Source organism: Tropicimonas sp. IMCC6043, assembly GCF_004146235.1.
Lineage (GTDB): Bacteria > Pseudomonadota > Alphaproteobacteria > Rhodobacterales > Rhodobacteraceae > Tropicimonas.
This window is the reverse complement of record NZ_SELO01000022.1, coordinates 1-56,108: the sequence shown is the minus strand read 5'-3', so window position 1 is coordinate 56,108 and position 56,108 is coordinate 1. Positions and strand designations below refer to the sequence as shown.

The window sequence follows — 56,108 nt, the reverse complement described above, 5'->3', positions numbered from 1 at the left end:
AACCGGCCCGACAGCTCTTCGAGGAGATCGGCCTCTGGGACGCGCTTGCCGATTCGGCGACGCCGCTCAACGTCCTGAGGGTGGTCGACACGGTGAACTGGCCGCCACAGATCCGCGACAGCCGGGAGTTCCTCGCCACCGACCTCGGCGAGCGCAGTTTCGGCTGGAACCTGATGAACTGGCGTGTCCTGCAAGGGCTTGCGCGCGTCCTGGCGCAGGAGACACGCGTCGAACTCCGCTTCGGCACGTCCTTCACCTCGATGGTGGCGCGCGACAGCGGCGCGATCGTGCGGCTGTCCGACGGCAACTCGGTCGCCGTGAAGCTGGTGATCGGAGCGGACGGCCGCGGCTCGGCAGTGCGCGAGGCGGCTGGTATCGGACTCAGAACCACGCATTACGGCCAGAAGACGCTGGCCTTCGTCGTGGGCCACCCCAAGCCACATGCCAATGTTTCCACCGAAATCTACAACCAGGGCGGCCCGTTCACCCTGGTGCCGCTGCCCGATCTTGACGGCCAGCCGGCCTCGGCGGTGGTCTGGATGAACCGCGGGCCACGGGCCGAGGAACTGGCCGTTATGGAGCGGACCGCCTTCGAGGCGCGGGCCTCCGAGCGCTCCTGCTACATGCTCGGGCCGTTGCATCTGAAGTCCGAGCGGCGGCTCTGGCCGATCATCAGCCAGCGCGCCGAGCAACTCACCGCGCCACGCGTCGCCCTGATGGCCGAGGCCGCGCATGTCATCCCGCCGATCGGTGCGCAAGGTCTCAACACGTCGATGGGCGACCTTATCCTGCTCCGGGATCTCGCGCTGGTCGCCGGCCGCGACGGGCTCGGGCAACCGAAGATGCTGGCCGAATACGACCGCCGCCGCGGCGCCGATATTCGCCGCCGGGTGCAGGCGATCGACCTCTTCAACCGCGTCACCCGCTCGCCCAACCCGCAGGTTCAGATGCTGCGGCTGGCGGGCATGAAGGCCGTGCATGACCTCTCCGGCCTGCGCCGCGCGGTCATGCGGGCCGGCATGGGGCGGTCGCCGCGATAGAGAACAAGAGCGTGCGTCCCGGATAAGCCGATGGTCTCGCGCGACTCCGGCGGACCAGCACCGGTGAGCGTCTGCACGCCCCGTGTCAGCCGGCGCGCCGCGCAGGGACCTCCGGCGATAGCCAGCTCATGACCGACCGGTTCCGGCCAAGCTCCTTCGCCTTGTAGAGCGCAGCGTCGGCCGCATTGATGGCACTGTCGACCGCGTCGCCGCGATTCGTCAGGGAACCACCGACGGAGACGCTCACCCGCAGCTCCATGTCTTCATGCGTCAGAGGGCTTGCGGCAATCACGCGGCGCAGCCGTTCCGCGGCGGCAAACCCGCTCTCCGCGCCGACGCCGCGCAGGAAGACGACGAATTCTTCGCCGCCGAAACGACAGACGATGTCCTCCGGCCGACAGTTCCGGCGCAGGATCTGGGCAACGTGGTGAATCACGCGGTCGCCCGTCACATGCCCGAAGCCGTCATTGATCGCCTTGAAATGATCGATGTCGATCATCAGCAACACGCCGTGCGCCCCAGGGGTCTCCGCCATGCGCCTGTAGAAATACTCCCGCGTGGCGACGTCGGTCAGCCTGTCCCGCTCGAGCATCCGGGTGAGTTCCACAGCGAGATCATGGTTGCGCAGGATCTGTCGTCCGTTGAAGACCGCGAAGGCTAGGCTCATCGCCGTCGCGAAGACCACGGAGCTCGGAATATCGGTCGCCCAGTCCGAGCGCGGCGCGAGAATCATAACGAACACAGCAACCGCGGAGGCCACCACGACCGCGGTGGCGATCGCATGCCGCCAGATGTCCTGCCGTCGACGGATCATGCACGCTCCGTTCGCCGCTCGCCTGGCGTGAGCCTAGGCGGGGAATAGCTAAGGGAGGGTAACCGCCGGACCGCTCACTTCCGCCAATTCGAGACGAATTTCAGGCATCAGATCGGCCCCGGCAACCGCTCCTCGCTGAGCATGACATTGGCCTCGACATTGCCGGCGCCGGGAAGCGTCATGATGCGGCGGCGGAGGACGCGTTCGAAATCCGCGAGGTCACGGGCGACGACGCGGAGGCGATAGTCGTAGAGGCCGAGCACATGTTCGATGGTCTGGACCTCCGGGATGGCCGCGGCGGCGCGCTCGAACTCGTCGAGCGACACCCGGCCCTTGGTGGCAAGCTTGACGCCAAGGAACACCGTGACACCGAAGCCGAGCGCCTCGCGGTCGAGCAGCAGCCGGCGGCCCGCGAGCACGCCCCCATCGGTCAGCCGTTTCACCCGGCGCCAGGTGGCGGGCTGCGAGAGGCCGAGCCGTCGGCCCAGTTCGCCGGTGCCGAGCGTCGCATCTTCGCACAGCGCCCGGAGCAGGTTGCGATCCGTGTCGTCGATCTCGATCACAGCGGCAGCACCTCGCCCGACTTGATCTCCGCGACATGCACCAGCGCCTCGATATCGGCGATATGCGGCAGCGTCAGGATCCGCGCGCGATAGAGGTGCTGGTAATGCGCCATGTCGCGGGCGATGACCACGAGGCGGACATCGACCACGCCAAGGAAGGTCTGGATCTCAAGTACTTCCGGGACGGTCTTCGCTTCCCGGAGGAAGATGTCGAAGGCATTCGACTGGGTCTTGTCGAGGGTGACCCGGAGCGAGACGTGAACCTCGTAGCCAAGCGCATGCCAGTCGATTACCGCTGCCTGACCGCGCAGGACGCCGCGGGCGCGCAGCCGGGCGAGGCGGCGCGAGCAGACCGCCGGCGTGGTGCGCGCAGCCTCGGCGAGGTCGGCCATGGAGCGCGCGGGATCCGGCTGGAGATGGCGTAGGATGCGCCGGTCGAGCTCGTCTAGCATGAAATTCCCCGAAAGATCTGATATGACGAATGGATCTAACTGCTAATAGCGCATTTCATACAAAATCGAAACGTCTATTCCGCGGAAAGACCTATGATCCGCCCATCAACACGGATCACAACCGAAGGACAAGAAGATGCGGGTCTATTACGATCGCGATTGCGACATCAACCTCATCAAGGACAAGAAGGTGGCCATCCTCGGCTACGGCTCCCAGGGCCACGCCCACGCGCTGAACCTGCGCGACAGCGGCGCAAAGAACGTGGCCGTTGCGCTGCGTCCGGGATCGCCCTCGGCGGCGAAGGCCGAAGGCGAAGGTCTCAAGGTGATGGAGATCGCCGAGGCAGCCGCCTGGTGCGACCTGATGATGTTCACCATGCCCGACGAGTTGCAGGCCGACACCTGGAACAAATACGTCAAGGACAACATCCGTGAGGGTGCCGCGATCGCCTTTGCCCACGGGCTCAACGTGCATTTCGGCCTGATCGAGGCGCCCGCAGGAATCGACGTCATCATGATGGCGCCAAAGGGCCCCGGCCACACCGTCCGCGGCGAATACACCAAGGGCGGCGGCGTGCCCTGCCTCGTGGCGGTCCACAACGACGCCACCGGCAAGGCACTCGAACTCGGCCTCTCCTATTGCTCGGCGATCGGCGGCGGCCGCTCGGGTATCATCGAGACCAACTTCAAGGAGGAATGCGAGACCGACCTCTTCGGCGAGCAGGCAGTGCTCTGCGGCGGCCTCGTGGAACTCATCCGCATGGGCTTCGAGACCCTGGTCGAGGCGGGCTATGCCCCTGAGATGGCCTATTTCGAGTGCCTGCACGAAGTGAAGCTGATCGTGGACCTGATCTACGAGGGCGGCATCGCCAACATGAACTACTCGATCTCGAACACGGCGGAATACGGCGAATACGTCTCCGGCCCGCGCATCCTGCCCTACGAGGAAACCAAGGCGCGGATGAAGATGGTGCTGGACGACATCCAGCAGGGCCGCTTCGTGCGCGACTGGATGGCCGAATGTGCCGTCGGACAGCCGTCCTTCAAGGCGATCCGCCGCAACAACGACGCCCACCAGATCGAGGAAGTCGGCGAGAAGCTGCGCGGCATGATGCCGTGGATCACCGCCGGCAAGATGGTCGACAAGTCGCGGAACTGATCCGCAGCCGCGGCTGACGCGTGGCAAGACCGACCGGCGGCTCCGCTGCCGGTCTGCAAGGGGCGCTTCGGCGCCCCTTCTGCATTTGTGATACCGCTTTCACCGTGAAGATTGGCCCCGCCCGCCACGGCCGGGCAAAGATGCGATGGTGGCAGATGTTCCACAATCCGGCGGTCAGGCCATCCGCGCACGTCGATTCAGCCAGAAATGGGCGAATTCCAGCTTGTCCCGGACGGTATCGGTGAGCACGAAGGGATAAAGATCGTTGAGCCCCATCGCCCGGGTCAGCTGGTTCGACGCGAGGCCGAGATCCACCGCGACATGGATCAGCGCGTCGGACTCTGTCGTGGCATAGGCATCCGCCGGCGGCGCGTAGACCGACGGCCAGCCGATCCCGACCGCCACGGCGCTGTCCACCATATCCGTCAGGTGCATCATGTGAGCCACGGTCTCGGCCCAGTCCTCATGGGGGTGGGCGCTGGCATAGGGCGTGATATGGCGCTCCCGCCAGCCGGCCGGCGGGCCCTCGGCATAGTGACGCTCGAGCGCCGCCCCGTAATCGGCCCGCTCGTCGCCGAAGAGCGCGCGGAACGCCTCGGTGAACCGGGGCGCATCGCTCAAGCGGTCGAAGAGAAAATGCGCCAGTTCGTGCCGCAGGTGGCCGAGCATCGTGCGGTATTCCTCGTCCAGCATCTCGCGGTTCCGGACCCGGATCGCGTCGTCCGCCTCGGCGACGTTGAGGGTGATCACGCCCTCGGCGTGGCCCATGGTCACTTGCGCCTGCCCGTCTCGTGTTCGCTCCGACTTGAAGTGGAAGGACGGGAGCGGGCCGGGATCGTCCGGGCCGAACCAGCCCCAGCGGGCCAGCGTCGCCAGCGCCCAGCGTTTCGCTGCCTCGCCCTCGGCCCAAAGCGCGCGATTCGGGTCGATCGAGAGATCGGGCACGACGTCGGTCATCTGGCAACTGTGGCACAGGGGCTCGTCCGGATCCCCGGCGACCCAGTTGCAACCGATGCTGTCGCGGTTCGAACAGGTGTTGGCGGCCGCCACGATCGCATCGGCCTCGGGGGTGTAGGCGATATGCGCGCCGCAATTGCCGCAGACGGAATTGCTGAAGTAGACCGTCGCCCCGCAGGACGGGCATTCGTAGAGTTTCATCCAAAAATCCTTTCCTGCCCCGGACCCGGGCGGCGTCCTCCGCCGTCTCCGGCGCGCGGAGCTGTTGGCAAGGAGCATGACAGAAGAACGCGACAGCGGCGACCGGATAGTGCCGGCCGCGCAGGTCGGCGCGGGCTTTGCTGGACTCCGAACGGCGGATGTCCTCTACTTCGCGTGACCTGCATCATTTCGAGTTCCCGCCATGTTCAACCGACTCGCCACCACGGCCGCCGCCATTCTGATCGCAACCTCGGCGCTCGCGCAGGGCAACGACAGCGCCGACCTGTCGAAGAAGCTGTCGAACCCGGTCGCGGACCTGATCTCGGTGCCGCTCCAGTTCAACTACAACCAGGGCTATCCCGGCGGCCAGGGCGAGCAATATTACCTCAATATCCAGCCGGTGATCCCGATCTCGATCGGCGAGAACTGGAACCTGATCTCGCGGACGATCCTTCCGGTCTACAACCAGAACATTTCGGATGCCTTTGGCCGCCAGATCGGGTTCGGCCCGACGACGCAGAGCTTCTTCTTCTCGCCCAAGGCGCCCGGCCCCGGCGGCCTGATCTGGGGCGCGGGCCCGGTCTTCCTGCTGCCGACGGCAACAGACGATCTGGGAACCGATCAATGGGGAGCGGGCCTTACCGGTGTCGTTCTCAAGCAGAGCAGCGGCTGGACCTATGGCGCGCTGGTGAGCCAGCTCTGGTCGGTCACCGACAACGACGAGGACGGCGAGATCAACCAGTTCTACGCGCAACCATTCCTGAGTTTCACGACGAAGAAGGCGACCTCCTTCACGATCAACACGGAATCCACCTATGACTGGGTGGCAGAAGAATGGTCGGTGCCGATCAATGTCATGGTCGGCCAGATCGTGAAGCTCGGCAAGCAGCCCGTGCAGCTCTCGCTCGGAACGCGCTACTGGGCCGACGCACCCGAGAACGGGCCGGAGGGCTGGGGCGCGCGGTTCCAGGTGACATTCCTGTTCCCGAAGTGACGCGGGCCGCGCGGGTCTCGTGACCGGCGCCGCCGCTCAGACGGCCTCTTCCACCGCGCCGACGATTTCGTCGACGACCCGCTGCATGAGCTGCGGGTCCTCGCTCTCGGCCATCACCCGGATCAGCGGCTCGGTGCCGGACTTGCGGATCAGCAGCCGGCCGTTGCCGGCGAGCTTCGCTTCGGCATCCGCGATCGCGGCCTGAACGGCCTCAGCCTCGAGCGGCGCGCTGCCCGCCTCATAGCGCACGTTCTTGAGGAGTTGCGGCACGGTCTCGAAGCTGCGCGCCAGCGCCGAGGCGGGTTTGCCGGTTTCGGCCATGGCGGCGAGGAACTGCAACGCCGCGATCAGCCCGTCGCCGGTGGTCGCGTAATCGGTCATCACGACATGCCCCGACTGCTCACCGCCGAGATTCCAGCCGCCCGCGCGCATTCGTTCGACCACGTAGCGGTCACCCACCGGCGTGCGCTCGAGCGCCAACCCCTGCCCCGAGAGGTAATGCTCGAGGCCGAGGTTGGACATCACCGTGGCCACCAGCGCGCCGCCCCGGAGCCTTCCGGAGGCGGCCCATCGCGTCGCCAGCAGCGCCATCAGCTGGTCGCCATCGGCCACCTGGCCCCGCTCGTCGAGGATCATCACCCGATCGGCGTCGCCGTCGAGGCAGATGCCGACATCCGCACCATGCGCCTTGACTGCCTCGGCCGCGGTGGCGACATGGGTCGAGCCACAGCGGTCGTTGATGTTGAGGCCGTTGGGCGCGACGCCGATCTCCACGAGGTCGGCGCCGAGTTCCCAGAGCACCGCCGGCGCGGTCCGGTAGGCCGCACCATGGGCGCAGTCGATCACCACCTTGAGCCCGTTCAGCGTCAGGTCGCTCGGAAAGCTCTGCTTGGCGCGCTCGACATAACGGAAGCGGCCGTCGTCGATACGCTGCGCGCGGCCGATATTCATCGCCTTCGCGGCGACGACGCCGCTCTCGACCAGGTTCTCGATCTCCGCCTCCGCCTCGTCGGAGAGCTTGAAGCCGTCGGGGCCGAAGAACTTGATGCCGTTGTCATGCGCCGGGTTATGGGAGGCCGAGATCATGATGCCGAGATCGGCGCGCATCGACTTGGTGAGAAATCCCACTGCCGGGGTCGGCACCGGGCCGAGCAGCAGCACGTTCATGCCGGTCGAGGTGAGCCCGGCGGTCAGCGCAGTCTCGAACATGTAGCCGGAGAGGCGGGTGTCCTTGCCGATCACCACGCGATGGGCGGCCGACTGGTCGCGGCGGAAATACCTGCCGGCGGCGGCGCCGAGCCGGAGCGCCATCTCGGCGGTCATCGGATGGGTGTTGGCGGTGCCGCGAACGCCGTCTGTGCCGAAGAGCTTCCTGCTCATGCCTCGTCCTCCTCGGGGCGCTGCCCGGTTGTTGCCGCCAAAAACAGGCGCAGCGCCTGCGCCGTCTCGGCCACGTCATGAACGCGCAGAACCTGCACGCCTTGCGCCACCGCGGCAAGCCCCGCGGCGATGGACCCCGGTGTGCGTGCGCGGGCCTCCGCCGCCCGCCCCAGCTCTCCGACCATCCGCTTGCGCGAAACGCCGAGCAGGATGGGGCAGCCGAGCCCGTGAAAGAGCGAGATGCGGGCCAGCAATGCGAGGTTGTGCGCCAGCGTCTTGCCGAAGCCGATGCCCGGGTCGACGAGGATCCGCGCACGCGGGATGCCAGCCGCCTCCGCGCGCACCACCCGCTCCTCGAGGAAATCGTAGACGTCGAGCAGCACATCGCCATAGCGCGGATCCTGCTGCATCGTCTCGGGCGTAGCGATGGAATGCATCACGCAGAGCGGCGCGCCGCGCGCTCCGACGAGGGGTGCCAGCGCAGGGTCGAAGCCGAGGCCGGAGACGTCGTTGACCATGTCGGCCCCGGCATCGAGCGCCGCCGCAGCAACTGCGGCCTTGCGGGTGTCGATCGAGACCGGCCGGGAAATGCCGGTGGCGCGCATCGCCGCGATCACCGGCGCGGTGCGGTGGATCTCCTCTTCGACGGAGACCTCCTTGGCGCCGGGCCGGGTAGATTCCCCGCCGATATCGATGAAATCCGCTTGCGCCGCCATGGCGCGGGCATGGGCGAGCGCGGCGGCAGGAGCGTCGTGCAGCCCGCCGTCGGAGAAGCTGTCGGGCGTCACGTTGAGGATGCCCATAAGCCGAGGCGCCGCCATGCCGACGCCGCAGATTGCCTCGCGCGGCGCGGTGAGGCGCGCCAGAACTGCCTCCGGCACGTCGCTTGCGTGTAGGATTTCGGGCGGCGCTCCGCGTGCGAGACGCTCGACACGGTCGAAATGGCACCAGCCTCCGGCGAGCGGCAGCGCGTCGGACGGCCGGGCCGGGTCGAAACAGGGAATAGGTCGGTAATAAGCGCTCATCGCAGCCTCCGCGGCTCTGGCGCCGATGTGCTACAGATCGAGCTCGTCGGCAAGCGCCAGCCGCTCGCCGCCGGGCAGGTCCGCGCCGAGACCAAGGAGTCGCTCGGCCCCGAGCACGCCGGCAAACCAGGCGGCGAGGCCGGCGGCATCGCGCGGCGCGACGTCCGGGCCCTCGACGGAATCGAGCACGATCTTCGAAGGCGCCCAGACGGTGATGCGGCCGGCATGGATTGCGTGGGTGATCTCGGTGCGGCTCTCCACCACGAGGCAGCGCCGGTCGCGCGCGGCGAGCACCCAGGCGTTCTGTTCGAGTGCCAGAAGGTCGATGCGCCGCTGCGGCATCGGCGCTCCGGCCACGGGAGGCGGCGCCTCCGGCAGGCCGACCGTCAGCACCACCGGCCGCTGCCGGGCCTCCAGCGCATCGAGCCAGGCGGGAAGCCGGGGATCGGCAATGGCGGCGTTCGAGAGAAAGACCACGAGCGGGCGAGCGAAGCTGTCGGCGCGAGGTTCCACCGGCGCCGCCCGGGCGCGGCTGCGCTCGATCTCGACGCCGAGGGCGAAGGGACCGCGGTCGAGCTTCTCGATGCGGACGAAGATGCGGCGGGCGCGGGGCTCCGCGAGCAGACGCTCCGCGATCCGCTCGGCCAGCGTCTCGAGCAGGCTCAGCCGCTCCTCGGCGAGCGCGGCGTCCACCGCCTCCGTGATCGTGTCATAGCTCAGGATGCGGTCGACGTCGTCGGCCACAGGGGCGCCGGCGCGGCCAACTTCCACGACGATGTTGAAACGCAGCCGCTGTGCGACGCCGCGCTCTTCCTGGAAGGCGCCGATCTCGACCGCGCGGATGTAGTCCCGGAGCGAGATCCGGTCGCGCGGCGCGTCCTCGGGCGCGGTCGCGGCGGCGCGGGACTCCGGATGGGAGAAGGCAAGGGTCAGGTCGCGGGTCATGCGCCGTTCATGACCGAAAAACCGGCCGGGCGCCACGCCCGAAACGACCGCGGGGCCGCCAGCGGCGACTCCCGGCCGGTCGGCCGGTCGGAAGGCTCATATCTGTCGGGCGATGGCAGCCGTGTCGATGATCGACCAGACATTGCGGATCCGGCCGTCGAGGAACTCGTAGAAGACGTTCTCCTCGAACCGGACCCGCCTGCCGTTGACCGGCATGTCGAAGAAGTCACCCACTGGCGTGCAGTCGAAGGCGAGGCGACTGGCGATGCGCGGCGGATCGCAGACGAGGAGCGCGATGCGGAAGCTCAGATCGGGGATCGCGCGGAAATCCGCTTCGAGCATGGCCCGGTAGCCGGCTAGCCCGACCGGGTCGCCGTTGCGACAGACATCGTCATGGACGTAGCGGCCGAGGTCGGTCCAGTCCTGGTGGTTGAGGCAGGCAATGTAGCCGCGATAAATCGCCGAAAGCTCGTCCCTGGTCATGCCCGCGCGCCCCTCTGCCTCGAATGCCCGGCAGGATAACGGGAAACTCCCGCGCCGCAACGCGGTGCGGCGCGGGTATTCAGCCCGCGAGGCACCAGCGCATGATCGCCTTCTGGACATGCAGCCGGTTCTCGGCCTCGTCGAAGATCACCGATTGCGGCCCGTCCATCACCGCGCTGGTGGCTTCCTCGCCGCGATGCGCCGGCAGGCAATGCATGAAGAGCGCCTCCGGACCGGCCGCCTTCATCAGTTCCTCGTTGACCTGGTAGGGGCGCAGCAGGTTGTGCCGGCGCTCCTGGGCGGACTGGCTGTCATGCATCGAGAGCCAGGTGTCCGTGACGACGAGGTCGGCGCCCTCGACGGCCTTGAACGGGTCGCGCTCGATGGTGATCTGCGCCCCCTTTCTGCGTGCCTCGCCGACGAAGACATCCTCCGGGTCGAGCACCTGAGGGCCGGTGAAGGTCAGGTCGAAGCCGAACTGGCCGGCGGCGTGGAGGAAGGAGGCGCAGACATTGTTGCCATCGCCCGACCAGACCACCTTCTTGCCGGCAATCGGGCCGCGATGCTCCTCGAAGGTGAGGATGTCGGCCATGATCTGGCAGGGATGGGAGCGGTCGGTCAGCCCGTTGATCACCGGCACGTCGGCGAATTCGGCGAGTTCCAGCAGAACCGCCTCCTCGAACGTGCGGATCATGATCAGATCGACATAGCGGGAAAGCACGCGGGCGGTATCGGCGATGGTTTCGCCATGGCCGAGCTGCATCTCCTTGCCCGAGAGCACCATGGTCTGCCCGCCCATCTGGCGCACGCCGACATCGAAGGAGACGCGAGTCCGGGTCGACGGCTTCTCGAAGATCAGCGCCACCATGCGGCCCTCGAGCGCGAGGTCGTCGTCGGGCATGCCCTTGGGGCGGCCGGCGCGGGCCTGTTTCCGGGCAAGCGCGCTGTCGATGATGCTCCGGAGATCAGCCGGGTCGGTGGTGTTGATGTCGAGAAAATGTTTCATGGCGTCAGTCTTTCGGCGGTGGCGGGACCGGGGGGCGTCTGCCCCCCGGGAGCCCCCGAGGATAGTTTCAAGCGGAAGAAGGCATCAGGCGGCGGCGGCCGCGGCGGCGCGGTGCGCGATGCGGTCGAGCCGGGCCAGCGCCTCGGATATCTCCTCCTCGGAGATGTTGAGCGCGGGCAGAAGGCGGATGACGTTCTCGGCGGCAGGAACCGTGAGGACCTCTTCGGCGTAGCCCGCGGCGACGACATCCGTGTTGGGAAGCCGGCAGCGGAGGCCGAGCATCAGCCCCTCGCCGCGCACCTCCTCGAACACCTCCGGATGCGAGGCGACGAGCCCCTCAAGACCCTGGCGGAACTGGCCGGCGCGACGGGCGACGTCATCGAGGAAGGCTGGCTCGGCGACGATGTCGAGGACGGCGAGCGCCACGGCACAGCCGAGCGGGTTGCCGCCATAGGTCGAGCCATGCGAGCCGGCGGTCATGCCGGAGGCGGCCGCCTCCGTCGCCAGCACAGCGCCGATCGGGAAGCCCCCGCCGATGCCCTTCGCCACCATCATGATGTCCGGCTCGATACCGGCCCATTCATGAGCGAAGAGCTTGCCCGTGCGGCCCATGCCGCACTGCACCTCGTCGAGGATGAGGAGCGCGCCGGTCGTGTCACAAAGATCGCGGATGCCCTTCAGGCAGGTGTCGGGGAGCGTGCGGATGCCGCCCTCGCCCTGGATCGGCTCGATCAGCACGGCGCCGACCTCGGGGTCCTTCATCGTCTCGGCGAAGGCGTCGTGATCGCCGAAGGGCAGATTGACGAAGCCCGGAAGCAGCGGCGCGAAGCCGTCGGTCATCTTGGCCGAGCCGGCCGCCGCGATGGCTGCCGAGGAGCGGCCGTGGAAGGCACCCTCGAAGGTAAGGATCTTGACCCGCTCCGGCGCTCCCTTCGCGTGCCAGTATTTCCGCGCCATCTTGATCGCGAGTTCGGCCGCCTCGGTGCCGGAATTGGTGAAGAAACATGTGTCGGCGAAGGTGAGATCCACCAGCCTGTCCGCCAGCGCCTGCTGCTTGTCGATCTGATACAGGTTCGAGACGTGCCAGAGCGCAGAGGCCTGCTCGGTCAACGCCTTGACCAGCGCCGGATGGGCATGGCCGAGCGCGTTGACGGCGATCCCGGCGCCGAGGTCGAGAAAGCGTCGGCCATCGGCCTCCTCGATCCAGCAGCCGGTGCCCCTTACGAAGTGAAGCGGCGCACGGTTATAGGTCGGCAGGATGGAGGGAACCATTTGAATATCCTCACGTCGAGAGTGTGAATGAGTGCCCGAGGGCTATGGGAGTGTCAATGTGGGAAGGCTCGGTGCGCAGAAAGGGCCGCGGCCCGCGAAGAGCGGGGCGGATCAGGCGCGGCGTCGGACGCCGCGCGCGCGGGGAGATGCGCAAGACGAAGCCATGAGCGGCCTCATAGCCGGCTTCCGGCGACGGCGCCAGCGCTTTTTGCCGGTCTGGTCGACCCGCCCGGTTTGCGTACCAGGCCGGTGCCTGGAGCCGAGGGCCGGGACGCCCGCGCTCAGGGCTTGAGCCGCGTGCCGGAGCGCATCATCCGCCAGCAGAGCAGGAGGATCGCCGCGGAGGCGGTGGTGAGGATCGCGAGACCGAGGAGCGGAGAGGAATCGGAGACGCCGAGGATCGAATAGCGGACCCCGTCGATCAGGTAGAACATGGGGTTGAGGTGCAGCAGTGCCTGCATCGGGCCGGGCACGGCGTCGACCGAATAGAAGGTGCCGGACAGGAAGGCGAGCGGCGTGATGATGAAATTGGTGATCGCGGCCATCTGGTCGAATTTCTGCGCATAGATCCCGGCCATAAGCCCGAGGCCGGCCATCACCGAGGCGCCGAGCGCGATATAGAGCAGCGCCAGGAGCGGCGAGGCGAGCGTGATACCGATCACCGGCATCATCACGAGCCCAATCGGGAGAGCGACGAACAGCCCGCGGGCAATGCCGCCGGCGATGTAGCCCGCGACAAGTTCGCCCGGCGAGAGCGGCGGCATCAGCGTATCGACGATATTGCCCTGCACCTTGGAGACGAGGATCGAGGAAGAGGTATTGGCGAAGGCGTTCTGCACCACGGTCATGGTGAGGATGCCGGGCGCGATGAAATGCACATAGGCAAAGCCCATCACATCGCCGCGGCTCGGGCCGATGGCGATGGCGAAGATGGCCAGGAAGAGGCCGGCGGTGACCAGTGGCGCCATCACGGTCTGCATCCAGACGGTGAGGAAGCGGCGGATCTCGCGGCCCGCCAGCGTTTGCAGGCCCAGCCAGTTGACGCGGCCGAAACGGCGCTCGCCCATGCTTGTGATCTCGCTCATCGCTCTCTCCCGCCTGTCGCCGCCGGTCCTCATCCGGGGCTGCTTGTAACCCCCATCCGGGCGACATAGAATAGGCGAAACCCGAAAATGAGCGCGGCGCCAGGGAGGCATACCCGGGGCCGGCTTTGTCTGTTGGAGACTGGCACATGTCCTGGACCGAAGAGCGCGTCGAGACCCTGAAGCGGATGTGGGGCGAGGGCCAGAGCGCCAGCCAGATCGCAAAGGAGCTCGGCGGCGTCACCCGCAACGCGGTGATCGGAAAGGTGCACCGGCTCGGGCTGTCGAACCGCAACGGCAGCAGCGGCGGCAACGAGAAACCCAAGTCGGACACTCCGGCCGAGAAACCCGCCGCCAAGGCGGAGACGACCAAGGCCCGTCAGGGCAAGGAAGAGGCCACGGCCACTGAGGCCGCGCCCGGACCGGCGACGGCCGCGGAACCCGAGACAGAAGCCGAAGCATCGCCCGCCCCGGCGCGTCGCCAGATCGTGCCAGCCGGCCAGCCGCTCCCGCCCCAGCCTTCTGCCAACGAGATCAGCCCCGAGGCGCTGGCCTCGGTGCGCGAGGTCGAGAAGAAGGCGCGAAAGCTCACGCTGATGGAATTGACCGAGCGAACCTGCAAATGGCCGATCGGCGACCCGGCGACGGAAGATTTCTGGTTCTGCGGCCTGCCGATCCAGCAGGGCAAGCCCTATTGCGACGCACATGTCGGCGTGGCCTTCCAGCCGATGTCATCGCGACGTGACCGCCGGCGCTGAGCCGGCGCCGGACGACGACCATACCGACGGGATCTGTGCGGTACCGCAGAGGGCTGTGCATTGGATGGGCACCGCATTTGCGGTAGAGCATCCTCGTGCGGACGGGGAGGCGGGCGATGTCAGCCATCATTTCGATCAGGGATCTCGCCAAGACCTATGGCGACGGGTTCACGGCGCTCAAGGGCGTGAGTCTCGATATCGAGGAGGGCGAGATACTCGCGTTGCTGGGGCCGAACGGCGCCGGCAAGACGACGCTCATCTCGATCATCTGCGGTCTCGTCACGCCGAGCGCGGGCAGCGTCACGGTGGGCGGGCATGACATCCTGACCGGGTATCGCGCCGCGCGGGCGATGATCGGGCTGGTGCCGCAGGAGATCACCATCGAGCCCTTCGAGCAGGTCATCAACACGGTCCGCTTCTCGCGCGGCCTGTTCGGCAAGGGATCGGACGAGGCGCATATCGAGCGGGTGCTCCGCGCGCTCTCGCTCTGGGACAAGCGCAAGAGCAAGAACCAGGCGCTGTCGGGCGGCATGAAGCGGCGGGTCCTGATCGCCAAGGCGCTCAGCCACGAGCCGCGGGTGCTGTTCCTCGACGAGCCGACCGCCGGCGTCGACGTGACGCTGCGCCGCGAGATGTGGGAACTCGTCCGGCAGCTTCGTTCAGAGGGCGTGACCATCATCCTGACCACCCACTATATCGAGGAGGCCGAGGAAATGGCCGACCGGATCGGGGTGATCGACCATGGGCGGCTGCTTCTGGTCGAGGAGAAGGCGCGGCTGCTGCACCAGCTCGGCCGAAAGGAACTGCTGCTCGAACTGACCGAACCGCTGCCCGAACTGCCGTCGAGCCTCGCCGAGTTCGCCCTCCAACGCTCGGAGGACGGCCTGCACCTGACCTACGAATTCGACGCTCATGCCGAGCGAACCGGCATGACACGCCTGCTCGGCGCCGTCGCCGAAGCCGGGTTGCAACTCAAGGACCTGACCACGCGGCAGAGTTCGCTCGAGGATGTCTTTCTCAAACTGGTGGCCGACGGGAGGGACGAGACATGAACTGGCAGGCGATCCTCTCCATCTACCGCTTCGAGATGAACCGCACTTTCCGCACGCTGGCGCAGTCGGTGGTCTCGCCGGTGCTCTCCACGTCGCTCTATTTCGTCGTCTTCGGCACCGCCATCGGCGCGCGCATCGACACGGTCGACAACATTCCCTACGGCGCCTTCATCGTGCCGGGCCTCGTGATGCTGACGCTCCTGCAGCAGTCGATCACCAACGCCTCCTTCGGCATCTATTTTCCGAAATTCATCGGCACGATCTATGAGTTGCTCTCGGCACCGATCTCCTTCATCGAAGTCGTCATCGGCTATGTCGGCGCGGCGGCAACCAAGGCGCTGATGATTGCCGTGATCATCCTCGCAACCTCGACGCTCTTCGTCGATCTCACCATCGCGCACCCGGTCTGGATGGTCGCCTTCCTCGTCCTGACTGCCGTCAGTTTCGCTCTGCTGGGCTTCATCATCGGCATCTGGGCGGGAAATTTCGAGCAGCTCCAGCTGATCCCGCTCCTCGTCGTCACGCCGCTCGTCTTCCTCGGCGGCGCTTTCTATTCCATCACAATGCTGCCGCCCGCCTGGCAGGCCGTTAGCCTGTTCAACCCGGTGGTCTATCTCATCTCGGGCTTTCGCTGGTCCTTTTTCGGAATGGCGGACGTGCCCGTCGGCATCTCGCTGGCCGCCATTGCGCTGTTCCTGACGGCCTGCCTGGCTGCGATCTGGTGGATCTTTCGGACAGGGTGGCGGATCAAGCCGTGAGCGGATGGTCCGGACGCAGGCGGCTGTCAGGCGGCTGAGGTGTCGGGACCGAGCGCATATGTCACGGAACCAAGCCGAAGGCGCCGTGACCAAGTGCTCCTTCCTCCATATCGCAGCCCCCTTCCCCATCTCGCCCGCGCCCTCTATATCGCGCGACATGTCCAGCAACCCGCCCGATCTCCGCCCCGACCTCGCCCGCGCCCAGGTGGCCGGTACCACCACGCGTCCGGGACAGCCGACCATCGGCATGGTCTCGCTCGGCTGCCCCAAGGCGCTGGTCGACAGCGAGCGCATCCTCACCCGGCTCCGGGCCGAGGGCTACGCGATCTCGCCGGACTACGCGGGCGCCGACGCGGTGATCGTCAATACCTGCGGCTTCCTAGACTCTGCCAAGGCCGAGAGCCTTGAGGCCATCGGCGAGGCGCTGAAGGAGAATGGCCGTGTGCTGGTCACCGGCTGCCTCGGCGCCGAGCCGGACTACATCACCGGCGCGCACCCGAAGGTGCTCGCCGTCACCGGCCCGCATCAATACGAACAGGTGCTCGACGCGGTCCATGCCGCCGTTCCGCCGGACCCAAATCCTTTCATCGACCTGATGCCGGCCTCGGGCGTGAAGCTCACGCCGCGTCATTACAGCTATCTCAAGATCTCCGAGGGCTGTAACCACAAATGCCGCTTCTGCATCATCCCCGACATGCGCGGCCGCCTCGCCAGTCGGCCCGCCCACGCGGTGCTGCGCGAGGCGGAGAAGCTGGTGGACTCGGGCGTGAAAGAGCTACTGGTCATCAGCCAGGACAGTTCGGCCTATGGCGTCGACCGCAAGCATGACACGCATCCCTGGAAAGACCGCGAAGTCCGCAGCCACATTACCGATCTGGCCCGCGAACTCGGGCAGTTCGGCGCCTGGGTCCGGCTGCACTACATCTATCCCTACCCGCATGTCCGCGAACTGATTCCGCTGATGGCCGAGGGGCTGGTCCTGCCCTATCTCGACATCCCCTACCAGCATTCCCATCCCGACACGCTCCGCCGCATGGCGCGCCCGGCCGCCGCGGCGAAGACGCTTGACGAGATCGCCGCCTGGCGCGCGATCTGCCCGGACCTCACCCTTCGTTCAACCTTCATCGTCGGCTATCCGGGCGAGACGGAGGCGGAGTTCGAACACCTGCTCGACTGGCTTGAGGAGGCAAAGCTCGACCGGGTCGGATGTTTCCAATACGAAAACGTCGCCGGCGCCCGCTCGAACACCCTGCCCGGCCACATCCCCGCCGAACTCAAGCAGGAGCGGTGGGAGCGCTTTATGGAAAAGGCGCAGGCGATCTCGGAGGCCAAGCTCGCGGCCAAGGTCGGGCAGAGGATGGAGGTGATCGTCGACCTCGTCGAGGAGGACGCAGCCACCTGCCGCACCAAGGCAGACGCGCCGGAGATCGACGGAAATCTTTTCATCGACGACGGGCACGAGGCGCTGACGCCGGGCCAGATCGTCACCGTCGAAGTAGACGAGGCGAGCGAATACGACCTCTGGGGCCGGCTGGTCTGACGCTGAAGCCTTCGCCTGCGGCGCGGCGAATGGGACCTAGCTGCCCGCGACGATCACGTGCCGCATCACCTTGATCTCGGCATCGAGCGGATCCGGCTTGTCGCCGCAGGCATGCCAGCTGCCCTGCGCAGCAATGTGCATCTCGCCTCCGACATAGAAGCTGGTGCCCAGCTTCGTGGACTGGGTCGAAGTGCCCGACGCGAGATGAACATCGCCTACGATGTAGAAATCCACGTTGTTGGTCTCCATGCCAGCCGGGACGGACATGTCACCCTTGGACATGATCACCACCTTTTCGGTCGACGGGCAGACCAGCAGGCGCGACCCGATCCGCGCCTGGGAGCTGGCGCTGACCGACTGGTTGGAGTTGGAGACCGTGGCGATGACGGCGTTGGTGATCTCGGCGGTGTTGCCGAAGTCGAGCCTGCAATCGGTGACGACGGCGACATCTGAAACCGCGACACCGGAACCGGTCTCCAGCGACAGGGTCTTGACGTTCGCGTTCGACCCACCGCCGGTGGTTGTCTTGTCCTCGCCGCCTAATTTGATCGGGGTCACCGCACCGTAGGCGTCGAGTGGCCCGTCGCAGTAGACCGCGTAGATCAGGCCGGCCGGAACGAAGTCCAGCGTCTCGAAATCGCCTGCGGAGATCGAAATCACGGCGCCAAGCTTCATCTGGGCGACGGGATAGCCGAGATCCGTGAGCGGCGTCATGTCGTAGCCGAGCGTTACGCGTGATTCGAACGCGTCTTTCGGCGCGCTGTCCGAGCTGGTCCCGAGCAGGGAGGAGACGACGGCATCGATATGCTCGCCCACATCCTCGAGAATCAGGTTGCTGGCGAAGCGCGCGTCTTCCACGCCCGGGTTGTGATCGTCCGTGCAGTGGCTGCAATCCGCGAGGTCCGGCATGCCCACATGGGAGTCGGGAAGGAACGCGTTATGGTTCGACATCTCGACGTATTCCTTGGAATAGAAGCAGAAATCTGCGCCGATTTCGGCAGTCGAGGTCATCTTGATGCCACCGCGCGCAAAGATGCCGTCATTCGCGGCACAGTCCTCGGACGCGCCGAAAGTCGCGGCGCTGTTGGCCACGATGGTCCAGGAATTCAGGCCGACGAGCTTCAGGAGGAAGGTCGGGACCGCGTTGCCGAGGCTGGGCGCGCGGATCAAAGTCAGGGCGACGGTGTCGTCGTCACCCGTGCTGGACGTGACAAGCTTGCCGTCTTCATAGCTGCCGATGGCGATCGCGTCGGTGGACGCGCCGATCGGGTTGCCAAAGAGATCCCTCGGCATGTTGCTCTCCACGCTGGCGGCGACCGCGGCGCGGATGTCGTTCCGGCTGCCGCCCTTGGCGAGTTCGACGATGCCCGCATGTGCCGCGATATCGGCCGTGGACTGCAACTGCTCGCGCGCGCGAAGCGCATTGGTTCCGTCGACGGCGAGCCCGGCGACGACGGCGCAGGCGAGAAAGACGAAAATGCTCCAGATGCCGGCGGCGGCGCCATCGGAACGAAGAAACTTGTGAATCAACACGATACTGTCCTTCGGGGGATCAAACAGGCTCAAGGGAATGGACGACCGTGGCCGACAGGCTGGTGCCCTGCAGGAAATCGAGGAAACCGAACTTGGCCAGGACGCTCACAGGCGCGGAGATCGATACCGTGACGTTGTCCTTGGAACTCGTCACATCGATTTCGGCCTCTGCATCGGTCAGTTCGGCGAGGCGGCGGGTGGCGTAGGTTTCCGCGCTCGTGTCCGACATCCCATGCCGCGCGACGATCCGGGCGGTGTCCCGGGCGACACTGTAGTAATTGGCCTGGTCGACATAGATCCGGCTGAGATCGACAACACCGGAAATCATCGCCACGAAGAGCGGCACCATGATCACGAATTCGATGGCCATCGAGCCGTCCTGCCGGCGGCGGAACCGGGTGATTGCATCGACGAGAAACTTCATGATCTCACCTTCTACAGACAACGGCGTCGACGCGCCTCGCACGCTCTCTTCTTACTGAAGCGTCAAGCAACTTTAGGGCGACATTGCGGAAAATGGGCACGGCCTGCGCGAATCCCGCTGGATTCCCGCCTCAATCCGGAGGACTGAAATGGCGCCCCGGCAGGCGGGAAACCCGGATGTCAGATAAAGGGGACGACAGCACCGGCCGCGGCCCCACAATGCTCAAGGGTCAGCGCCCCGCCGATCAGCGGCGTCGGTTGTCGAGGTAGTATCGCACCGCTGTCTGGACGTGCCGGAACCGGTCCCCGCCGAGCTTCACCCCGCCATACCAGCGCGTCACCACGATGACATGGTCCCTCAGGTCCGCACGCTCCAGCATGCGCAGGATCACCTGCCCCGCACCGCTCTCGCCATCGTCGTTCTTCACCGGTCCCTCGGGTAGGATTACCGCCCAGCTGTTATGCGTGGCCTTGGCAAATTTCTTTCGCCGGCGGAGCTGCTTGAGAAGGTTGAGGGCCTCGGCACGGCTGTTTGCCGGCCCGCCGGACACGGCATAGGTCGAGCCGCGATCGCTCAGGATCGACTCGAAGACATCGAGGCCAGTCTCGTCCCGTTCCCAGCTCAATGCGGCTTGAGCGCCTCAAGCTTGCGCGCATTCCGGCAGAAGGTTGGCGGGCGCGTCACCCGCGGCGTGGACCGCTGGCCCGCGAGCCAGCGCTGGCAAGATTCCACACAGGGACAGGTCTGGCAGGAATATACCAGATTGCGGTATTCCTCTGCGTCCAGGCGACCGTCTCCGATCGCCTGCGAGAAATTGAGTCCGATGGTTCGGCCGACGCTTCGCGTCAGCCAGAAATGAAAGTAGGTATTCCCCTGCATGGTCATCGGAGGAGCCTCCTCAGCCTTCCATGACCTCTTCGAACGCCGCGCGCCGGCCGGTCTGTGCCGCCTTGAGCGCCGCGAAGAGCTGTGCATTGGCGCAAGTGTCCGGCGCGGTCTCGATCTCGGGATTCTCGTTCAGCCAGGTCGGGCAATCCGCACCCCATTCGCAGCTGCGGCAGCGCTGCACGGTCCGCGCCCATTTCTCCTGGCTGAACCGGCCCGCATCGATGGCGGCTTGGAGGTCGACTCCGGCAGCCTTGGCCATCGAGAGCGCCAGCCAATAGTGATCGCGTTCCGGGCCAAGTGGTTTCATCGCGCATACCCCCGTCGTGTGTGTGCCGGGCAGGCGTCGCATTCCATGCCCCGGCGCGCCTTGATTCAGGTCAAGCAAGTCGGCGACGGCGGCGGCTGAGTGCCAGATTACGCCTGTTTTCCGCGCCTCCGGCCACCTTGCGCCCGGAATTTCAGCACCAGTGGTTGGAAACCGGGCAGATTGAAAACGGGCAGACATCCGCCCGGGGCGTCGATATCACACCAAGGAAAGCCGGGCAGAAATCGACCCCGGGCAGCGGCGTAGCAGAGGCTGACAGCACCGCCGCCGCCGGTTAGGCTGCGGGCATGTTTACCATCGAGCACGAATTCGATTCCACCGTGATCACGCTCGTCGACGAGGGCCCTGCCCCGATCAACGAGGATATCACGATCAACGCCTTCGAGGACTGCGTGACCATCGAGCAGCTGGATGCGCGGACTGACCGGGTACAGAAGATCACTCTTTCGCCGGGACAGCTGCGCGACCTGACGGCGGCGCTCAACCTGCCGGAGGGGATCTACCGGCTGCGCGAGGCAGACCGCTGAGCGACCATCAGGAAACGCCCCCGCTTCCGTCCGGCCGCAGCCCCCGGCTCGCCGTTCGCGCAATCCTGCGCGACGCGGATCGCCTCCTGCTCGTCAACGCCTGGCCGGGGCCGCACAGCGATCTTTGGTGCGCGCCGGGCGGCGGCGCCGAACCCGGCCTTTCGCTGCCCGACAACCTCGCGCGTGAGGTGTCCGAGGAAACCGGGCTCTTGATCACGGTCGGTGCGCCCTGCCTCGTCAACGAGTTCCACGATCCCGGCAGCGGGTTCCACCAGGTCGAGATCTTCTTTCGCTGCCGGCTCGTCGGCGGGACGCTCTCGGAGAACTGGCGCGACCCCGAGGGAATCGTCATGCGCCGCCGGTGGGTGACCCGGTCGGAAATGAACGATCTCCGGGTCAAACCCGACGCGCTGGCCGCAGCCGCGTGGGGCGATGGGATTCTCTACGATCCTCTCGAAGATCTTGTGCGCTGAAGCCGCTCTCAGTCGGCCCGTCCCAGGAGTCGCGGCCGGAAAGCGCGTTCGAGGATCGCGCCGCAGCCGACAAGCGCGATACAGAGCAGGAGGATCCAGCCGAGCATCGGCACCAGCGCGATGAGTGCCGCGGCGAAGGCGCCGACCAGCGCTGCGACCGCGCGCTCGCCGAAGGTCTCCGGATGCGGCCGGTTCAGCAGGCCGGTCGTACCGACACCGAGCACATAGATGCCCACGATATAGCCCAAAAAGCCGAACAGGACGGCCAGCAGGATCAGGACAGGCGCCGCAAGCAGGCCGATCAGAGTGAGGCCCAGAACGACGACCGCGCCGAAGAGACTGGCCTCGCCGAGAAAACCGATCCAGAGGCTGCGACCGGGGCGGGCGAGCGCGGTGCGGCGAAGATCGGCGAGCCAGTCGGGGGCGATGGCGGCGAGGAGCGCCGCAAGCACCGCGAGGAATGCCACGCCCGTGAAGAAGCCCCGGACGCGCGCGGCTGGGCTGACCGGTCTGGGCACCGGCACCGAGTCGACACCCTCGAACGCATCCGCCTCGTGGCGCTCGATTCGGGAGGTCGGGGCAACGCGTTCGGGCACCTCGATCGCCTCGGGATCGTCGGCATAGAGGCGCAGCGTGCCGCCGACCCGCGCCGCCTCGCCGAATTCGATGGTCCTACCGGCGAGCGAGACATCGCCCTCCACCGGGCCTTCGAGGCGCAGCGTCCGGCCGGCGAGCAGCGCGTAGCCCGCCACCGGGCCGCGGAGCGTGACGCGCGCGCCGCTGGCGCGGAGATCGCCGCCAATGGCGCCGGGAAAGCTCAGCCTGTAGCCGGCCGCCGTGACATCGCCCGCGACATCGGCCTCCAAGGTCACATACATGCCCGCCGCATAGAGATCGCCCCCGAGCGGAGCGGTGACGGACAGCTCGCGGCCGGCCATGTGGCTTGTGCCCGCGACCGGCGCGGCAAGCACCACCTCGCCGCCGACCGCGAAAATGTCGTCGAGCCCCTCCGCCTCGATCGCCACATCCCCGCCAGCAGCGAACAGGTCATTGCCGATACGCAACTGTTGTGCCGTGTCCTCCGCCCGCAGCGCGGCGGGCGCGAGCGCCAGCCCGAGAACGATCGCATTCATGGCAAGAAAACTGCGCATGGTCCGTCTCCATTGCTGTTGGACGCGCGTCGGCCTCTTGATGCGCCCGATGGCGAGTCGGTGCAAGAGAAGCCGGCGACCGGCATGCGCACCGGGCACGGCACGGCCGGAAGCGCCCCCGCCCGAAATGCGAAAAGGGGCCGCGAAATGCGACCCCTTTCCGGACTCTGCAGCGTGCAGGGCGTGATTACATCATGCCGCCCATGCCGCCCATGTCGGGCATGCCGCCACCTGCCGCGCCGCCTTTCGGCTCCGGCTTGTCGGCGACCATGGCCTCGGTGGTGATCAGCAGCGAGGCAACCGAAGCAGCGTCTTCCAGCGCGGTGCGCACGACCTTTGCGGGGTCGATCACGCCGAACTTGAAGAGATCGCCATATTCCTCGGTCTGGGCGTTGAAGCCGAAGGTCTCGTCCTCGCTCTCGCGGATCTTGCCGGCCACGACCGAGCCGTCGACGCCGGAGTTCTCGGCGATCTGGCGCAGCGGCGCCTCGAGGGCGCGGCGGACGATCGCGATACCCGCGTTCTGGTCGGAGTTCGCACCTTCGAGACCGGCGAGCGCCTTGGCGCCATGCATCAGGGCGACACCGCCACCGACGACGACACCTTCCTGAACCGCGGCGCGGGTGGCGTTCAGCGCGTCATCGACGCGGTCCTTGCGCTCCTTCACCTCGACCTCGGTCATGCCGCCAACGCGGATGACAGCGACGCCACCAGCGAGCTTGGCAACCCGCTCCTGCAGCTTCTCGCGGTCGTAATCGGAGGTCGTGTCCTCGATCTGCTGACGGATCTGGGCGACGCGGGCCTCGATCTCGGCCTTCTCGCCATGTCCGTCGACGATGGTGGTCTCGTCCTTGGTGATCGAGACGCGCTTGGCGGTGCCGAGCATGTCCATGGTCACGTTCTCGAGCTTCATGCCGAGATCGTCGGAGATCACCTGGCCGCCGGTCAGGATGGCGATATCCTGCAGCATGGCCTTGCGACGGTCGCCGAAGCCCGGCGCCTTGACGGCAGCGATCTTCAGGCCGCCGCGCAGCTTGTTGACGACGAGCGTGGCCAGGGCCTCGCCCTCGACATCCTCGGCGATGATCAGGAGCGGCTTGCCGGACTGGATGACCGACTCGAGGAGCGGCACCATCGGCTGCAGCGACGAGAGCTTCTTCTCGTGCAGCAGGATCATGACGTCTTCCAGCTCGGCAATCATCTTGTCCGGGTTGGTCACGAAGTAGGGCGAGAGGTAGCCGCGGTCGAACTGCATGCCTTCGACGACTTCGGTCTCGGTCTCCAGGCCCTTGTTCTCTTCGACGGTGATGACGCCCTCGTTGCCGACCTTCTGCATCGCATCGGCGATCTGGCGGCCGATCTCGATCTCGCCGTTGGCGGAGATGGTGCCGACCTGGGCGACTTCGTCGCTGTCGGTCACGTCGCGGGCGGAGGCCTTGATGTTCTCGATCACCTTGGCGACGGCGAGGTCGATGCCGCGCTTGAGGTCCATCGGGTTCATGCCGGCAGCAACCGACTTGAGGCCCTCGCGGATGATCGCCTGGGCGAGCACGGTGGCGGTGGTGGTGCCGTCGCCGGCCTCGTCATTGGTGCGGGAAGCGACTTCCTTCACCATCTGAGCGCCCATGTTCTCGAACTTGTCCTCGAGTTCGATCTCCTTGGCGACGGTGACGCCGTCCTTGGTGATGCGGGGGGCACCGAAGCTCTTCTCGATGACGACGTTGCGGCCCTTGGGGCCGAGGGTGACCTTCACCGCGTCGGCGAGGATGTTGACGCCCTTGAGCATCTTGTTGCGGGCGTCGGATTCGAACTTGACGTCTTTAGCAGACATTGCGTGCTACTCCTGGAATTTCGTTGTTGGACTTGAAGGTGCGGATCGTCCCGGGCTCAGGAAATGATGCCCAGAATGTCGCTTTCCTTCATGATCAGCAGGTCTTTGCCGTCGAGCTTGATCTCGGTGCCGGACCACTTGCCGAACAGGATCTTGTCGCCTTCCTTGACGGACATCGGGACCAGTTCGCCGCTATCCTTGCGCGCGCCTTCGCCACAGGCTTTCACGATGCCTTCGGCGGGCTTTTCCTTTGCCGTATCGGGGATGATCAGGCCGCCTGCGGTCTTCTCTTCGCCTTCGACACGTTCGACCAGGACCCGGTCATGAAGCGGAGTAAATGCCATGTCGGAACGCTCCTACGTTCTTGATGTTTCGATTCTTGGCACTCACCGTCGGCGAGTGCTAACGAGCCGGATGTAGGGAAGCGCGATGTGGCTGTCAACAGGTCTTCCGGCAGAAATGCCACAGATTTTTTCTTGCCGTCCGCCCGATGTAGGCGTTCCGGTCGCAATGTGCTAGGGACCCGTCACCGCGTTCCCGACGTGAGGAGGTACCTAAATGACGAGCATCCGACTTTCCGCCTGCTGATCAGGCCCCAGCTCTCCGGCCATGCGCCTCGCGCAGGCTGACCTCCCGACCGACCAGTTCCAGATTCAAATGCTCAAACGCGCAGGCGTCGTCTTGCCCGTATTGCAAAGCCCAGAACCGATCGCGAGTCCGGCTCCCCGGAGACCCTTCCCTTCCTTTCCGCCCGTACGGGCAAACCAGACCCATCATTCCGACCAGAGAGGTTTCCTTTCATGACCAGCATCACCCTTACCCTTACCCGCACCCGCGCCGCGCGTGCGCAATCCCATTGTGGCCAACTGGCCGCCGCCATCTTCGACAGAATTATCTTCGAGACGAGACATGACACATCCGACCTTCCTGGAGACGCAGATTGCGTCGACCCGATTCCCTGAGCGGGACAGCCTGCGCTTCGTCGACCTTCCCGATATCCCGGCCGTCCGCGCCGAGGTCGAAGCGCTTCTCGAAACCGATGCCCCGCCGCAGCCGCGCCCGCGCCCGCTGCGCCGGCTGTGGGACTGGGCGCCGCGGTGGGTTCTCTGGCTACGGGCCATGCCCCTGCCGTGAGATCGCCAATCCCCGGCCCCGGCCCGATCCGGGCGGGGCCGCCTTCCCGCGGTGAGACCAAGTGAGACGCAGCATATGAGCCGCATCGAGTCCTACATTCTCTGCACGTCGCCGCGGAGCGGCAGCACGATGCTCTGCAGCCTTCTGGAAGCGAGCGGTGTCGCCGGATCTCCGGACTCGCATTTCCACACGCCGTCGCTTGCCCGCTGGCTCGCGACCTATGACATCCGGCCTGACGCCACGATGTCCGAGACGGACGCGCTCAGAGCAGTCCTCAAGGCGGCGATCGCCCACGGTCGTGGAGAGACCGATGTGTTCGGCCTGCGCCTGCAGCGCCAGAGCTTCGACTTCTTCGTCCGGCAACTCGCCCTGCTCCACCCGGGACTCACCGGGGACCGGGCTCGTATCGAGGCAGCCTTCGGGCCCACGCTGTTCATCCACCTGACCCGGCAGAACAAGCTCGACCAGGCGATCTCCTTCGAAAAGGCGCGGCAGTCCGGGCTCTGGCACCGGGCGCCCGACGGAACCGAACTCGAGCGGCTCAGCCCGCCGCGAACCCCTCACTACGACAGCGCGGCGCTCAGGGCGCGGCAGTCGGAATTCGAGGCCTTCGACAGCGCCTGGGAGGCGTGGTTCGCCGCCGAAGGCATCTCTCCCCTGCGCCTGAGCTACAACTCCCTCGCCGAGGATCCCCGCGCCTGTCTTGCCCTTGTGCTCGCGTCACTCGGCCTCGACCCGGCGGCCGCGGACGGGATCGTTCCCGGCACCGCCCGGCTGGCCGACGAAACCAGCCTCGACTGGAAACGCCGCCTGCTCGACGACATCTCCCCGAGCTGAGGGCTCTGCACGTCGGACGCGCTCGCCGCGTTGCAGCAAAAACCGGCGTGTCGCGTGCAAACAGACCATGACTTACCGTCCCCGGCCCGCTAAAAGGGCCGCGACTTGGTAAGTTCAGACGGAAAGCACCCATGACCATTCAGGTTTTCGGCCACAAGGCCCCCGACACCGACAGCACCGGCTCCCCGATCATCTGGGCCTGGTATCTCTCCGAGATCCAGGGCCGGCCGGCCGAGGCCAAGCTGCTCGGCGAACCCAATACCGAGGCCGCCTTCGTTCTGGAGCGCTGGTCGCTGGCCAAGCCCGAGATCATCGAGACGGTCGGCGAAGCGGCCCCCTGCGTCGTCGTTGACACCAACAATCCCGACGAACTGCCCGCCGACATCAACGCGGCCGACCTGCTTCAGATCATCGACCACCACAAGCTTACCGGCGGCATCAAGACGAAATCGCCGATCGACATCACGATGCGCCCGCTGGCCTGCACCGCCACGATCATGCACGACCTGATGGGCGCCGACGCCGCCAAGATGCCGGAAGCCATCAAGGGCGCGATGCTCTCCTGCATCCTCAGCGATACGATGGAATTCCGCTCGCCGACCACCACCGAGCACGACAAGGCGCTGGCCGAGAGCCTCGCCGCCGATCTCGGCATCGACATCGCCGGCTACGCCGCCGAGATGTTCGCGGCCAAGTCCGACGTCTCCGCCTTCTCCGATGCCGAGCTGATCCGGATGGATTCCAAGATCAACGAGATCGACGGGGTGAAATTCCGCGTCTCGGTCCTCGAGACCACGGCGCCGCAGATCCCGCTCGACCGCAAGGCATCGATCGTCGAGACGATGAAGACCGTCTGCGCCGAGGACGGCGTCGATCACGTCCTGTTCTTCGTCATCGACATCCTCAAGGAGGAGGCGACGCTGCTGATCCCCAACGACACCGTCAAGACCGTCGCAGAGAAGAGCTTCGGCGCGACGGTCTCCGGCGACAGCGTCGTCCTTCCCGGCATCCTCAGCCGCAAGAAACAGATCATCCCGAATCTCAAGATGTGATTCGAACCGACCGGGTCCGGCGGGGCACCCGCCCTGCCGGCCAAGGCGCGCGCACCGCCGATTGCCGCGAAACGGATGCGGAGGCATCGCGCCCCCTACCGGGACGGCCGGGCCTGCGCTATAGCGCCCGCAGGCGACGCTGACAGCGTCCAAACCGGCTCCGGAGACCCCATGACCCGTATCATCGAGACATTCGCCGAGATCTCGGACAGGTATGACGCCGCCTTCGTCGATCTCTGGGGCTGCATGCATAACGGCATCATAGCTTTTCCCGAAGCGGTCGCGGCCTGCCGCAGCTTTCGCGCCAAGGGGGGCAAGGTCGTGCTGCTCACCAATGCACCCAGGCCGCGCGCCGCGATCGCCGAGCAACTCACGCACTTCGATGTCCCGGCGGATTGCTACGATTCCATCGCCACCTCCGGCGACTCCGCGCGCCTGGCTATGTTTTCCGGTGCCATCGGCTCCAAGGTCCACCACATCGGTGAGGAACGCGACCTTTCCTTCTTCGAGCCTCTGCACATCCTCGATAACCCGGTCCCGATCACGCGCGTCCCCCTCGAAGAGGCCGAAGGGCTCGCGGTCACCGGGCTGCCCGAGGACGAGCAGCCCGAGGACTCGCGCGGCAAGCTGCTCTATGCCAAGACCCAGGGGATCAAGCTGCTCTGCGCCAACCCGGACGTCATCGTCGACCGCGGCGATACGCGCGAATATGCGGCCGGAGCGCTTGCAGAGCTCTTTACCGAAATGGGCGGCGAGAGCCTCTATTTCGGCAAGCCGCAACCGGCCATCTACGACCTCGCCCGCAGACGCCTGTCCGAGCACGCCGACGTGTCCGATGATCGAATCGTCTGCATCGGCGACGGCATCGCCACCGACGTGAAAGGCGCGGTCGGAGAAGGGCTTGATGTCATTTTCATCACCGGCGGTCTGGCCGCCAAGGAAACGGGCACCGAGCGGCAGCCCGACCCCAAAGCGCTTGCGGAATACCTATCGTCGCACCTGATGTCGGTTACCTACGCGATGGGCTTCCTGCGCTGAACGCAGCGCATGGGTTCCTCTGCGATGGCGAAATGTTAGCGCCGCAATGCAGAAATGTTAGCGCCAAAAGCGGTTTCTCCGAGCGAGCGCATCGGAGATTCATCAAATATTGGAGAATCTGAGAAATTATCTTGCACGTGACGCATGGGAGAGTTGCGTCTTCTTTCTTTCTGCGTTGCGGCACAGCCGGATATCCGCTAGGAAGGCGACAACAACGCAAGGATTTCGCATGATGCTCGACAATGACGCTGGCCAGACCGTTTTCCTCGAAGACCTCGAGGTCGGGATGAAGCGCGATCTGACCAAGCTCATCACCGACGAGGATATCGAGAAGTTCGCCGAGGTCTCGACCGATCGAAACCCGGTCCACCTTGACGAGGAATACGCCAAGGAGACGATGTTCCAGGGGCGCATCGCCCATGGCATGCTGACCGCCGGGCTGATCTCGGCCGTGATCGGCGAGCAGCTTCCCGGACACGGCACCGTCTATCTCGGCCAGACGCTGAAATTCATGGCCCCGGTGCGCCCGGGCGACATCGTCCATGTCGAGGTGGAAGTCTCCGAGATCGACCACAAGAAGCGCCGCGTGAAGCTGTTCACGGAGGCCAGGATCGGCGACACGGTCGTTCTGCGCGGCGAGGCCAACGTGCTCGCGCCCTCCCGCAAGCTGGACTGACAGGAACGCGTGCGTTGCAGCCGGGGCCTGCGTTCGGCGCGAAATCGAGGCGAGCGCGCGGCGTGGCATCTGGCCTCGACCTGCGCCGTGCCTGTGTGGGACGACCTGCCAGTGTCGCAGCGGGCCAAACGTTGTCGAGCCGATAGACGGGCAAGCCAGTCTTCCAGTCGCGTCGACACGACTTCCGATGCCGCGCGCCAGTTCGCGCGTCCTCGCCGCCAGGGGCGGAATCTACCGATACCCGGTCTACCCCGGCGCCCTCCCTGTCCTGCCGCTTGCGCTCTCCCGACGCCGCCGCTAGGGGAGGCGCATGAAGCGGATCACCTCCCTCTCCCAGGTCACCCCGGCCGAGCGCGGCGCTTGCACCGCGATCGGCAATTTCGACGGGATGCATCTCGGCCATCAGGCGGTGCTCGGCCTCACCCGCGCCGCCGCCGCACGGCTGGACGCGCCACTCGCCGTGCTGACCTTCGAGCCGCATCCGCGCGAGGTCTTTCGCCCCGACGACCCGCCTTTCCGGCTGATGAATGCCGAGGCCAAGGCACACCGGCTCTCCAAGCTCGGGGTGGACATCCTCTACGAGCTTCCCTTCGACAGGCCGCTCTTCGGGCTGACCCACGACGCCTTCTGCAATGATATCCTCGTTCAGGGACTCGGGGTCGCCGGCGTGACCGTCGGCGCGGATTTCTGTTACGGCAAGGGCAGGACCGGCAATGTGGAGACGCTGGGAGAGGCCGGTCGGGAGCACGGTTTCGAGGTGATCATCGCCGAATTGCTTGGGCTCGGGGGGAGCGGCGAACGGGTCTCGTCGACCGCGATCCGCAATGCGCTCGGTGACGGCGCGCCGCATCGCGCCGCCGCCATGCTTGGCCACTGGCACCGTATCGAGGGCCCGGTCCTGCACGGCGCGAAACGCGGCCGGACCCTCGGCTATCCCACCGCGAACATGGATATCTCCGGCATCTACCCACCGAAATTCGGCGTCTACGCGGTGCTCGTCGAAGTGGTCGGCAGCGCGCATGCCGGCCATTACCGCGGCGTCGCCTCGATCGGCATCCGCCCGATGTTCGGCGAGAATGCTCCCAATATCGAGACCCACCTGCTCGATTTCGAGGGCGATCTCTATGATGCGCATCTTTCGGTCGGCCTCGTGCAGTTCCTGCGGCCCGAACAGCGCTTCGATGGCGTCGAGGCGCTGGTGAACCAGATCCGTGCCGACGAGGCCGAGGCGCGTGCGATCCTCGCGAAGGTCCCGCTCGTCGGCTTCCCGATGAAAGGCACCGCCGATGGCTAGGCCGGGACGTCGGAACGACCTCAGGCCGCGCTTCTGGGAGCGCGTTCCGCTGTCGCAGATGACCGCAGAGGAATGGGAAGCGCTCTGCGACGGCTGCGGCAAGTGCTGCCTCAACAAGCTCGAGGACGAGGAGACCGGCCAGGTGGAATTCACCCGCATCGCCTGCCGGCTGCTCGACGACGACACCTGCCGCTGCACGCATTACGACATCCGCCACCAGTTCGTTCCTGATTGCGTCACGCTCCGCCCCGAGACCATCGCCGACAACGCCTACTGGATGCCGCGCAGCTGTGCCTATCGCCGCCTTGCCGAGGGCAAGCCGCTGCCCGGCTGGCACTACCTGCTGTCGGGCGACCCGGAGAGCGTCCACGATGCCGGGATTTCAGTCCGCGGCATGACGCTCTCGGAGTTCGACATTCCCGAGGACGAGTGGGAAGACCACCTCATCGAGATCGAGACCTGAGCGCGCCCTGCCCCGCGGCGGCCAGACATGCACAACGTGCAAGGCGGGAAACCCTTTCGCGACGCGATCACTTCAGGCATCATTGCTGCAACGCAGCGTCGCGCCCGGAGACTGCCCCGGCGCGGCGCTGACCCTGCAACACCGGGAGGAGACCGATGCCGGAGTGCCCGCATGTTCGGAAAGTTCCGCCAGCGCCTCTTTCGCCGTTCCGGCCGCCAGCTTGTCTTCGAGACGCGCAGCGGCACGCAGATCGCCCTGCGCGGCCTGACCCGGCGTGACGTCGGCCAGTATCGCGATCACCTCCGTCGCCTACCACCAGAGGACCGCCACGCCCGGTTTCAGGCTGTGGTGAACGACGGCACGCTTGACGCCCATGCCGACCGGCTCGACTGGGAACACGCGCTCGTCTTCGGAGTCTTTGCAGACGGCGTGCTGCGCGGCGTCGGCGAGCTGTTGCCCGACAGCGGCGGGGCGCAGGCGGAGTTCGCCATTTCCGTCGAACCGGAGTTCCAGCATGCCTCGATCGGCCGGCTGCTCGTGGCGGCGAGCCTCGTGGCCGGACGCCTTGCGCGGCTCACCGTGATTCACCTCTCTTTCCGGCGCGACAATACCGGGATCCGGGCGCTGGCGCGGGGTGTCGGCGCCGAGCTGCACGGCTCCGACGGCATCGTCGAGGGCGCCCTGCATCTGTGACGAACCGGCTGAACTGCGCCCCGTCCCGCATCTTTTCTTTCCGCTTTCGTCGCTCTAAGGGGAACCCATGCATTTTGCTTCTGACAATACCGGTCCGGTCCACCCGAACGTCATGGACGCGCTGCTGCGCGCCAACGCGGGCTACGCGTCCCCCTATGCCGCCGACGCGCTTTCGGCTGAGTTGACGGCGCAGGTTCGCGAGGTCTTCGAGGCTCCGGAGGCCGTGGTCCACCTCGTCGCCACCGGAACGGCAGCCAATTCGCTGCTTCTGGCCAGTCATGCTACCCCCTGGCAGACGATCTTCTGCAGCCGCTGCGCGCATATCCAGGAGGATGAGCTCAACGCGCCGGAATTCTTCACCGGTGGCGCCAAGCTCACGCTGGTGACGACCGAGGACGGCAAGATGACGCCCGCGGGCCTGCGTGCCGCCATCGAGGGCGAAGAGACGCGCGACCTGCACGGGCCGATGCGCGGTCCGGTCTCGCTCACGCAGGCGACGGAGAAAGGCACGGTGTATTCGCTGGAAGAGCTCCGCACCCTGACCGGCATCGCGCAGGAGTTCGGCCTCAAGGTCCATATGGACGGCGCCCGTTTCGCGAACGCGCTGATTGCGCTCGGCTGCACACCGGCCGAGGCGACCTGGAAATCCGGCATCGACATGCTGAGCTTCGGCGGCACCAAGAACGGGCTGATGGGCGTTGAGGCGGCCATCCTCTTCGACCCCGCGAAGAGCCGCGAGTTCGAGCTTCGCCGCAAGCGCGGCGCGCATCTCTTCTCCAAGCACCGCTTCCTTGCCGCTCAGATGCATGCCTATCTCGAGGGCGGGCTCTGGCTCGAGATTGCGACCTCCGCCAACGCCGCTTGCCAGCGCCTCGCCGACGGGCTGCGGGCCGCGCCGGGGGCGAATCTGATGTATCGCCCGGAGGCCAACATCGTCTTCGCCCGCCTGCCGCGCGCCACCCATCGCCACCTCTTCGCCGCCGGCGCCGAGTATCACCTCTGGGACGCGACGCTCGACGGCGGGCCGGAGGACGAACCTCTGGCCGCACGCTTCGTCACCGACTGGTCGGCAAGCGATGCAGATACCGACAGGTTCCTGGCGCTGCTCTAGGCCGCTGCTGCCACGCGTCGTAACGCCAATCTCCAGGCCTCGGGGGAGACCGACGGCGACCGGCGTCGGAATCGCGCGACCGGCCTCCTCACCGCAGCGCCGCGCCTCTTGCCCCAGAACCCTCTCCATGGCTAGCTCGCGCGACCAGCACAGAGGTTCTCCATGATCGATCCGCAGACGCTCCTGACCTATTGCACCATCGTCCTTGGCTTTGTCTTCATTCCCGGCCCGGCGACGCTCCTCACGGTCGCGCGGGCGACCAGTTCGGGCGTCAGGGTGGGCATCGCCACCGGCGCGGGGATTACTGCGGGAGATCTCGTGCACACCGCCTTCGCCATCGTCGGCATCTCGGCCGTGATCGCCACCTCGGCCCTGCTCTTCAGCCTCGTCAAATATGCGGGCGCGGCCTATCTGGTCTTTCTGGGCCTCCGCGCGATCCTGGCGCGCTCGCCCTCGGGCTTCGGCCGCGCCTCCCGCGTTCTGACCGCCGGCACCGCCTTTCGGCAGGCCATCCTCGCCGAAATCCTCAACCCCAAGACGGCGCTCTTCTTCCTCGCCTTCCTGCCTCAGTTCGTGCAGCCCGAGAACGGCAATGTCGTGCTTCAGCTTTCCATCCTCGGCCTGCTCTTCGCCGCTATCGGCTTTTTCAGCACCATCGTCTTCGCGACCTCGGCCGGCAACCTCGGGCGCTTGCTGCGCCGCAACCCGGCCGTGCTGAAATGGCAAGGCAAGGTGGTGGGCAGGATCTACTGTGCGCTCGGCCTCCGGCTGGCGCTCCAGCACCGTTGACGCCGACCTGCCCGGCCGCCTCACCCGGCGACAGCGGTTGACCCCCGCCCGTGTCGCTGCCATCTGCAAGGCATTACATTCGCATTCGAGACCGCCATGGCGCAGCCAAATCGCTTCTGGAACTGGATTGCCCGACGCTATGCCCGCACGCCGGTGGCCGACGAGGCCGCCTATCGGGAAAAACTCGCGCGGACGCAGGCCCGGCTCGACCCCGGCTGGCGGATGCTGGAGATCGGCTGCGGCACCGGATCGACCGCGCTCGAACACGCTCCGCATGTCGGCGAGATCCTCGCCATCGATTTCGCGCCCGCGATGATCGAGATCTGCCGCGAAAAGGCCGCGGCGGCCGGCATCGACAACATCCGCTTCGAGACAGCCACCATCGACAGCCTCCAGATCGCTCCCGGCAGTTTCGACGCGGCCCTCGCGATGAGCATCCTGCATCTCGTCGAGGACCGTGACGCGGTGATCGCCAAGCTGTTCGATGCGCTCCGGCCGGGCGGGCTCTTCGTCAGTTCGACGATCTGTCTCGCCGGGCGCGCAAGGCTCCTTCGCTCCACGATCCTGCCGCTCGGCAACCTTCTCGGCCTGTTGCCGCGGATCGCCGCCTTTTCGCGCGAAGACCTCGCCACCGCCATCGAGGCGGCGGGTTTCGAAATCGAGGAGATCTGGCAGCCGGGCGAGGCCCCGTCGAAGGCGGTCTTCATCATTGCGCGCAAGCCGGACTGACGCGAAGACCGGCCGATGGCCACCCGTGGCCCGGCTCCGAACTCGGTCGGGCTGGGATTCGCGCCATCACCGGGCCGCGGCGCGGCGATCCGACAACGGGTCGGGGCGGTTCATGTTGAAGACGCCGAAAATTCCGATGCGGTGCGCTGGCTTCAACGCATCGCCGGGACGTGGGCGCGGCCCGGAAATGGCGCGGCGGGCTCACGACGTTGCCCGGCACCATGGTGCAAGGCACATCTGTCCATTGGCACGGCACGCGCTCTGACACTCAGACAGGCCGCCGAAACGCCTCCCGCGCCGCCGCCACCTCGGACCGCATCACGCAACTCTCCACATGGTCATTGATCAGTCCCATGGCCTGCATGAAGGCAAAGACCGTCGTCGGGCCGACGAATTTCCATCCGCGCCTGCGCAACTCCTTCGACAGGGCCACCGAGGCGGGCGAGGTCGAGCGGCTCTGCGGCGCCGCGTCGTCGTCCTCGGGTTCAAAGCGCCACAGGAAGGTTGCGAGCGAGCCCTCCGTGTCGACCATGTCGCAGGCGCATCGCGCGTTGTTGATCACCGCCTCGATCTTTCCACGGTGGCGAACGATGCCTGCATCCTGCAGGAGCCGCTCCACGTCGGCGTCGCCGAAAAGCGCGACCTTTCGGAAATCGAACCCCGCGAAGGCGGCACGGAAATTCTCGCGCTTGGCCAGGATCGTCCGCCAGCTCAGGCCCGACTGGAAGCTCTCGAGGCAGATCTTCTCGAAGAGACGGATGTCGTCGTCGACCGGAAAGCCCCATTCCCGGTCGTGATAGTCGAAGAACTCCGGCGCGGCGGCGCACCAGGCGCAGCGGGGCCGCCCGTCGGGGCCCGGAACGGTCTTGCTCATGCCGGCCCCCTCCGCGACGCGCGGGGGACGTTTCGAACCTCGACCAAGTCGCCAACGCGTCGGACGACGATCCCACCTTTCCGGCGGCCTGTGGTTGCTTCGGTCATGGCGTCAGAGCTTTCCGGCGAGATGGGCGTCGAGATCGGCGAGCCGGTCCTGCCCCCAGAAGCGCTCATCGGTATCGGTGATGTAGAACGGCGAGCCGAAGACGCCGCGTTTGACCGCTTCCTCGAGATTGGCCGCATAGGTCTCCGCCCCGGTGAGCAGGCCCGAATCGGCAAGGCTCGGATCGAAACCGCAGTTTCCGAGGCATTCCCGCACCACATCATCGCGTGCGATGTCCTTCTCCTCGGCCCAGCCCGCGCGCAGGAAGGCTTGCACCAGCGGGCCGACATTGCCGCCGGAGAGCTGCGCCGCGATGATCGCATAGGAGGAGGGCGCAGCGTTGGTCGGGGAATGCGCCGGCCGCGGGTTCATCGGCATCCCGGTCTTTTTCGCCCACCGCTTGATCTCCTGCATCCGGTATTCGAGCCGCGACGGGTGTCGCTCCTGCGGAACGATGCCGCCGGTACGGGGGAAAAGCGCAAGGATATCCATCGGCTTGTAGGTGATGGTCGCGCCGCGCGCCTCGGCGATTTCCTCGAGGCGATTGCCGGCGAGATAGGTGAAGGGCGAAAGCGTGGAGAAGAAATAGTCGATATGCGGCATGCGTGCCTCCTTCGTTGCGACGCCACCATAGCCGGGTGCGGTTTGTTGACAATGCCGGGGGCTTCGGGTCTTTGAAAACGGCGGCGCGGCCGCCGCCCGTCCCGAAGCAGGAGACCGGACCCGCCCATGTCACCGCTGATCCGCCAGGCCCTCCTCGTGGCGCTCATCACCTTCGGCGCAGCGCTTGCGCTGCGACTGCCTGGCGTGGACCTGCGCGCGCCATGGCTCGACGAGATCTACTCGCAATTCGCCATCTCGCGCGACTGGTACGGGCTCGCCGCGGACCGGATCAGCCGCGGCCACTCGCCGCTCTATTTCGCGCTAATGAAAGCATTGGGAATAGAGGGCGGCAACGTCGTCCTCATGCGGACGGCCTCCGTCGTCTTCGATGCCGCCGGCGCCGCGGTGCTCGCGGGCGGGCTCGCGAAATATGTCTCCACGCGCGCCGGGCTGTTCTTCGGCCTGCTCTACGCCGCCTCCCCGCTGGCAATCCACTGGTCCCAGAATGCCCGCCCCTATGGCCTTCTGATGCTGTTCCTCGGCATCGGGATCGCCGGCGCGCTTGGCCTCTTTGCGACGCTGGGGCAAGGCGCCGCGGCGGACGGACCGCGCCTTCGCCGCCCGATGCGGCTTTTCGGCTGGGGCTTCTCGCTCGCGAGCCTGACCATGACCGCCGGCATCTTCGCCTTCGTCACCCTCGCCGCCCTGCCTTTCGCCCTGCCCCGCAGCCGCAACGACGCTGCCTTCCGCGCCCGCTGGCGTCGCGCCGTGAAGGTGCCGGCGATCGTCTCGGTGCTGGGCTATTTCGCCTTCAGCGGGCCGCATATCGCGCGCCAGGCCGAAGAAGGCTACTGGGCCGACAAATACAACACGCTCGGGCTCGAGGGGCTGGTCAACCTCTGGAACCAGGTCGTCTTCGACGGTGGGCTTGCCGCCGTCATCGGCCCGTCCGGCACGCTTGCCACGACGGTGACCTGGGTTGTGTCGGCGGCTCTCCTGCTCTTCGCCCTCGCCGGCGCACTCGCCTGCCGCGACCGCCCGGCGCTGCTCGCGCCGGTCCTGTTGCTCGCGGGCTATGTCGCGCTGCTGCTCTGCGTCAGCATCTGGACCAGCGTCCTCGTGCCGCGCTATTTCCTGCCGGCCCTTTTCTGTCTGCTGGCGCTGGCCGGCAGCGGCATGGCGCGCCTCGGCAACCGCGCCTGGAGCTGGTTCGCGATCCTGCCCCTCCTCGCCCTTTTGGCGAGTTTAGGCGCGGCGCAGTCCCGGCTTCCGGGCACGCCACCCGACCGCTCGCTCGAACCGGTTGCACGGATCATCGCCCGCACGCCGCCCGAAAACCTCCGCCTGCTCTATGAGAAGGAAGACGACAGCCGCAACCGCCTCATCTCGGAGCTTTTCCCGCTGCGCTACGACCGCCCAGACCTCGGCCGCCCGGAGATGAGTTCCTACCGGCCCGACCGGCTTGCCGATGCGATGGCCGAGGGCCGCGACATCTTCGCCTACATGACCGTCCCCGGCCTTGACGCGGCGCTCGCTTCCGGTGCCCCGCCGCCCGCCTGTGTCCATGACTTTGGCGATTGGGCGCTTGCCTACTGGGGCAACGACACCGCCGCCTGTGCCCGATGAGCCTCCGCGGGCGCGTCGCGGCGCATCTCGGCGCAACAGGCGGCCGCCGCGACGCTCGCGACATGTTTCCATTCGACCTCCCGTGCGCTAGGGCAACAGCGTCACATCCCCGTCACGAATCCGCTATCCCGGAGCCCGCCCATGAATCCTCACCAGAGCCAGCCCAAGCTGATCTCCGGAAACGCCAACCGAAGGCTGGCCGATGCGATCTCGCGCCGCGTCTCGATGAGCCGCGGCATGTCGGTTGGCCTCGTCGATGCCCGTGTCGAACGGTTCAACGACCAGGAAATCTTCGTCGAGGTCTACGAGAACGTCCGCGGCGAGGACATGTTCATCCTCCAGCCGACCTCGCACCCGGCCAATGACAACCTGATGGAACTCCTCATCATGGCCGACGCGCTGCGCCGCTCCTCGGCCGCGCGGATCACCGGCGTGATCCCCTATTTCGGCTATGCCCGCCAGGATCGCCGCTCCAAGGCGCGCACGCCCATCTCGGCCAAGCTGGTGGCCAACATGATCGCCGCCTCCGGCATCGACCGGGTCCTGACCATGGATCTTCACGCCACCCAGATCCAGGGCTTCTTCGACATCCCCGTGGACAACCTCTATGCCGCGCCGATCTTCGCGCTCGATATCAAGCACAAGTTCGGCAAGAAGCTGGACAAGATTACGGTGGTCTCCCCCGATGTCGGCGGCGTCGGCCGCGCGCGCGAGCTTGCCCAACGGATCGGCTGCGCGCTCGCCATCGTCGACAAGCGCCGCGAGAAGGCCGGCGAAGTGGCGGAGATGACCGTGATCGGCGACGTCACAGGACAGACCTGCATCATCGTCGACGACATCTGCGACACCGCCGGCACGCTGGTGAAGGCCGGAGACGTGCTTCTGGAGAACGGCGCCAAGGAGGTGCATTCCTACATCACCCACGGCGTGCTCTCCGGCCCGGCGGTCGACCGGATCACCAAATCCTCGATGAAATCGCTCGTCATCACCGATTCCATCGAGGCGACCGAGCAGATCGCGAAGGCCAAGAACATCCGCATCGTGCCGACCGCACCGGTCTTTGCCCAGGCGATCCTGAACATCTGGAACGGCACCTCGGTGTCCTCTCTCTTCGATCACGACTCGCTCGCGGCGATCTATGAGGGGACCTACTGAGCGGGGGCACGCACGCCCTCGCAGATAATCACCAAATCCGGGCTGACCGCCCGCCTTCGGCGCTTATGCCGAGGGGGCCCGGAACCGCCGCGTTCCCTCTTCCGGCCAGCCGCGGCGTCCAGTCCTCTACCTAAAAAAGGGCCCCAGGGGGCCCTCTTCTTCTGATCGGAAGTATCCTCGAGGAGGGAGCGCCAGAGGCGCGCGGGGGGTAGAAAGCCCCCCATCCCCGTCAGGTCATGCGTGGATCGGTCCGTCGCCACAGGCCATCGCCGCCTCGCGCACCGCTTCCGAGGTGGTCGGGTGGGCGTGGCAGGTCCGGGCGAGATCCTCGGCCGAGGCGCCGAACTCCATCGCCACGCAGATCTCGTGGATCATCTCTCCGGCGGCGGGGCCGAGGATATGCGCGCCAAGGATGCGGTCGGTCTCCTTGTCGGCGAGGATCTTGACGAAACCGTCGGCCTGCATCATCGCCTTGGCACGGCCATTGCCCATGAAGGAGAACTTGCCGACCTTGTAGGCGCGGCCGGCCTCCTTCAACTGCTCCTCCGTCGCGCCGACCGAGGCGACCTCGGGCGTGGTGTAGATCACGCCGGGGATCAGGTTGTAGTCGATATGCGGCTTCTGCCCGGCAAGCAACTCGGCGAGCGCGCCGCCCTCGTCCTCGGCCTTGTGCGCCAGCATCGGTCCCTCAATCACGTCGCCGATGGCATAGAGCCCCGGCACGTTGGTCCGGTATTCGGCATCGACCGCGATCTGGCCGCGCTTGGTCAGCTCCACGCCAAGCCCGTCGAGCCCGAGCCCCTCGGTATAGGGCAGCCGGCCGGTGGAGACGAGGACCACATCCGCATCCACCTGGTGCTCGCTGTCGTCCTTGCGCAGCTTGTAGCTCACCTTGGCCTTGGTCTTCAGCGTCTCGACCTTCGAGACCGCAGCGCCGGTGATGATCTCCATCCCCTGCTTGCCGAGAATCCGCTGGAAGGTCCGCGCCACCTCGGCATCGGCGCCGGGGGTCACGCCGTCCATGAACTCGATCACCGTGACCTCGCTGCCGAGCCGGCTGTAGACCGAACCCAACTCCAGCCCGATCACGCCGCCGCCGACCACGACCATCTTCTTCGGCACCTTGGGCAGCTCCAGTGCGCCGGTCGAGGTGACGACGATCTTCTCGTCGATCTCCACCTCCGCGCCCGGGATCGAGGCGGATTTGGACCCGGAGGCGATCACGATATGCTTGGCCGTGTGAACCTCGTCGCCGACCTTGACCTTGCCGGCCTCCGGAATCGAGCCCCAGCCCTTCAGCCAGTCGATCTTGTTCTTCTTGAACAGGAACTCCACACCCTTGGTATTGGCGGCGATCACGCCGTCCTTGTAGGAGAGCATCTTCTCCCATTCGACCTTCGGCTTGGCCGCCTTGATGCCCATTTCCTCGAAATTGTGCTCCGCCTCGTGCAGCATGTGCGAGGCGTGCAGCAGCGCCTTGGAGGGGATGCAGCCGACATTGAGGCAGGTGCCGCCAAGCGTCTCGCGGCCCTCGACGCAGGCGGTCTTGAGCCCGAGCTGGGCGCAACGGATGGCGCAGACATATCCGCCAGGGCCGGCGCCGATCACGATGACATCATATTCTGCCATTCTTCTCTCCTTCGTTTTTCTGTCGCGCTGCGCCATGTGCAGCGCGCCTGTCTCGGGTTCGCCCGTCTCCGGGCGGCATCGCGTTTCATGTCACGGCGCGGTCACGCCAGGAGCCAGGCCTTGGCACCGTCGAAATCGTTGGCCGGGAAGTAATGCACTGGCGCATCGATGAACTGCCGCCCGATCCGCTGGCCGATCGCCTGCCAGGCCTTGTCGCCAACGATGGCGACACGGTCCACGAGATGGCGATGGTCGCGAACCAGCTTGAAATGCGCGCCGATCGCGCCGAGCCCCTGCCAACCGTCGAACTCGCGCAGGTCGAGCAGCAGCCGGAACCGCTCGTTGGCGCGGATGAAGGCGTTAAGGTCCTCGCTCTCGGCCGCGTAGACGGCACTGTCGATCTGGCCGAGAAGCTGAACATGCAGAACGCCGTCGCCGAGATCCGTCTGGTGGATGCTGCCGAGCGATTCCACGAGCCAGCGCCGCGCCGCATCTTCCTCGCCGAGCGCGAAGACCGAGACCGGGCAGTTGACGAAGATCGAAACTGCCCGGACGGTCGTGTTCAGCCAGCCGGTGTCCGAAACCACGGCAATCCTGTCGAAGCCGTTCCAGTGCTTGAGCCCCAGCCGGGCGTCGGCCCCCATCGCCTCGAGCGTGTAGCGTTCGAATCCCTCGCCGACCCGCACGAGAACCCGCAACTGCTCCCGATCCTGCAGCGCTTTCTCGATGGCCGGGACCAGCACATCCGCGTAGTCGTCGGACGTGACAACCCCGCTCAGGTGGATCTCCATGACCGGATGATCGGGAGACATTTTCAGCTCAATCAAGGTGGTCCTCCTCAACGTCGCTCGACCAGGTTTCCGAGCAGCCGCGGGCCCGCCGGTGCGCGTCCGCGGCTGCGCAGGTCACAGATCCATCAGCAGGCGCCGCGGATCCTCAAGCGCTTCCTTAACCTTCACGAGGAAGGTCACCGCGCCCTTGCCGTCAACGACGCGGTGATCGTAGCTCAGCGCCAGATACATCATCGGCCGGACGACGATCTCGCCGTTCACCACCATCGGTCGCTGCTGGATCTTGTGCATGCCGAGGATGCCCGATTGCGGCGGGTTAAGGATCGGCGAGGACATCAGCGAGCCGTAGACGCCGCCGTTGGAGATCGTGAAGGTGCCGCCCTGCATCTCGGCCATCGAGAGCTTGCCGTCGCGGGCACGGCGGCCCTTCTCGGCAATCGCGGCCTCGATCTCGGCAAAGCCCATCGCGTCGACATCGCGGATCACCGGGACGACGAGGCCCTGCGGCGTGCCGGCGGCGATGCCCATGTGGACGAAATTCTTGTAGACGATCTCGTCGCCGTCGATCTCGGCATTGACCTCCGGCACTTCCTTCAGCGCGGCGCAGCAGGCCTTGGTGAAGAAGGACATGAAGCCGAGCCGGACGCCGTGGCGCTTCTCGAACTCGTCCTTGTACTGCGAGCGCAGCGCCATAACCTCGGTCATGTCCACCTCGTTATAGGTGGTCAGGATCGCCGCCGTGTTCTGGGCGTCCTTGAGGCGGCGGGCAATGGTCTGCCGGAGCCGGGTCATCTTGATCCGCTCTTCGCGCGCGGCGTCCTCGGCCGGGACGGGCGCACGCGGGGCGGCCGGCGCGGCGGGTTTATCGGCCGGCTTGTTGAGCGCGGCGATGACATCTTCCTTCATCACCCGTCCGTCGCGGCCCGAGCCATCGACCTTGGCCGGGTCGAGGCCCTTCTCGGCCATCAGCTTGCGGGCCGACGGGGCATCCGCGACATCCTTGCCGGAGGAGGCGGGCGTTTCGGCGGCCGGTGCTTCGGCGGGCGCGGAGGCCGGCGCCGCGGCAGCGCCTGCGCCGGAGGTCAGGACCGCGAGCTTGCCGGCCGCCTCGACCGTGCTTCCCTCGGGCGCAAGGATCTCGGTCAGCACACCGGACGCTGGCGCGGGAACCTCGACCGAAACCTTGTCGGTCTCCAGCTCGCACAGCATCTCGTCCTGCGCGACCCGGTCACCGACCTTCTTGAACCAGGTCGAGACGGTCGCCTCGGTGACGCTCTCGCCGAGCGTCGGAACCATCACGTCGACAGTCGAGCCGTCGCCATCTTCCGACGCCTCGGCAGGCGCGTCGGCCGTATCGGCCGGTTTCGCCTCCTTGTCCGCCGCAGCGCCGTCGCCGGCCTCGAGCGTCGCCAGGAGCGCATCGACACCGACCGTCTCGCCCTCGCCGGCGACGATCTCGCCGAGCACGCCGGCGGACGGCGCGGGAACCTCCACCGTCACCTTGTCGGTTTCCAGCTCGCACAGCATCTCGTCGACGGCCACGGAATCACCGGGTTTCTTGAACCAGGTTGCGACGGTTGCCTCGGTGACGCTTTCGCCCAGGGTGGGCACGCGGACTTCAATGGACATGTTTTCACTTCCCTTCCGTGGTCAGCGCTTCGTCGACGAGCGCCGCTTGCTGTGCTTTGTGTTGGCTCGCCAGTCCGGTGGCCGGCGAGGCCGAGGCCGCGCGACCGACATAGGACGGACGGCTGTGTTTCGCACCGATCCGGGTAAGCACCCATTCGATATTCGGCTCGATGAAGGTCCAGGCGCCCTGGTTCTTGGGCTCTTCCTGGCACCAGACCATCTCCGCACCCTTGAAGCGCTCGAGTTCCTTGACCAGCGAGATCGCCGGGAAGGGATAGAACTGCTCGATGCGGAGGAGGTAGACGTCGTCGATGCCGCGGGCGTCGCGTTCCTCCAGCAGGTCGAAATAGACCTTGCCCGAACACATGACGACGCGCTTGATTTCGCTGTCCGGCTTGAGCTCGGTGTCCGAATTGCCCTTCTGGGCATCGTCCCAGAGGACGCGGTGGAAGGAGGACCCGGTCGTGAAATCCTCCCGGCCCGAGACGCAGAACTTGTGGCGCAACAGCGATTTCGGCGTCATCAGCACCAGCGGCTTGCGGAAGGAGCGGTGGAGCTGGCGGCGCAGGATGTGGAAATAGTTCGCCGGCGTCGAGCAGTTGGCGACGATCCAGTTGTCCGAACCGCAGAGTTGCAGCCAGCGCTCGAGCCGCGCCGAGCTGTGCTCCGGCCCCTGCCCTTCGAAGCCATGCGGCATCAGCATGACGAGGCCGGACATCCGGAGCCACTTGCTCTCGCCGGAGGAGATGAACTGGTCGAACATGATCTGCGCGCCGTTGGCAAAGTCGCCGAACTGCGCTTCCCAGAGCGTGAGCGCGTTGGGCTCGGCCAGCGAGTAGCCGTATTCGAACCCGAGCACGGCATATTCGGAGAGCATCGAATCGATGACCTCGTAGCTCGCCTGCCCCTCCCGGATATGGTTGAGCGGGTAGTAGCGCTCCTCGTTCTCCTGGTTGACGAAGCCGGAATGGCGCTGGCTGAAGGTGCCGCGGGTGGAATCCTGCCCCGCCAGCCGCACAGGGTACCCCTCGGTCAGGAGCGAGCCGAAAGCGAGCGCCTCGCCGGTCGCCCAGTCGAAGCCCTGGCCCGTCTCGAACATCTGCCTCTTGGCGTCGAGCAGCCGCCCGACGGTCTTGTGCAGCGGGAACCCATCGGGCGCCGTTGTCAGCGCCCGGCCGACCTGGTCAAAGGTCTCCTCGGGGATCGCCGTCTCGCCACGCTGGTAGCTGTCGCCCTCGCGGTCGAGATGCGACCAGCGGCCGTCGAGCCAGTCGGCCTTGTTCGGCTTGAACTCCTTGCCGGCCTCGAACTCGTCGTTGAGCTTCGACTGGAAGGCGGCCTTCATGTCCTCGATCTCGCCTTCGGGGATCAGCCCGTCGTCCACCAGCCGTTCGGTGTAGAGCGCCAGCGTCGTCTTATGCTTCTTGATCCGGTTGTACATGATCGGGTTGGTGAACATGGGCTCGTCGCCCTCGTTATGCCCGAAGCGCCGGTAGCAGAAGATGTCGATGACGACGTCCTTGTGGAACTTCTGCCGATACTCGGTCGCCACCTTGGCGGCGTGGACCACCGCTTCCGGATCGTCCCCGTTCACGTGGAAGATCGGCGCCTCGACCATCAGCGCGATGTCAGTCGGATAGGGCGAGGAGCGCGAGAAATGCGGCGCGGTGGTAAAGCCGATCTGGTTGTTGACCACGAGGTGGATGGTGCCGCCCGTCCGGTGGCCCTTCAGCCCCGAGAGACCGAAGCACTCGGCCACCACGCCCTGGCCCGCAAAGGCGGCATCGCCGTGCAGCAGGATCGGGATCACGCTGGTGCGATCGTGGTCGTTGTTCTGGTCCTGCTTGGCGCGCGCCTTGCCGAGCACCACCGGGTTCACCGCCTCGAGATGCGAGGGGTTGGCGGTCAGCGACAGGTGGACCGTGTTGCCGTCGAACTCGCGGTCCGCCGAGGCACCAAGGTGGTATTTCACGTCGCCCGAGCCGTCCACGTCCTCGGGCTTGAACGAACCGCCCTGGAACTCGTTGAAGATCGCGCGGTAAGGCTTCATCAGCACGTTGGCGAGCACTGAGAGCCGGCCGCGGTGAGGCATGCCGATCACCACGTCCGTAACGCCGAGCGCGCCGCCGCGTTTGACGATCTGCTCCATCGCCGGGATGAGCGACTCGCCGCCGTCAAGGCCGAAGCGCTTCGTACCCATATATTTGACATGCAGGAATTTCTCGAAGCCCTCGGCCTCCACGAGCTTGTTGAGGATCGCCCGGCGTCCCTCGCGGGTAAAGGCGATCTCCTTGCCGAAGCCCTCGATCCGCTCCTTGAGCCAGGCGGCCTGTTCGGGATCCGAGATATGCATGTATTGCAGCGCGAAGGTGCCGCAATAGGTCCGCTTCACGATCGCGAGGATCTCGCGCATCGTCGCCGTCTGCAGGCCGAGCACGTTGTCGATGAAAATCGGCCGGTCCATGTCGGCGTCGGTGAAGCCGTAGGAGGCGGGGTCGAGCTCGGGATGCGGCGTCTGCTCGCGCATGCCAAGCGGGTCGAGATCGGCGACGAGATGGCCCCGGATCCGGTAGGCGCGAATGATCATCAGCGCGCGGATCGAATCGAGCACGGCGCGCTTGATCTGGTCGTCGGAAACCTCGACGCCCGTCTCCTCCGCCTTCGCCCTGATCTTTTTGCCGGCCTCGCGGATCTCCGGTTCGGCCGCCCACTCGCCGGTCAGCGCCGCGGTCAACTCGTCGGCGATGAAGCTGTCGGTCCGCGCCCAGGACGGTCCGCGCGCCTCCGCCCGCACGTCCCGCTCGTCATCGTTCAGATGCCGGAAGAACTCCGCCCAGCCCTCGTCCACCGAGGCCGGGTCGTTCGAGTAGCGGGCATAGAGCTGCTCCACGTATTCGGCGTTATGCCCCTGAAGGAAACTCGATGCGTGGAAGATGTCGTTGCGGCTGTGTTCTGTCATGGCGAGTCCTTGGCGCTCTCGTTGATATCGGACTTGATGTGGTCGGCGGCGCTGGCCGCCTTCAGACCGAAACCCGGGCCGCTGGAAGCGGCCCGGGAAATGACGGCCCGGGGAAGAACCGGCGGATGCCTGTTCGCGCGTATCGCATCTGTCGATCCCCTCCCCGGACTGCGGCGGTTCAGCCGATCGCCTTCAGCACCGCCTCGCCGAGCGCGGCGGGGCTGTCGGCGACGACGATTCCGGCCGATTGCATGGCCTCGATCTTGTCCTCGGCGCCGCCCTTGCCACCGGCGACGATGGCGCCGGCATGGCCCATGCGGCGGCCCGGAGGCGCGGTGCGGCCGGCGATGAAGCCAGCGGTCGGCTTCCAGCGGCCCTTCTTGCGCTGTTCGGCGAGGAACTCGGCCGCTTCCTCCTCGGCGGACCCACCGATCTCGCCGATCATGATGATCGCCTGGGTCTCGTCGTCATCGAGGAACATGTCGAGCACGTCGATATGCTCGGTGCCCTTGATCGGGTCGCCGCCGATGCCGACTGCCGTCGACTGGCCAAGGCCGCTGTCCGAGGTCTGCTTGACCGCCTCGTAGGTCAGCGTGCCGGAGCGGGAGACGACGCCCACAGAGCCGCGCTTGTGGATATGGCCCGGCATGATGCCGATCTTGCAGGCATCCGGCGTGATGACGCCCGGGCAGTTCGGGCCGATGAGCCGCGACTTGCTGTCGATCAGCGCGCGCTTGACCTTCATCATGTCGAGCACCGGGATGCCCTCGGTGATGCAGACGATGAGCTCCATCCCGGCGTCGATCGCCTCGAGGATCGAGTCCGCGGCAAAGGGCGGCGGCACGTAGATCACGCTCGCATTCGCCCCGGTCACCGCGCGGGCCTCGTGCACCGAGTTGAAGACCGGCAGACCGAGATGCTCCTGGCCGCCTTTGCCCGGCGTCACGCCGCCGACCATCTTGGTGCCATAGGCAATGGCCTGTTCCGAGTGGAAGGTGCCCTGCGAGCCGGTGAGGCCCTGGCAGATCACCTTGGTGTTCTTGTCAACGAGAATAGCCATTGTCCAATTACCCCTTCACCGCCTTGACGATCTTCTCGGCACCGTCGCTTAGATTGTCCGCGGCGATCACGTTCAGGCCGGAATTCGCGATGATCTCCTTGCCCTTCTCCACATTGGTGCCCTCGAGCCGCACCACCAGCGGAACCTCGAGGCCGACCTCCTTCACCGCGGCGATCACGCCGTCGGCGATGATGTCGCAGCGCATGATACCGCCGAAGATGTTGACCAGGATGCCCTTCACATTCGGGTCCGAGGTGATGATCTTGAAGGCTTCGGTGACCTTCTCCTTGGTGGCGCCGCCGCCGACATCGAGGAAGTTCGCCGGCTCCGCGCCATAGAGCTTGATGATGTCCATCGTCGCCATGGCGAGGCCCGCGCCGTTCACCATGCAGCCGATCTCGCCGTCGAGCGCGATGTAGTTGAGGTCGAACTTGGACGCTTCGAGCTCCTTCGGGTCCTCCTCCGACTCGTCGCGCAGGGCAGCGATATCGGGATGGCGGTAGATCGCGTTGCCGTCGAAACCGACCTTGGCGTCGAGGCACTTGAGATCACCGCCGTCCGTGACGATCAGCGGGTTGATCTCGAGCATGTCCATGTCCTTGTCGATGAACAGCTTGTAGAGGATCCCCATGAGCTTGACGCATTGCTTCACCTGGCCGCCCTCGAGGCCCAGCATGAAGGCGATGCGGCGGCCGTGGAATGCCTGGTAGCCGGTCGCGGGATCGACCGGGAAGGACAGGATCTTTTCCGGCGTCGAGGCAGCAACTTCCTCGATATCCATCCCGCCCTCGGTCGAGCAGACGAAGGAGACGCGGGAGGTGGAGCGGTCGATCAGCAGCGCGAGGTAGAGTTCGCGCGAGATGCCGGAGCCGTCCTCGATATAGATGCGGTTGACCTGTTTGCCCGCCGGGCCGGTCTGGTGAGTGACCAGAGTGCGGCCGAGCATCTTGCGGGCCTCGTCAGCGGCCTCCTCGACGGACTTGGCGAGCCGAACGCCGCCCATCTCGCCCGCATCGGTCTCCTTGAAGGAGCCCTTGCCGCGGCCGCCGGCATGGATCTGCGCCTTCACCACCCAGAGCGGCCCGTCAAGCCCGCCCGCGGCGGTCTTGGCCTCTTCGGCCCTCAGCACGACACGGCCATCGCTGACCGGTGCGCCGTAGTCGCGAAGCAGAGCCTTCGCCTGGTATTCATGGATGTTCATGAAACTGTCCCGTCTAGCTGCGATTTGACCCTGATTGGCATGCTGCGGGACACGGGGAAACAGTTTTGTCTTCAAAAGGTGGAGATTCGCCCGAAAAAATCACCTTTGTGATCACAGGAAAATTAGCTGTGATCACAAAGATCCAGTTTCTGGAAACATCTCGATGGCCAACGGCGGGAATCACTCCGCTCATCGGACCGGATGCTAGCGCAAACAGCTAATTTGTCGAGCTTTCTGCCCGGACAGCCCGCGCAGCTGGACGCTGCAAGCGACGCATCACGACACGCCGCACGGGCCTCGATCCCTCCCTGGATCGGCGACCTCTGCCGCGGGCGGAAACGCGACGGGCTCAGTGGCCCGCGTGCAGCACTCCCGTCCGCAGGGCGTAATCCGCGGCGATCCCGTAATCCGGATCGTCGTCGGAATCCACGATGAGTTGACCGGCTTTCGACAGGAGCTTGTGGCAATCGTGGCTCAGGTGGCGCAGTTCCAGCGTCTTGCCGGCCGCCTCGTATTTCGTCGCGAGCGCATCGATTGCCGTCAGCGCCGACTGGTCGGCCACCTTGCTCTCGGCAAAGTCCACCACGACGCGGGAGGGGTCCCCAGCGGGATCGAAAAGCTCGGCAAAGGCATGGGCGGAGCCGAAGAAGAGCGGCCCCTGGATCTGGTAGACCTTCGCGCCTTCGGGCGTCCGGTAGGATTTGGCGTGGATATGCGACGCGCTCTTCCAGGCGAAGACGAGCGCCGAAATGATGACGCCGACGATCACCGCGGTCGCGAGATCGGTGGCAACCGTTACGACGGTGACCAGCACGATGACGAGCGCGTCCGCAAACGGCACCTTGCGCATGATCGTGAACGACTTCCAGGCAAAGGTGCCGATGACGACCATGAACATCACGCCGACCAGCGCGGCGAGCGGGATCTGTTCGATCGCCGGCGCCGCGAGGACGATGAAGACCAGCAGGAACAGCGCAGCGGCAACGCCGGCAATGCGCGTCCGCCCGCCGGACTTCACGTTGATCATCGACTGGCCGATCATCGCGCAGCCGCCCATGCCGCCAAAGAAGCCGGTGACGGTGTTGGCCACGCCCTGTGCCACGCATTCCTGGCTCGACCCGCCGCGCTCATGCAGGATCTCGCCAACGAGGTTGAGGGTCAGCAGGCTCTCGATCAGGCCGATGGCGGCGAGGATGAGCGCGTAAGGCAGGATGATCTGAAGCGTCTCGAGGGTGAGCGGCACCATGGGGATGTGGAATTGCGGCAGCCCGCCCTCGATCGAGGCCATGTCGCCCACCCGCGGCACGTCGATGCCGAAACCGATCACGATGGCGGCGATCAGCGCGATGCCGGCGAGCGGCGCGGGGATGGCACGGGTCAGCTTCGGCATGACCCAGATCACCGCCATGGTCAGCCCCACCAGCGCCAGCATGGTGGCCAGCGGCACGCCGGTCAGCCATTCCCCGCCCGACATGCCGTGGCCCGTGGCCTCGGCCGAGCCCGGCACCTGGAACTGGCTCAACTGGGCGAGGAAGATAACGATGGCGAGGCCGTTGACGAAGCCGAGCATCACCGGGTGCGGCACCAGTCGGATGAACTTGCCGAGCCGGAAGACCCCCGCGGCGATCTGGATAAGCCCCATCAGGACGACGGTGGCAAAGAGATATTCGACGCCGTGCTGCGAGACGAGCGAGACCATGACCACCGCCAGCGCGCCTGTCGCGCCCGAGATCATCCCCGGCCGGCCACCGATCAGCGCGGTGATCAGCCCGACGATGAAGGCGGCGTAGAGGCCGACCAACGGGTGGACGCCGGCGACGAAGGCGAAGGCCACCGCCTCGGGCACCAGCGCCAGCGCCACCGTGAGACCCGAAAGGATCTCGGTGCGCAGTCGGGCCGGGTTCAGGCTCTCGTCGGAGGAAAACAGGGCGAGATAGTTGCTCGGCGCCAGGGCCGCCATGATGGCTCGGGTCAATTCGGGACCTCTCTTGCAGATCGGGTGCCGCGGCACGCGCCGGATGCCCGGCGGCCAAAAGCGGCGAAATGGGATGTCGCGCCCGGTCGCGTGACGGGCGCATCCGTTGGCGATAACAGAGCCTGCTGCACCGCAGAACCCGGGCCACCGGGAACCCGCCATGCGCTCAGTGCATGGCGCTTATTCCGAAACCGGTTGGGAGGCGGCCAATACGCCGGGACGGATCGGCTCGGTTATTGACCAGTCTCCGGCCCGGAACCTGGAGTGGCACCGCGCCAAAGTCCCAGGCAGGCCCCCCTCCGCCAAACCGGACGAGAAAATATCAGGTGCCGCTCGGCGCCCCGGTACGGGACCGGCATGGACCAAAAATGGTCGCAAGCGCCAGGATCACGCCAGAGACCGTCGCGATCATCCCCGCGGCGGAGACCGCGTTGACCCCGCCGAACCAGAGCGGACCGTAACCGGCGAGCACGTAACCCGCCACCGCCGAGAGCGTCGCGAACCCGACCGACCAGGCAATCTGAGCCTCCAGTCGGTCCGTCATCAGCCGCGCCGCCGCGGGCGGGCAGATGAACATGGCGATGACGATGATCGAGCCCACCGCGTCGAAGGCCGCCACCGCCGCGATGGCGGCGACGATCACGAGCGCCATGCCGAGCGCTCCGGTACGGATGCCCGCGCCTTGCGCGAAACCTTCGTCGAAAGTGGCGATCTTCAACGGCCGCCAGAACAGCCAGAGGAACGCCGCGACGCCCAGCATGGTGACGAAGATCCGCGTGAGTTCGGGCGGCAGGCCCGCGAGCGCCACCGGGTCGAGGAGCGAAGACCAGCCCTCGGCGTCGAGCCAGATCAGCGACTCGAGATTGCCCATCAGCGCGTGTTCCACGTCCAGATGGACGGCCGAGGTGTCCGACCGCTCGAGCAGCAGAACGCCGCCGGCGAACATGGCGGTGAAGACCACCCCCATCGCCGCGCCGGACTCGACCCGGCCCAGCCTGCGGATCGCCTCGATCAGCACCACCGCGACGACTGCCGCGACGGCGGCCCCTGCCATCATCGGCCAGGTTCCCGTCGAGCCGGTCACCAGGAAAGCCAGGACGATGCCGGGCAACACCACGTGGCTGATCGCGTCGCCGATCAGCGCCTGCCGGCGCAGCAGCAGGAAATTTCCCGGCAACGCGCAGGCGATGGCGGTGAAGACGCCGATCAGGATCGGCACCAGGCTCAGGGGAACGAAATCCGCGCCGCTCATGGCGTCACCTCCCGTGGGCCGCCGAGCACCGCGTCGAGCTCGTCGATCTGGTCGGCGGTGAGGACGGTCTCGATGTCGCGCAGCCCGTCATAGAGACCGGAGATCGCCTCGTATTCGGCCAGTCCGTGCAGCGCCTGCCAGCGGTGTTCGTCCCTGAGCGCCTTGGCGGCGCGGGCCCGTCCCGCCTCCGTCGGCACGCCGTCGCGGCGGGCCAGCCCCTTGCGGACGAGCAGCCGGATCGTCAGCGGCTCGTAGACCTCCTGCCCCTGCGCAAGCGCCAGGAGGCCCTGGCGGATATGGACCCGCTCCTGGAACCGCCGGTGGCGCAGCCAGGCGGCAAGCAGGCCGCGTTCCGGGGCGAGAAGAAGCGACAGCAGGAAGAGAACGAAGCAGGTCAGCACGATGATCGGCCCCGTCGGCATCGCCGGAGCCGAGGCCGACAGCGCCGCACCGACATAGCCGGAGACGCCGCCGACAACACCGGCATAGGCCGCCACGCGCGTGCTGCGTTCGGTCCAGAACCGCGCGGTCACCGGCGGGATGATGAGCAGCGCGACAATCAGGATCAGGCCGACGATCTTCAGCCCGACCACCGTGACGGCGAGAACCAGCAGCATCGTCATCATGTCGACCCGGTCCGGCCGGAGACCGATGGACCGCGCGTATTCCGAATCGAAGGCCACGAGGATCATCGCCCGGCGCAGGATCAGCACCAGCGCCAGTGTCAGCGCGCCGCCCGCCGCGATCATCAGCGCGTCCTGCCGGAGCATCCCGGCGGTCGAGCCGAGAAGCAGCCCGTCGAGCCCCGCCTGCCGACCCGACGACATCGTCTGGATCACCGTGAGCAGCACGATGCCCGCGCCGAAGAAGACCGACAGCACGGCGCCGATGGCGGCATCCTCCGAAAGCCGGGTGCGCCGGGTGATCGCCTGGACGCAGATAAGGCCGCCCCAGGCCGTCAGCGCCGAGCCCGCCATCAGCCCTGCGAGGTTGCGCCCGTCGCCCCCCGCAAGCACCATGACGATGAAGGCCAACCCGACGCCGGGCAGCGTCGCGTGGCTGATCGCGTCGGCCACCAGAGCGCGCTTGCGCAGAAACAGGAACGTCCCGGTGACGCCGGCCGCGACGCCGAGCAGCGCCGCACCGACAGCCACCAGCGTGGCGTTATAGCCGAGCTGGAGGGTGAGCGCCTCGAAAAGCATCGCCGTCAAACCGCGCCGAGCGCGAGCCCGTCGATCTGTGTCACGGCGAGCCGCCCGCCATAGGCCTTCTGCAGGGCCTCGCCGGTGAAGGTCGACTCCACCGGGCCCTCGCCGACCTTGCGCACGTTGATGAGGAAGACCCGGTCGAAATACTCGGTGACCGTTGCGAGGTCGTGATGCACCGCGACAACCGTCTTTCCGCCCGCATTGAGCGCCTTCAGCACGTCGATGATCGCCTTCTCCGTGGCTGCGTCGACACCAGCGAAGGGTTCGTCGAGCAGGTAGAGGTCGGCATCCTGCGCCAAAGCGCGGGCAAGAAAGACGCGCTGCTGCTGGCCACCCGACAGCTTGCCGATCTGCCGGTGCGCGAAATTTTCCATGCCGACGCGGGCGAGACAGTCCATCGCCCGGCTGCGGTGCCGGCCGGTCACGCGGGCCAGCAGGCCGAGCTCGCGGTAGAGCCCCATCAGCACCACGTCGATGACGCGGGCCGGGAAATCCCAGTCGACCGACGCGCGCTGTGGAACATAGGCGATGCGACCGCGCGCGCCCTCCAGTGGCCCGCCATAGACGGTGACTCGCCCGGAGAGCGGCCGGACCACGCCGAGCGCGGCCTTGAGCAGGGTCGACTTTCCGGCGCCGTTCGGCCCGATGATCGCCGTCATGGAGCCGTCCTCAAAGGTCGCGTCAACCGAGAAGATCGCCGGTTTCTCGCCATAGGAGACGGTCAGCCCGCGGATCGCCAGCGGACTGGACGCCAGGTTCTCGGCCTCGACCATCCGACCGTGATCGGCGGCAAGTTCCAGGTGGGTCATCCCGTTCTCCTCAAAGACCGGCACTGAGCCGGCCATTCATGCCGCGTTCCGGAGGGACGCCTCCCAATGCGCGGGCGATCGTCGTCATGTTGTGATCGAGCATGCCGATATAGGTGCCCTCGTATGTGCCGGGCTCACCCATCGCGTCCGAGAAAAGTTCGCCACCGACCGTGACCTCGTGGCCCTGCGCTGCAGCGCCCTCGATCAACGCGCGGATGTTGCGGTCCGAGACCGAGCTCTCGACAAAGACCGCGCCGATATCTCGGTCGACCAGCACGTCGACGAGCTCGCCGATGCGGTTCAGCCCGGCCTCGGATTCGGTCGAGATCCCCTGGATGCCGAGCACCTCGAAGCCGTAGGCGCGGCCGAAATAGCCAAAGGCGTCATGCGCCGTCACCAGGACGCGGCTCTGCGCGGGAACCTCGCCGAGAATCTTGTGGCCGTATTCCGCGAGCCCACCGATCTCCGCGACAAGCGCGTCCGTGTTCCGGGTGAACACCGCCGCGCTTTCGGGCCGCGCCTCGATCAACGCGTCACGAACCGCCGGCACGACCTCGGCCCACAGCGCCGGGTCCATCCAAACATGCGGGTCGAACTTGTCGTCGTAGTCCGTGTGGGCGAGCAACTGGTCCTTCGGCAGGCTTTCCGCAATCGCCTCGACCCGCCCCTTTTGCACCAGCTTTTCGAAGAACTCCTCCATCTGCGCCTCGAGATAGAGCCCGTGGGCCAGCACCAGATCGGCCCGGGTCATGGCAACGATATCGCTGCGGGTCTGGCGATAGGAATGCGGGTCGACCCCCGGCCCCATCAGCCCGCGTACCGAGACGAGGTCACCGCCGATCCGCACCGCCGCGTCGGCAATCATGCCGGTCGTCGCGACGATCTCGAGCGGCGCGGCGTCCTGCGCCCGGCCCGGCATCGCGGTCGCCCAGACCGCACTTGCCCCTATCGCTGCAAGCAGCTCTCTCCTGTGCATCTCACCCCTGTCATCGCTGTCGTCTGTCGCGCGGGCGCATCCGCCCCGATGGAATGAATATGCAACTCGTTTGCAAAAAATCAAGAAGATTGCGAACGACTATCATCTGCAACCCGGTCGAACGACTGGACCGGCAGCGACGGAGCGTGACGTTCCGGCCGGATCGAACGTGGCTTTCGGGCGGTCTGGCCTCAGTGGGTCCAGGTCTGGCGACGGTTGGTGGCGAAATTCTCGCCATAGCCGTTCTTGCGGATCACCGGCTTGCGCTTCTTCGGCTCCACCACGACATAGTCGATCCCGTGTTCCTTGGCGTAATCCTCGGCCGCCTCGCGGCTGTCGAATTTCATCCGGATCTGCGCGGACATGTCCGAATTGGAGGGCCAGCCCATCAGCGGGTCGATCGTCCGCCCACCCTCGGGCACCATCTCGAGCATCCAGAGCCTCGTCTTCCCGGTGCCGGATTGCATGGCGTTCCTGGCTGGTTGGTAGATCCGCGCGCGCATGGGCAAACTCCTTGGTTCTCGGGCGATATATCGCCAAGCCGGCGCTTCGGCGCAAGGGGCCAATCTGTCTCGGAGACTGCAGGTGGTTGCCAGCCGGCGTCGAGGGAATGGGGTGGGTCGTGAGGCTGGCCGGCTGGCAACCGTACTGCTGCGTAGATCTAACGTAGCGTCAATTCAACCGAGGCGCGAGTCCTATTGTTTGCGCTCTCACGACAAAGTGCACTTTTCCGCAGGTCCTCCTGCAACCAGGAAACGATCCCCCACCCTCGCCGCTCTGGCAAAGCACCGGCGCCGGCCTCTAGGTCGTGTTGACAAAAGGGATTCACACTCGGCAGTAGGGTGCTGTCAGACGGATTCGAACCGGTCTCAGGTCGGACAGTAGTCCTGCCCCTTATGCCGCGCCAAGGTCACGCCACTCTGCGAGAGCGGCGGCACGGTTGAGCTTGAAATTCTGTCGAGAGTAGAGGTGGCGTTCCTGGTTGAAATGATTGTGGACCGAGGCGTGGACGGAGACGAATTTCTGCAAACTTCGCATCCGCCGAAAGCGTTGCATCGCCCGCTCCCGTCGTCGAAAGGGCAGGTGCGAATTCTCCGCCCGGTTGTTCTGCCAGCGTCCGGTTTCCTGCCGATCCGCCGCACCGACTTCCCTCAGCGCGGCACCGTAGGAGCGGAGCTTGTCAGTGACGAAGATATGCGGCCGCCCGTAGCGCTTCATTGATTTCTTCAATAATTTCAATGCCGCCTTCTTGTCCCGCGTCTTCGTCACGAAGCTTTCCAGCACCTCGCCCTCATGATCGACGGCCCGCCAGAGATAGTGCCGCTCGCCATTTATCTTCACGAACAGGCGAGTGGCGCGGGGGACTTTCACCCCCGCGCTCTCTCAGAACCGGACGTGATACTCTCGCATCATCCGGCTCCCATTGTTCAGCCATATCCGTGCAACAGCGGCCAGTGGGCGAACAGCCGGGGTTGGCGTTGCGCAATGCGCAGGAGCCAGTGCCGGGAAGGTGCGCAGCGCGAATGGAGCGGATCTGACAACGCAAATGTACTTTCCCGGTGAGCCGGGCAACGCGCGAGATGGGCTCCTACGACGGGCAAATGATCCCGGAGCGCTTATCGCTCGAAACGAACCAGGACCGCCGCCTCGCTACGTCTTCGATATCGTTTTGGCATAGCGACAGAGGTGGCTCGGGAAATCTGAACGGGTGAGTTAGGTGGATTTTCCGCTCCCGATCCGGCAGCGATGCCGGGAAGAAGGAGCGAAAGATGGCAAGACGTCCGAGAAGAAACCACAGTGCCGCGTT

Annotated in this window: 55 protein-coding genes and 1 pseudogene (1 of these 56 running past the window's edge); 22 read left to right on the top strand and 34 right to left on the bottom strand. The window is 66.2% G+C overall.

What is annotated here, in order from left to right; genetic code table 11:
- Window positions 1-1,040, top strand: the 3' portion of a protein-coding gene (locus EU800_RS17720; RefSeq protein ID WP_129634361.1) for an FAD-dependent monooxygenase. 169 nt of this gene lie to the left of the window's left edge; 1,040 of the gene's 1,209 nt are visible here — the last part of the coding sequence; the start codon falls outside the window, past its left edge; its stop codon occupies window positions 1,038-1,040.
- Window positions 1,041-1,125: 85 nt separating this feature from the next.
- Here EU800_RS17720 and EU800_RS17715 read toward each other — a convergent pair whose 3' ends face one another.
- From EU800_RS17715 to EU800_RS17705, 3 genes are all read right to left on the bottom strand, one after another.
- Entirely contained in the window at window positions 1,126-1,854 is a 729-nt protein-coding gene (locus EU800_RS17715) for a GGDEF domain-containing protein (RefSeq protein WP_129634360.1), read from the bottom strand.
- 107 nt (window positions 1,855-1,961) lie between these two features.
- Window positions 1,962-2,417 carry an Lrp/AsnC family transcriptional regulator gene (locus EU800_RS17710; RefSeq protein WP_129634359.1) on the bottom strand — a complete coding sequence of 152 codons (456 nt, stop codon included), beginning with the start codon at window positions 2,415-2,417 and terminating at the stop codon, window positions 1,962-1,964.
- A complete protein-coding gene (locus EU800_RS17705) occupies window positions 2,414-2,869 on the bottom strand; it encodes an Lrp/AsnC family transcriptional regulator (protein WP_129634358.1) in 456 nt (151 codons plus the stop codon). The genes EU800_RS17710 and EU800_RS17705 overlap by 4 nt, the downstream gene beginning before the upstream one ends.
- Window positions 2,870-3,005: 136 nt before the next feature.
- Between EU800_RS17705 and ilvC the strand changes: the two genes are divergently transcribed.
- Window positions 3,006-4,028, top strand: coding sequence for a ketol-acid reductoisomerase (gene ilvC / locus EU800_RS17700; protein WP_129634357.1), 1,023 nt, complete (start codon window positions 3,006-3,008; stop codon window positions 4,026-4,028).
- Window positions 4,029-4,202: 174 nt separating this feature from the next.
- Here ilvC and EU800_RS17695 read toward each other — a convergent pair whose 3' ends face one another.
- Complete coding sequence (locus EU800_RS17695; protein ID WP_129634356.1) at window positions 4,203-5,186, bottom strand: putative zinc-binding metallopeptidase; 984 nt, start codon at window positions 5,184-5,186, stop codon at window positions 4,203-4,205.
- Between the two features lie 202 nt (window positions 5,187-5,388).
- Between EU800_RS17695 and EU800_RS17690 the strand changes: the two genes are divergently transcribed.
- Entirely contained in the window at window positions 5,389-6,180 is a 792-nt protein-coding gene (locus EU800_RS17690; protein WP_129634355.1) for a transporter, read from the top strand.
- Between the two features lie 36 nt (window positions 6,181-6,216).
- Here EU800_RS17690 and glmM read toward each other — a convergent pair whose 3' ends face one another.
- The 7 genes from glmM to EU800_RS17655 form a co-directional block, all read right to left on the bottom strand.
- Window positions 6,217-7,560 carry a phosphoglucosamine mutase gene (gene glmM, locus EU800_RS17685; protein WP_129634354.1) on the bottom strand — a complete coding sequence of 448 codons (1,344 nt, stop codon included), beginning with the start codon at window positions 7,558-7,560 and terminating at the stop codon, window positions 6,217-6,219.
- Window positions 7,557-8,585, bottom strand: a complete 1,029-nt coding sequence (gene folP / locus EU800_RS17680) for a dihydropteroate synthase (protein WP_129634353.1) — start codon at window positions 8,583-8,585, stop codon at window positions 7,557-7,559. The genes glmM and folP overlap by 4 nt, the downstream gene beginning before the upstream one ends.
- 30 nt (window positions 8,586-8,615) lie before the next feature.
- A complete protein-coding gene (locus tag EU800_RS17675; RefSeq protein WP_129634352.1) occupies window positions 8,616-9,530 on the bottom strand; it encodes a dihydroneopterin aldolase in 915 nt (304 codons plus the stop codon).
- 96 nt (window positions 9,531-9,626) lie between these two features.
- On the bottom strand, window positions 9,627-10,013 hold the full coding sequence (locus EU800_RS17670; protein ID WP_129634351.1) for an ester cyclase: 387 nt from the start codon (window positions 10,011-10,013) through the stop codon (window positions 9,627-9,629).
- Between the two features lie 79 nt (window positions 10,014-10,092).
- Window positions 10,093-11,019, bottom strand: a complete 927-nt coding sequence (argF, locus tag EU800_RS17665; protein ID WP_129634350.1) for an ornithine carbamoyltransferase — start codon at window positions 11,017-11,019, stop codon at window positions 10,093-10,095.
- 84 nt (window positions 11,020-11,103) lie between these two features.
- Window positions 11,104-12,291, bottom strand: a complete 1,188-nt coding sequence (locus EU800_RS17660; RefSeq protein WP_129634349.1) for an aspartate aminotransferase family protein — start codon at window positions 12,289-12,291, stop codon at window positions 11,104-11,106.
- Between the two features lie 281 nt (window positions 12,292-12,572).
- A complete protein-coding gene (locus tag EU800_RS17655) occupies window positions 12,573-13,376 on the bottom strand; it encodes an ABC transporter permease (protein ID WP_242500618.1) in 804 nt (267 codons plus the stop codon).
- Window positions 13,377-13,522: 146 nt separating this feature from the next.
- On the opposite strand from EU800_RS17655, the gene EU800_RS17650 reads away from it, so the two are divergent.
- From EU800_RS17650 to rimO, 4 genes are all read left to right on the top strand, one after another.
- The gene (locus EU800_RS17650; protein ID WP_129634348.1) at window positions 13,523-14,131 is read left to right on the top strand and encodes a GcrA family cell cycle regulator; all 609 of its coding nucleotides are present in this window, start codon (window positions 13,523-13,525) and stop codon (window positions 14,129-14,131) included.
- Between the two features lie 116 nt (window positions 14,132-14,247).
- Window positions 14,248-15,183 carry an ABC transporter ATP-binding protein gene (locus tag EU800_RS17645; protein WP_129634347.1) on the top strand — a complete coding sequence of 312 codons (936 nt, stop codon included), beginning with the start codon at window positions 14,248-14,250 and terminating at the stop codon, window positions 15,181-15,183.
- Window positions 15,180-15,941 (top strand): ABC transporter permease, encoded by a 762-nt coding sequence (locus tag EU800_RS17640; RefSeq protein WP_129634346.1) that lies wholly within the window; start codon window positions 15,180-15,182, stop codon window positions 15,939-15,941. The genes EU800_RS17645 and EU800_RS17640 overlap by 4 nt, the downstream gene beginning before the upstream one ends.
- A 157-nt stretch (window positions 15,942-16,098) precedes the next feature.
- Window positions 16,099-17,481, top strand: a complete 1,383-nt coding sequence (gene rimO, locus EU800_RS17635; RefSeq protein WP_129634382.1) for a 30S ribosomal protein S12 methylthiotransferase RimO — start codon at window positions 16,099-16,101, stop codon at window positions 17,479-17,481.
- Between the two features lie 36 nt (window positions 17,482-17,517).
- Here the strand turns inward: rimO and EU800_RS17630 are convergent, their stop codons facing one another.
- The 5 genes from EU800_RS17630 to EU800_RS17610 all read right to left on the bottom strand — a co-directional run bounded on the left by EU800_RS17630 (window position 17,518) and on the right by EU800_RS17610 (window position 20,633).
- Window positions 17,518-19,014 (bottom strand): TadE/TadG family type IV pilus assembly protein, encoded by a 1,497-nt coding sequence (locus tag EU800_RS17630; protein WP_165354719.1) that lies wholly within the window; start codon window positions 19,012-19,014, stop codon window positions 17,518-17,520.
- Between the two features lie 19 nt (window positions 19,015-19,033).
- Window positions 19,034-19,438: a TadE/TadG family type IV pilus assembly protein gene (locus EU800_RS17625; RefSeq protein WP_129634344.1), complete on the bottom strand. Its 405-nt coding sequence runs from the start codon at window positions 19,436-19,438 to the stop codon at window positions 19,034-19,036.
- 244 nt (window positions 19,439-19,682) lie between these two features.
- Window positions 19,683-20,063 carry a YigZ family protein gene (locus EU800_RS17620; protein WP_129634343.1) on the bottom strand — a complete coding sequence of 127 codons (381 nt, stop codon included), beginning with the start codon at window positions 20,061-20,063 and terminating at the stop codon, window positions 19,683-19,685.
- Window positions 20,060-20,323 (bottom strand): DUF6455 family protein, encoded by a 264-nt coding sequence (locus EU800_RS17615; protein WP_129634342.1) that lies wholly within the window; start codon window positions 20,321-20,323, stop codon window positions 20,060-20,062. Before EU800_RS17615 ends, EU800_RS17620 begins: the two co-directional genes overlap by 4 nt.
- Before the next feature lie 13 nt (window positions 20,324-20,336).
- The gene (locus EU800_RS17610) at window positions 20,337-20,633 is read right to left on the bottom strand and encodes a DUF6455 family protein (protein WP_129634341.1); all 297 of its coding nucleotides are present in this window, start codon (window positions 20,631-20,633) and stop codon (window positions 20,337-20,339) included.
- 305 nt (window positions 20,634-20,938) lie between these two features.
- Between EU800_RS17610 and EU800_RS17605 the strand changes: the two genes are divergently transcribed.
- Together EU800_RS17605 and EU800_RS17600 are read left to right on the top strand one after the other, a co-directional pair.
- Window positions 20,939-21,178: a hypothetical protein gene (locus EU800_RS17605; RefSeq protein WP_129634340.1), complete on the top strand. Its 240-nt coding sequence runs from the start codon at window positions 20,939-20,941 to the stop codon at window positions 21,176-21,178.
- Window positions 21,175-21,651, top strand: a complete 477-nt coding sequence (locus EU800_RS17600) for an NUDIX domain-containing protein (protein WP_129634339.1) — start codon at window positions 21,175-21,177, stop codon at window positions 21,649-21,651. Before EU800_RS17605 ends, EU800_RS17600 begins: the two co-directional genes overlap by 4 nt.
- A gap of 8 nt (window positions 21,652-21,659) precedes the next feature.
- On the opposite strand, the gene EU800_RS17595 is transcribed toward EU800_RS17600, so the two are convergent.
- The 3 genes from EU800_RS17595 to EU800_RS17585 all read right to left on the bottom strand — a co-directional run bounded on the left by EU800_RS17595 (window position 21,660) and on the right by EU800_RS17585 (window position 24,977).
- Window positions 21,660-22,802, bottom strand: a complete 1,143-nt coding sequence (locus EU800_RS17595; protein ID WP_129634338.1) for a hypothetical protein — start codon at window positions 22,800-22,802, stop codon at window positions 21,660-21,662.
- A 187-nt stretch (window positions 22,803-22,989) separates the two neighbouring features.
- Window positions 22,990-24,633 (bottom strand): chaperonin GroEL, encoded by a 1,644-nt coding sequence (gene groL / locus EU800_RS17590; protein ID WP_129634337.1) that lies wholly within the window; start codon window positions 24,631-24,633, stop codon window positions 22,990-22,992.
- Between the two features lie 56 nt (window positions 24,634-24,689).
- A complete protein-coding gene (locus EU800_RS17585) occupies window positions 24,690-24,977 on the bottom strand; it encodes a co-chaperone GroES (RefSeq protein WP_129634336.1) in 288 nt (95 codons plus the stop codon).
- A 565-nt stretch (window positions 24,978-25,542) separates the two neighbouring features.
- Here EU800_RS17585 and EU800_RS17580 point away from each other — a divergent pair.
- The 11 genes from EU800_RS17580 (at window position 25,543) to EU800_RS17530 (ending at window position 34,449) form a co-directional block, all read left to right on the top strand.
- Window positions 25,543-25,767, top strand: coding sequence for a hypothetical protein (locus EU800_RS17580; protein WP_129634335.1), 225 nt, complete (start codon window positions 25,543-25,545; stop codon window positions 25,765-25,767).
- Between the two features lie 75 nt (window positions 25,768-25,842).
- Window positions 25,843-26,604 carry a Stf0 family sulfotransferase gene (locus EU800_RS17575; RefSeq protein ID WP_129634334.1) on the top strand — a complete coding sequence of 254 codons (762 nt, stop codon included), beginning with the start codon at window positions 25,843-25,845 and terminating at the stop codon, window positions 26,602-26,604.
- A gap of 131 nt (window positions 26,605-26,735) precedes the next feature.
- Complete coding sequence (locus tag EU800_RS17570; protein WP_129634333.1) at window positions 26,736-27,656, top strand: manganese-dependent inorganic pyrophosphatase; 921 nt, start codon at window positions 26,736-26,738, stop codon at window positions 27,654-27,656.
- Window positions 27,657-27,827: 171 nt separating this feature from the next.
- Entirely contained in the window at window positions 27,828-28,694 is an 867-nt protein-coding gene (locus tag EU800_RS17565) for a TIGR01459 family HAD-type hydrolase (RefSeq protein WP_129634332.1), read from the top strand.
- Between the two features lie 232 nt (window positions 28,695-28,926).
- Complete coding sequence (locus tag EU800_RS17560; protein ID WP_165354718.1) at window positions 28,927-29,370, top strand: MaoC family dehydratase; 444 nt, start codon at window positions 28,927-28,929, stop codon at window positions 29,368-29,370.
- Between the two features lie 310 nt (window positions 29,371-29,680).
- Window positions 29,681-30,664 carry a bifunctional riboflavin kinase/FAD synthetase gene (locus EU800_RS17555; protein WP_129634330.1) on the top strand — a complete coding sequence of 328 codons (984 nt, stop codon included), beginning with the start codon at window positions 29,681-29,683 and terminating at the stop codon, window positions 30,662-30,664.
- Complete coding sequence (locus tag EU800_RS17550) at window positions 30,657-31,127, top strand: YcgN family cysteine cluster protein (protein WP_129634329.1); 471 nt, start codon at window positions 30,657-30,659, stop codon at window positions 31,125-31,127. Before EU800_RS17555 ends, EU800_RS17550 begins: the two co-directional genes overlap by 8 nt.
- A gap of 171 nt (window positions 31,128-31,298) precedes the next feature.
- Window positions 31,299-31,820, top strand: coding sequence for a GNAT family N-acetyltransferase (locus EU800_RS17545; RefSeq protein WP_129634328.1), 522 nt, complete (start codon window positions 31,299-31,301; stop codon window positions 31,818-31,820).
- Window positions 31,821-31,887: 67 nt separating this feature from the next.
- Window positions 31,888-32,931, top strand: coding sequence for a low specificity L-threonine aldolase (locus EU800_RS17540; RefSeq protein WP_129634327.1), 1,044 nt, complete (start codon window positions 31,888-31,890; stop codon window positions 32,929-32,931).
- Window positions 32,932-33,093: 162 nt separating this feature from the next.
- Window positions 33,094-33,720, top strand: a complete 627-nt coding sequence (locus tag EU800_RS17535) for a LysE family translocator (protein WP_129634326.1) — start codon at window positions 33,094-33,096, stop codon at window positions 33,718-33,720.
- A gap of 96 nt (window positions 33,721-33,816) precedes the next feature.
- Window positions 33,817-34,449 carry a class I SAM-dependent methyltransferase gene (locus EU800_RS17530; RefSeq protein WP_129634325.1) on the top strand — a complete coding sequence of 211 codons (633 nt, stop codon included), beginning with the start codon at window positions 33,817-33,819 and terminating at the stop codon, window positions 34,447-34,449.
- 268 nt (window positions 34,450-34,717) lie between these two features.
- Here EU800_RS17530 and EU800_RS17525 read toward each other — a convergent pair whose 3' ends face one another.
- Together EU800_RS17525 and EU800_RS17520 are read right to left on the bottom strand one after the other, a co-directional pair.
- Complete coding sequence (locus EU800_RS17525; protein WP_129634324.1) at window positions 34,718-35,323, bottom strand: DNA-3-methyladenine glycosylase I; 606 nt, start codon at window positions 35,321-35,323, stop codon at window positions 34,718-34,720.
- A gap of 111 nt (window positions 35,324-35,434) precedes the next feature.
- On the bottom strand, window positions 35,435-36,031 hold the full coding sequence (locus tag EU800_RS17520) for a 2-hydroxychromene-2-carboxylate isomerase (protein ID WP_129634323.1): 597 nt from the start codon (window positions 36,029-36,031) through the stop codon (window positions 35,435-35,437).
- A gap of 126 nt (window positions 36,032-36,157) precedes the next feature.
- Here EU800_RS17520 and EU800_RS17515 point away from each other — a divergent pair, with 126 nt between their 5' ends.
- Entirely contained in the window at window positions 36,158-37,657 is a 1,500-nt protein-coding gene (locus EU800_RS17515) for a hypothetical protein (protein ID WP_129634322.1), read from the top strand.
- 141 nt (window positions 37,658-37,798) lie between these two features.
- Window positions 37,799-38,812: a ribose-phosphate pyrophosphokinase gene (locus EU800_RS17510; protein WP_129634321.1), complete on the top strand. Its 1,014-nt coding sequence runs from the start codon at window positions 37,799-37,801 to the stop codon at window positions 38,810-38,812.
- Window positions 38,813-39,046: 234 nt separating this feature from the next.
- On the opposite strand, the gene lpdA is transcribed toward EU800_RS17510, so the two are convergent.
- The 13 genes and pseudogenes from lpdA to EU800_RS17445 all read right to left on the bottom strand — a co-directional run.
- Window positions 39,047-40,441, bottom strand: a complete 1,395-nt coding sequence (gene lpdA, locus EU800_RS17505) for a dihydrolipoyl dehydrogenase (protein ID WP_129634320.1) — start codon at window positions 40,439-40,441, stop codon at window positions 39,047-39,049.
- 101 nt (window positions 40,442-40,542) lie between these two features.
- Window positions 40,543-41,268, bottom strand: coding sequence for an STAS/SEC14 domain-containing protein (locus EU800_RS17500; RefSeq protein ID WP_242500617.1), 726 nt, complete (start codon window positions 41,266-41,268; stop codon window positions 40,543-40,545).
- A gap of 78 nt (window positions 41,269-41,346) precedes the next feature.
- A complete protein-coding gene (gene odhB / locus EU800_RS17495; RefSeq protein WP_129634319.1) occupies window positions 41,347-42,861 on the bottom strand; it encodes a 2-oxoglutarate dehydrogenase complex dihydrolipoyllysine-residue succinyltransferase in 1,515 nt (504 codons plus the stop codon).
- Window positions 42,862-42,865: 4 nt separating this feature from the next.
- Window positions 42,866-45,820 (bottom strand): 2-oxoglutarate dehydrogenase E1 component, encoded by a 2,955-nt coding sequence (locus EU800_RS17490; protein ID WP_129634318.1) that lies wholly within the window; start codon window positions 45,818-45,820, stop codon window positions 42,866-42,868.
- 178 nt (window positions 45,821-45,998) lie between these two features.
- Window positions 45,999-46,880: a succinate--CoA ligase subunit alpha gene (gene sucD / locus EU800_RS17485; protein ID WP_129634317.1), complete on the bottom strand. Its 882-nt coding sequence runs from the start codon at window positions 46,878-46,880 to the stop codon at window positions 45,999-46,001.
- A gap of 7 nt (window positions 46,881-46,887) precedes the next feature.
- A complete protein-coding gene (gene sucC, locus EU800_RS17480; protein ID WP_129634316.1) occupies window positions 46,888-48,081 on the bottom strand; it encodes an ADP-forming succinate--CoA ligase subunit beta in 1,194 nt (397 codons plus the stop codon).
- 349 nt (window positions 48,082-48,430) lie between these two features.
- A complete protein-coding gene (locus tag EU800_RS17475; RefSeq protein ID WP_242500616.1) occupies window positions 48,431-50,056 on the bottom strand; it encodes a SulP family inorganic anion transporter in 1,626 nt (541 codons plus the stop codon).
- 322 nt (window positions 50,057-50,378) lie between these two features.
- On the bottom strand, window positions 50,379-51,308 hold the full coding sequence (locus EU800_RS17470; protein ID WP_129634315.1) for a metal ABC transporter permease: 930 nt from the start codon (window positions 51,306-51,308) through the stop codon (window positions 50,379-50,381).
- On the bottom strand, window positions 51,305-52,510 hold the full coding sequence (locus EU800_RS17465) for a metal ABC transporter permease (protein WP_129634314.1): 1,206 nt from the start codon (window positions 52,508-52,510) through the stop codon (window positions 51,305-51,307). The genes EU800_RS17470 and EU800_RS17465 overlap by 4 nt, the downstream gene beginning before the upstream one ends.
- 5 nt (window positions 52,511-52,515) lie before the next feature.
- A complete protein-coding gene (locus tag EU800_RS17460) occupies window positions 52,516-53,325 on the bottom strand; it encodes a metal ABC transporter ATP-binding protein (protein ID WP_129634313.1) in 810 nt (269 codons plus the stop codon).
- Between the two features lie 10 nt (window positions 53,326-53,335).
- Window positions 53,336-54,301, bottom strand: a complete 966-nt coding sequence (locus EU800_RS17455) for a metal ABC transporter solute-binding protein, Zn/Mn family (protein WP_129634312.1) — start codon at window positions 54,299-54,301, stop codon at window positions 53,336-53,338.
- 191 nt (window positions 54,302-54,492) lie between these two features.
- On the bottom strand, window positions 54,493-54,804 hold the full coding sequence (locus EU800_RS17450) for an ETC complex I subunit (RefSeq protein WP_129634311.1): 312 nt from the start codon (window positions 54,802-54,804) through the stop codon (window positions 54,493-54,495).
- Window positions 54,805-55,195: 391 nt separating this feature from the next.
- Window positions 55,196-55,648: pseudogene (locus EU800_RS17445) on the bottom strand (transposase); the annotation flags it as partial.
- Between the last annotated feature and the right edge of the window lie 460 nt (window positions 55,649-56,108).

Coding starts and splice junctions, on each gene's coding strand:
- EU800_RS17715 (WP_129634360.1), bottom strand. CDS start 1,854: ATGATCCGTCGACGGCAGGACATCTGGCGGCATGCGATCGCCACCGCG.
- EU800_RS17705 (WP_129634358.1), bottom strand. CDS start 2,869: ATGCTAGACGAGCTCGACCGGCGCATCCTACGCCATCTCCAGCCGGAT.
- ilvC (WP_129634357.1), top strand. CDS start 3,006: ATGCGGGTCTATTACGATCGCGATTGCGACATCAACCTCATCAAGGAC.
- EU800_RS17695 (WP_129634356.1), bottom strand. CDS start 5,186: ATGAAACTCTACGAATGCCCGTCCTGCGGGGCGACGGTCTACTTCAGC.
- EU800_RS17690 (WP_129634355.1), top strand. CDS start 5,389: ATGTTCAACCGACTCGCCACCACGGCCGCCGCCATTCTGATCGCAACC.
- glmM (WP_129634354.1), bottom strand. CDS start 7,560: ATGAGCAGGAAGCTCTTCGGCACAGACGGCGTTCGCGGCACCGCCAAC.
- folP (WP_129634353.1), bottom strand. CDS start 8,585: ATGAGCGCTTATTACCGACCTATTCCCTGTTTCGACCCGGCCCGGCCG.
- EU800_RS17675 (WP_129634352.1), bottom strand. CDS start 9,530: ATGACCCGCGACCTGACCCTTGCCTTCTCCCATCCGGAGTCCCGCGCC.
- EU800_RS17670 (WP_129634351.1), bottom strand. CDS start 10,013: ATGACCAGGGACGAGCTTTCGGCGATTTATCGCGGCTACATTGCCTGC.
- argF (WP_129634350.1), bottom strand. CDS start 11,019: ATGAAACATTTTCTCGACATCAACACCACCGACCCGGCTGATCTCCGG.
- EU800_RS17660 (WP_129634349.1), bottom strand. CDS start 12,291: ATGGTTCCCTCCATCCTGCCGACCTATAACCGTGCGCCGCTTCACTTC.
- EU800_RS17655 (WP_242500618.1), bottom strand. CDS start 13,376: ATGAGCGAGATCACAAGCATGGGCGAGCGCCGTTTCGGCCGCGTCAAC.
- EU800_RS17650 (WP_129634348.1), top strand. CDS start 13,523: ATGTCCTGGACCGAAGAGCGCGTCGAGACCCTGAAGCGGATGTGGGGC.
- EU800_RS17645 (WP_129634347.1), top strand. CDS start 14,248: ATGTCAGCCATCATTTCGATCAGGGATCTCGCCAAGACCTATGGCGAC.
- EU800_RS17640 (WP_129634346.1), top strand. CDS start 15,180: ATGAACTGGCAGGCGATCCTCTCCATCTACCGCTTCGAGATGAACCGC.
- rimO (WP_129634382.1), top strand. CDS start 16,099: ATGTCCAGCAACCCGCCCGATCTCCGCCCCGACCTCGCCCGCGCCCAG.
- EU800_RS17625 (WP_129634344.1), bottom strand. CDS start 19,438: ATGAAGTTTCTCGTCGATGCAATCACCCGGTTCCGCCGCCGGCAGGAC.
- EU800_RS17615 (WP_129634342.1), bottom strand. CDS start 20,323: ATGACCATGCAGGGGAATACCTACTTTCATTTCTGGCTGACGCGAAGC.
- EU800_RS17610 (WP_129634341.1), bottom strand. CDS start 20,633: ATGAAACCACTTGGCCCGGAACGCGATCACTATTGGCTGGCGCTCTCG.
- EU800_RS17605 (WP_129634340.1), top strand. CDS start 20,939: ATGTTTACCATCGAGCACGAATTCGATTCCACCGTGATCACGCTCGTC.
- EU800_RS17595 (WP_129634338.1), bottom strand. CDS start 22,802: ATGCGCAGTTTTCTTGCCATGAATGCGATCGTTCTCGGGCTGGCGCTC.
- groL (WP_129634337.1), bottom strand. CDS start 24,633: ATGTCTGCTAAAGACGTCAAGTTCGAATCCGACGCCCGCAACAAGATG.
- EU800_RS17585 (WP_129634336.1), bottom strand. CDS start 24,977: ATGGCATTTACTCCGCTTCATGACCGGGTCCTGGTCGAACGTGTCGAA.
- EU800_RS17580 (WP_129634335.1), top strand. CDS start 25,543: ATGACACATCCGACCTTCCTGGAGACGCAGATTGCGTCGACCCGATTC.
- EU800_RS17575 (WP_129634334.1), top strand. CDS start 25,843: ATGAGCCGCATCGAGTCCTACATTCTCTGCACGTCGCCGCGGAGCGGC.
- EU800_RS17570 (WP_129634333.1), top strand. CDS start 26,736: ATGACCATTCAGGTTTTCGGCCACAAGGCCCCCGACACCGACAGCACC.
- EU800_RS17565 (WP_129634332.1), top strand. CDS start 27,828: ATGACCCGTATCATCGAGACATTCGCCGAGATCTCGGACAGGTATGAC.
- EU800_RS17560 (WP_165354718.1), top strand. CDS start 28,927: ATGCTCGACAATGACGCTGGCCAGACCGTTTTCCTCGAAGACCTCGAG.
- EU800_RS17555 (WP_129634330.1), top strand. CDS start 29,681: ATGAAGCGGATCACCTCCCTCTCCCAGGTCACCCCGGCCGAGCGCGGC.
- EU800_RS17550 (WP_129634329.1), top strand. CDS start 30,657: ATGGCTAGGCCGGGACGTCGGAACGACCTCAGGCCGCGCTTCTGGGAG.
- EU800_RS17545 (WP_129634328.1), top strand. CDS start 31,299: ATGTTCGGAAAGTTCCGCCAGCGCCTCTTTCGCCGTTCCGGCCGCCAG.
- EU800_RS17540 (WP_129634327.1), top strand. CDS start 31,888: ATGCATTTTGCTTCTGACAATACCGGTCCGGTCCACCCGAACGTCATG.
- EU800_RS17535 (WP_129634326.1), top strand. CDS start 33,094: ATGATCGATCCGCAGACGCTCCTGACCTATTGCACCATCGTCCTTGGC.
- EU800_RS17530 (WP_129634325.1), top strand. CDS start 33,817: ATGGCGCAGCCAAATCGCTTCTGGAACTGGATTGCCCGACGCTATGCC.
- EU800_RS17525 (WP_129634324.1), bottom strand. CDS start 35,323: ATGAGCAAGACCGTTCCGGGCCCCGACGGGCGGCCCCGCTGCGCCTGG.
- EU800_RS17520 (WP_129634323.1), bottom strand. CDS start 36,031: ATGCCGCATATCGACTATTTCTTCTCCACGCTTTCGCCCTTCACCTAT.
- EU800_RS17515 (WP_129634322.1), top strand. CDS start 36,158: ATGTCACCGCTGATCCGCCAGGCCCTCCTCGTGGCGCTCATCACCTTC.
- EU800_RS17510 (WP_129634321.1), top strand. CDS start 37,799: ATGAATCCTCACCAGAGCCAGCCCAAGCTGATCTCCGGAAACGCCAAC.
- lpdA (WP_129634320.1), bottom strand. CDS start 40,441: ATGGCAGAATATGATGTCATCGTGATCGGCGCCGGCCCTGGCGGATAT.
- odhB (WP_129634319.1), bottom strand. CDS start 42,861: ATGTCCATTGAAGTCCGCGTGCCCACCCTGGGCGAAAGCGTCACCGAG.
- EU800_RS17490 (WP_129634318.1), bottom strand. CDS start 45,820: ATGACAGAACACAGCCGCAACGACATCTTCCACGCATCGAGTTTCCTT.
- sucD (WP_129634317.1), bottom strand. CDS start 46,880: ATGGCTATTCTCGTTGACAAGAACACCAAGGTGATCTGCCAGGGCCTC.
- sucC (WP_129634316.1), bottom strand. CDS start 48,081: ATGAACATCCATGAATACCAGGCGAAGGCTCTGCTTCGCGACTACGGC.
- EU800_RS17470 (WP_129634315.1), bottom strand. CDS start 51,308: ATGAGCGGCGCGGATTTCGTTCCCCTGAGCCTGGTGCCGATCCTGATC.
- EU800_RS17465 (WP_129634314.1), bottom strand. CDS start 52,510: ATGCTTTTCGAGGCGCTCACCCTCCAGCTCGGCTATAACGCCACGCTG.
- EU800_RS17460 (WP_129634313.1), bottom strand. CDS start 53,325: ATGACCCACCTGGAACTTGCCGCCGATCACGGTCGGATGGTCGAGGCC.
- EU800_RS17455 (WP_129634312.1), bottom strand. CDS start 54,301: ATGCACAGGAGAGAGCTGCTTGCAGCGATAGGGGCAAGTGCGGTCTGG.
- EU800_RS17450 (WP_129634311.1), bottom strand. CDS start 54,804: ATGCGCGCGCGGATCTACCAACCAGCCAGGAACGCCATGCAATCCGGC.